This is a genomic window from Kitasatospora sp. NPDC004289 (assembly GCF_053602875.1).
This window is the reverse complement of sequence record NZ_JBSGEL010000065.1, coordinates 1-42,324: the sequence shown is the minus strand read 5'-3', so window position 1 is coordinate 42,324 and position 42,324 is coordinate 1. Positions and strand designations below refer to the sequence as shown.

Below are 42,324 nucleotides of genomic sequence, written 5' to 3'. Positions count from 1 at the left end.
CTTGCACGTGAGTGTCCGTACCCGGCACACGGGTCGTCGCGTTCCCCTGCGCGCAGTTCCCCGCGCCCCTGTCGGCCCTGGCGGGCCTCCGGGCGCGGAGCGCGGCCCTGCGGGCACCCGGGCGTCAGGGTTCGAGGACCAGCTTGCCGAAGACCTCGCCCTTGGCGAGCCGGGCGAAGGCGTCCCGGGCCTCGGTGAGCGGCAGCACGGTGTCGATCACCGGCCGCACCCCGGAGGCGGCACAGAGCGCGAGCAGCGCCGCCAGCTCCTCCTTGGTGCCCATGGTGGAGCCCAGGACGTTGAGCTCCAGGAAGAAGATCCGGTTGAGCTCGGCGGCCTTGGGGCTGGGGCCCGAGGTGGAGCCGGAGATGACGATCGAGCCGCCCGGCTTCAGCGACTTGACGGAGTGGGACCAGGTGGCGGCCCCGACCGTCTCCATCACCGCGTCCACCCGCTCGGGCAGCCGGGCGCCGCTCTCGAAGGCGGCGTCGGCGCCGAGCTCGACCGCCCGGGCCCGCTTGGCCTCGTCCCGGCCGGTCACCCAGACCCGCAGGCCGGCCGCCTTGGCCAGCACGATCAGCGCGGTGGCCACGCCGCCGCCGGCGCCCTGCACCAGGACGGTCTGGCCGGGCTTGGCGGCGGCCTTGGTGAAGAGCATCCGGTAGGCCGTGAGCCAGGCGGTGGGCAGGCAGGCCGCCTCGGCGAAGGAGAGCTCGGCGGGCTTGGGCAGCAGGTTCCAGGTCGGCACGGCGACCCGCTGGGCGAAGGTGCCCTGGTACTTCTCGGTGAGGATGGTGCGCGGCTCGTCCGGGCCGACCCCGTGGCCGCTCTGGCCGATCACGGAGTGGATGACCACCTCGTTGCCGTGCTCGTCGATCCCGGCGGCGTCGCAGCCGAGGATCATCGGCAGCCGCTCGGCTGGCAGGCCCACCCCGCGCAGCGACCAGAGGTCGTGGTGGTTGAGGGTGGCGGCCTTGACCGTCACCACGCTCCAGCCGGGCCGGGCCTGCGGCTCCGGGAGCTCGCCCAACTCCAGTGCGCTGAGCGGGTCGTCGGCGTCGATGCGGGCTGCGTAGGCGGCGAACATGGACCGGACACTAGCGGTGAACCACTGCTAACCGGAACGGGACACGGGTGTGACGACGGTAACCAACCCGTCAGCACACCCGTGTCCCGTGGTGTCGAACAGTGCGTCAGATCCGCGCGACGCCCTCGCGGCGGGCGGCCTCGGCCACCGCCTTGGTGACCGCCGGCGCGACCCGGGGGTCGAACGGCGAGGGGATGACCCGCTGCGGGGTCAGCTCGTCGGCGACCACGGCGGCCAGCGCCTCGGCGGCGGCCAGCTTCATGCCCTCGGTGATCCGGGTGGCCCGGACCTGGAGCGCGCCGGCGAAGATGCCGGGGAAGGCCAGCACGTTGTTGATCTGGTTCGGGAAGTCCGAGCGCCCGGTGGCGACCACGGCCGCGTAGCGGTGGGCGACCTCGGGGTGGATCTCCGGGTTCGGGTTGGCCATCGCGAAGACGAAGCAGCCCTCGGCCATGGTGGCGACGACGTCCTCGGGGACGGTGCCGCCGGAGACGCCGATGAAGACGTCGGCGCCGGCCAGCGCGTCGGCCAGCGAGCCCCGGAGCCCGGACCGGTTGCTGAGGGCGGCGATCTCGGCCTTGACGTCGGTCAGGTCGCCCCGGCCGTCGTAGACCACGCCCTTGCGGTCGCAGACCGCGACGTCGCCGATCCCGGCGGCCAGCAGCATCTTGGCGATGGCGATGCCGGCCGCGCCCGCGCCGGAGATGACCGCGCGCAGCGAGCCGATCTCACGGCCCGTCACCTTGGCGGCGTTCCAGAGCGCGGCGGTGGTGACGATCGCGGTGCCGTGCTGGTCGTCGTGGAAGATCGGGATGTCCAGGGCCTCCTGGAGCCGGCTCTCGATCTCGAAGCAGCGCGGGGCGGAGATGTCCTCCAGGTTGACGCCGCCGAAGGACGGGGCGAGCCGCACCACGGTCTCGACGATCTCGTCGACCTCGGTGCAGGCGAGCGCGATCGGCACCGCGTCCACGCCGCCGAACTGCTTGAACAGGATGGCCTTGCCCTCCATCACGGGCAGCGAGGCCTCCGGGCCGATGTCGCCCAGGCCGAGCACGGCGGTGCCGTCGGTGACGACGGCGACCACGTTGGACTTCCAGGTGTAGTCGTTGACCAGCTCGGGCTGCTCGGCGATGGCCGTGCAGACCTTGGCGACACCGGGGGTGTAGGCGAGGGACAGGTCGTCCGCATCGCGCACCGGAACCGTCGCCCGGACCTCCATCTTGCCGCCCCGGTGGAGCGCGAAAACGGCGTCGACCGGGTCGTCGGTCTCAGTGCTGGTGTGGATGATCTCCGCTGCCACGATGACCTCTTCGTCATTTGATCAGCGAGAGCGCGCACACCGACGGGCCGGGACCCGCTCGGGGCGTCCCGGACGGGATGCCGAAAAACCCGGGCCGCCGAAACGGACCCGGACGAGGGGTCGGGGCGCTGCCGTCGGGCCGCGCCCTCGAATGAGGGTTTTATGGGTGTCTCTGCGGTTGTACTGCCGGTCTGCCCTGGCCGGTTCCGGTGGGTACCGGACCACGAGCCTAGGCCGGACGGAGGCATCGCACCTATGCCTTTTTGTCCTTTTCACGTGCCCGTCATCCCCAGGTCGGGCAGTTGACGACCGTCGGTTTCGGAAGTACCGGCGGCCCTGCTCGGACCCTGGTGATCGTGCACGCACACCCGCAGGAGGTGAACACCAGACACGGAGGGGAGCTGGCGCCTCGAATCCGGAGTCTGCGTACCCGACTTCCGGTTCTGCGCGCCCCGGGTCTGTCGCGACCCGGCGGCCTGGGGTTCTGATCGGGGGTCACCCGATACCCGATTCTGACACATCCGAGACCCGCCCCGGCAGGGCGGGATGGAAGACTCCGGACTCCGGCCCACTCCGGACCCGCACGACCTCTCCCACAGGAGGAGCAGTACCCCCATGCAGCACAGTTCCCCCATATCCCGTCATGTCGCCCGCGCCGCCACCGCGTTGACCGCAGGATCGCTCCTGCTGACCGGCTGCGGCGCCGGATCGACGCCGAAGGCCCCGTCCGAGGACCCGCGCTCGATGCTCCCGGCCGCCGTCCGCGAGGCCGGCGTGCTCAAGGTCGGCTCCGACCTCAACTACGCCCCGGTGGAGTTCAAGGACGCCAACGGCCAGGCCGCCGGCCTCGACCCGGAGATCGCCGAGGCGATCGGCAAGCAGCTGGGCCTGCGGGTGGAGTTCGTCGACACCCCCTTCGACAAGCTCATCCCCGGCCTGCACGCGAAGCAGTACGACGTCGTGATGTCCGCGCTGAGCGACAACCGCCAGCGCCGCGAGGGCACCGACGACAACGGCACCCAGGTGAATCCGGGCGTGGACTTCGTCGACTACTTCATCGCCGGGACCTCGATCCTGGTGAAGAAGGGCAACCCGAAGGGCGTCAAGTCCATCGACGACCTCTGCGGCCACCCCGTCGCGCTCCAGCGCGGCACCACCCAGGACGCGATCATCGCCCGGCAGACCACCGCCTGCACCAAGGCGGGCAAGCCCCTCACGGTCAAGCTCTTCGACACCGACGACCAGGCGCTGGCCGAGGTGAAGGCCGGCCGCGCGGTGGCCGACCTGAACGACTTCCCGGTGGCCGCCTACGTGGCCCAGCAGCAGGACGGCGGCAGGACCTTCGAGGTGGCCAGCGCCCAGATCCAGCCCGGCCCGTACGGGATCGCGCTGACCAAGGGCGACACCGCGCTGCGCGACGCGCTGGTGAAGGCGCTCGACCGGGTGATCCGCGGCGGCGAGTACGACAAGATCCTCGCCAAGTGGAACGTCTCCGCGGGCGCGGCACAGAACGCCGTGGTCAACGGCGGGTTCTGACCCTCCGGAGCCCTTCGGTCCGCATACTTATACACGGAGTGACAGGGACACGGTATTCGTCCGGATAGCGGACGCTCTGACCCCTCGTTATCCGATTTTGATCTGAATAGTGGTCCGTTACCGAATGCCTGGTGGCAGGATTCCCACCAACTCGGATCGCTACAGCCCACCTCGGCGGAGGGTGGCGACAGCCCCGGCCCCCCGTGTACGCCGCCAGCGCGGCGCGCTCCGCCCAGCCTCTCCCACAGGAGGAGACTCCCCCCATGACCGTCCGTAACCCGCGCACCCGCCTCCTCGCCGCCGGTGCCCTGATCGCGACCGCCTCGCTGGTGCTCACCGCCTGCGGCGACGACAAGAAGGACGACACCTCGGCGGCCGGCTCCTCGGCCCCGCTGTACTCGAAGCTCCCGGCCGACATCCAGAAGGCCGGTGTCGTCAAGGTCGGCTCCGAGGTCGCGTACGCGCCGGTGGAGTTCAAGGACGGTGGCAAGATCACCGGTATCGACCCGGACCTGGCCGACGCGCTGGCCAAGCAGCTGGGCGTCAAGTTCCAGATCCAGGACGCCGGTTTCGACACCCTGATCACCTCGCTCTCCACCAAGCGGATCGACCTGATCATGTCGGCGATGACCGACAACAAGGAGCGCCAGGGCAAGGGCGTCGACTTCGTCGACTACTTCAAGGCCGGCACCTCGATCCTGGTCCAGAAGGGCAACCCGAAGGGCATCAAGACCCTGGAGGACCTGTGCGGCCAGACCGTGGCGCTGCAGAAGGCCACCGTCAACGAGGACACCGCCAAGGCGCAGTCCGACAAGTGCAAGGCGGCGGGCAAGGCCGAGATCACCATCCAGGGCTACGAGCACGACGGTGAGGCCCTGCTCAAGCTGAAGTCCGGCGCCGCGGTGGCCGACCTGAACGACTACCCGGTGGCCGCGTACAACGCGCAGACCTCGGGCGGCGGCAAGGACTTCGAGGTGGTCGGCGAGCAGATCGACCCGGGCCTGTACGGCATCGGCGTCTCCAAGGAGAACGCCCAGCTCCGCGACGCCGTCAAGGCCGGCCTGGAGGCCCTGATCGCCAACGGCGAGTACGCCAAGATCCTCGACAAGTACAACGTGAAGCTCGGCGCGGTGGACTCCGTGACGGTCAACGGCGGTTCCTGACCCGTCGTCAGCCCGGGCCCGCACCACAGCGCGGGCCCGGCTCCGTTCCACCCCCTCGCCACGCCCGAGAGGCCCTCCGCATGAGTACCCCCTCCTCCGAGCCGGGCACGGTCCCGGCGCACCACGTGATCAAGGCGATCCCGGTCCGGCACTACGGCCGCTGGATCTCCGCCGTCGTGGTGATCGCCCTGCTCGCCTGGCTCGTCTACGCCTTCTCCCAGGGCAACATCACCTGGTCCACCACCGGTGAGTACCTGTTCAAGTCGGACACCCTCCTGGGTGCCTGGCACACGCTGCTGATCAGCGTCTGCTCGATGGCCCTCGGCCTGCTGCTCGGCGTACTCGCCGCGGTCATGCGGCTCTCCCACAACCCGGTCACCTCGACCGTGGCCTGGGGCTACATCTGGCTGTTCCGCGGCACGCCGGTGCTGGTCCAGCTGCTGCTCTGGTGGAACCTCGCCCTGATCTTCCCGACCATGTTCGGCCAGGACACCAACACGGTGATCACCCCGTTCGTCGCGGCCCTGCTGGGCCTCGGCATCAACGAGGGCGCCTACATGGCGGAGATCGTCCGGGCCGGCATCCAGTCGGTCGACGAGGGGCAGACCGAGGCCGCCCACGCGCTCGGCATGTCCCGGGTGAAGACCATGTACCGGGTCGTGCTGCCGCAGGCCATGCGGGTGATCGTGCCGCCCAGCGGCAACGAGTTCATCAACATGCTGAAGACCTCCTCGCTGGCGTACGTGGTGACCTACCCCGAGCTGATGACCAAGGCGAAGGACGTCTACACCAACAACCTCGCGGTGATGGAGCTGCTCTTCGTCGTCTCCTTCTGGTACCTGGTGCTCACCACGGTGTTCAGCATCGGCCAGTACTACCTGGAGCGGCACTACGCCAAGGGCTCCTCCCGCAACCTGCCGGCCACCCCGCTGCAGAAGATCAAGGCCAACCTGACCTCCCTGGGGCGTGCCCGATGACCTCCTTCGACAAGCCCGCCACGAACCAGCCGCTGGTCCGCGCCGAGGGCGTGCGCAAGTCCTACGGCCCGGTCGAGGTGCTCAAGGGCATCGACCTCGAGGTCAAGCAGGGCGAGGTGTTCTGCCTGGTCGGCCCGTCCGGCTCCGGCAAGTCCACCTTCCTGCGGTGCATCAACCACCTGGAGCAGATCAACGCCGGGCGCCTCTGGGTGGACGGCAAGCTGGTCGGCTACCGGCAGAAGGGCGACAAGCTCTACGAGCTGAAGGACAGTGAGGTCGCCCTCCAGCGGCGGGACATCGGCATGGTGTTCCAGCGCTTCAACCTCTTCCCGCACATGACCGCGCTGGAGAACGTGATCGAGGCGCCGGTCCAGGTGAAGAACCGGAGCAAGGCCGAGGCGAGGACCCAGGGCCTGGAACTGCTGGCCCGGGTCGGCCTGGCCGACAAGGCCGGCAACTACCCCTCCCAGCTCTCCGGCGGCCAGCAGCAGCGGGTGGCGATCGCCCGGGCCCTGGCCATGGAGCCCAAGCTGATGCTCTTCGACGAGCCCACCTCGGCGCTCGACCCGGAGCTGGTCGGCGACGTCCTCGACGTCATGCGCCAGCTGGCCCGGGACGGGATGACCATGATCGTGGTCACCCACGAGATGGGCTTCGCCCGCGAGGTCGGCGACGCGCTGGTCTTCATGGACGGCGGCGTGGTGGTCGAGTCCGGCCACCCGCGCGAGGTGCTGACCAACCCGCAGCACGAGCGCACCCGCGCCTTCCTGTCCCGCGTGCTCTGACGCGGCGCGCCCCCGGGGAGCCCCGGTGAGCCCTTCCGGCTCACCGGGGCTCCCCTTTCCGTTCACCGAGGTAATACCCTAGGAGCAGCTCACCCGTTACCGGCCCTGGAAGGACCAACCGTGGAGCTCGCCGCGTACGCCAACTTCGCCGTTCGCCTGGTGAACAGCGAGGAGCCCGACCGGGGCACCGACTCGCTGACCTCGGTCGAGGCCGTGCGCTCGCTGTTCGGCCCCTCCTCGCAGGCGGCCCGGCTGGCGGACGAGAGCGACCTGCCGCGGCTGCGCGCGGTGCGGACCAGGCTGCGCGGGGTCTTCGAGGCCGCGGCCGAGGGCGACGAGGTGCGCGGGGTGGACCTGCTGAACAGCCTGCTGGTGGAGTACCCCGTCAGCCCGCTGGTCTCCGGCCACGACTACCTGGACGACGCCGGCCGCCCGCGCTGGCACCTGCACCTGGCCGACAACGCGCCGACCGCCGCCGCCAACTTCACCGCTGTGGCCTGCATGGGCCTGGCCATCCACCTCACCGAGCTGGGCGCCGACCGGCTCGGCATCTGCCAGGCCGCGCCGTGCCGCAACTCCTACCTGGACACCTCCACCAACCGCTCCCGGCGCTACTGCTCCGACCGCTGCGCCACCCGGGCCAACGTGGCCGCCTACCGCGCCCGCAAGCGCGAGGAGGCCCGTCAGGCGGCCGCGGCGGGCTGAGCCGGGCCCTGGCGGCGCGGCCACCCCAGCCGGCAGAGCACCTGACCGAGGATCAACTCCTCGGGCACCGCTCCGTACTGACGGCTGTCGGTCTCCACGAAGGGGTTGTCGGAGACCATCCACCAGCCCTCCGGGCGCCGCTCCACGGCCCGTTTGAGCACCAGCAGGCCCGGGTGCCGGGGATGTTCGAAGAGTGCGACCCGCCCGGGGCGCAGCGCCGCGCCGTACCGGACCAGCACCCGGTCGCCGTCCCGAAGGGTGGGACGCATCGAGGGCCCGGCGACCAGCGCCACCCCGAACGGCAGTAGCCCGTCGCGCTGCTGTCGGTCCGTCATGCACCCTCCGTCCGGCCAAACCCAGGACCGAAGGGTAATCTCTGGCGCGGGAAGACGATTTCAGAAGGGACTCCCCAATGCGTCTGTTCACTTCGCGCGTCACCGCGCACGCCCACTGCGACCTGCCCTGCGGCGTGTACGACCCGGCCCAGGCCCGGATCGAGGCCGAGTCGGTCAAGGCCACCCAGGAGAAGTACCAGGCCAACGAGGACGCGGTCTTCCGGGCCCGCGCCATCGTCATCAAGGAGGAGCGGGCCGAGCTGGTCAAGCACCACCTCTCGGTGCTGCACACCGACTACTTCAAGGCCCCGCACTTCGAGAAGTACCCGCAGCTGCACGAGCTGTTCAACAACGCGGGCAAGGCGGCCTCGGCCGCCAAGGCGTCCACCGACCCGGCCACCGGCCAGGCGCTGCTGGACCTGATCGCGGAGATCGACAGCATCTTCTGGGAGACCAAGAAGGCCTGACGCTCCACCACCGGTGCCCCGGTCGTTCCCGACGGAACGGCCGGGGCACCGGCACGTCCGGCCCCGGGAAACTCACAGCCGCGATCCCCGGCCGCCCGAGTAGGCTCGCCGTATGATCCGCGAAGCAACGCCGTCCGACGTCCCCCTGATCCTCGACCTGATCCGCGAACTGGCGGAGTACGAGAAGGCCCCCGACGAGGCCGTGGCCACCGAGGAGCAGCTGCGCGAGTCGCTGTTCGGCGCGAACCCCGCCGTCTTCGGCCTGATCGCCGAGGAGGACGGCGGCGAGGCGGTCGGCTTCGCCCTCTGGTTCCGGAACTTCTCCACCTGGCGCGGCACCCACGGGGTCTACCTGGAGGACCTCTACGTCCGCCCCACCGCCCGCGGCGGCGGCCACGGCAAGGCCCTGCTCACCGAGCTGGCCCGGATCTGCGTGCGCAACGGCTACTCCCGCCTGGAGTGGACCGTGCTGGACTGGAACGAACCGGCCATCGGCTTCTACACCTCGCTGGGCGCGGTGGGCATGGACGAGTGGACCGTGCACCGGCTCAGCGGCGACGCGCTGGCCGCCCTCGGCGCCGAGTAGCGGAGCCCCGTGCCTGCCACGGCAGTTCGAACTCCTTCGCCCGTTCCCGTGACTGACGTCGGGGATCGCGACAAGCGTCGGTCCGGCGCGGTAACGTCTCGGGCGGATGCGCGGCGTTCCGACCTCTCCCGTATGGGTATGACCGGTACGTACCGCACCACCCCTCTTCACAGTTGGGGCTGAGCAGTTGAACCGAGCAACAGGAAGTGCCGCGGCCTCCCGGCCGCAAGCACCGCGCGTCACCCAGGAGGTGAGGGTGTCCCAGATCGACGGCGATCCCGGAGTGAAGGACTTCGTCGAAGTCCGGCTGCCCGCGGCGGGGGCGTACCTCTCGGTGCTGCGAACGGCGACGGCCGGTCTCGCGGCCCGTTTGGACTTCACCCTCGACGAGATCGAGGACCTCCGGATCGCGGTGGACGAAGCCTGCGCCATCCTGCTCCAGCAGGCTGTCCCGGGCTCCGTGCTGAGCTGCGAGTTCCGTCTGGTCGGTGACTCGCTCCGGGTCACCGTGGCGGCCCCGACCACCGACGGCCGGGCCCCCGAGCGGGACACCTTCGCCTGGACGGTGCTCTCCGCACTGGCCGGTGAGGTGGAGTCCACGGTCGGCGCGGACAACACCGTGAGCATCAGCCTGCACAAGAAGCGCGGCGGAGCACCGGTCGCGGTGTGAGTCCACTCGCGAAGCCGTGCGCGCGGCCGGGCCGCGCGTACGGCTCCCCGTACCGCAGCGCGGTACGACCCTCAGTGAAGTGCTCCCGGAACGGAACGGGTGACCGCCGTGAGTGATCTCGACCGCACAGGCATGGGCCCGGGCCCGGCCGCCACCGCAGAGGTGACCGTGCCGGCCCAGCCGAGCGCCGCCGCCCCGACCCCTGCCCGATCCGACCCCGCCGACGTGCACCCGAAGGACAACCATCGGATGACCCAGCCGACAGACCCGACGAACGACCAGCCGCCCGCCTCGCCGGTGCGCCCGCCGGTCGCCGGAGCCGTCCCGGCCCAGGCGCACCGTTCCGGCGCGCCGGACCGCGAGGCCGCGCGGGCGCTCTTCGTCCGGCTGGCGGAGCTGCCGGAGGGTTCGCCCGAGCGGGTCGAGCTGCGCAACCAGCTGGTCCGGATGCACATCCCGCTGGTCGAGCACCTGGCCCGCCGCTTCCGCAACCGCGGCGAGCCGCTGGACGACCTGACCCAGGTCGCCACCATCGGTCTGATCAAGTCGGTGGACCGCTTCGACCACGAGCGCGGGGTGGAGTTCTCCACCTACGCGACCCCGACCATCGTCGGCGAGATCAAGCGCCACTTCCGGGACAAGGGCTGGGCGGTCCGCGTCCCGCGCCGCCTCCAGGAGCTCAGACTCTCGCTCACCACGGCGACCAGTGAGCTCTCCCAGCGGCACGGCCGCTCCCCCACGGTGCACGAGCTGGCCGAGCACCTCGGCATCTCCGAGGAGGACGTGCTGGAGGGCCTGGAGTCGGCCAACGCCTACTCCACCCTCTCCCTCGACGTGCCGGACAGCGACGACGAGTCCCCCGCGGTGGCCGACACCCTGGGCGCCACCGACGAGGCGCTGGAGGGAGTCGAGTACCGCGAGTCGCTCAAGCCGCTGCTGGCCCAACTCCCGCCCCGGGAGCAGAAGATCCTGGTGCTGCGGTTCTTCCGGAACATGACGCAGTCCCAGATCGCGGCCGAGGTCGGCATCTCCCAGATGCACGTCTCCCGGCTGCTGGCCCGCACCCTGGCCCAGCTCCGGGAGAAGCTCCTCGTCGAGGAGTGACGGACCCTCGGGGCCCGTCCTCCGTCAGGCCCCCTCGGCGGTGCTCTGCTGCGCGTAGAGCACCGCCGTCACCTTCGGGTTGAGCAGCGCGCCGATGCCGATCAGGCCGACGATGCCGATCACCACGCCGAGCACCTGCATCGCGCCGCCGTTCTGCCACATGTAGTAGGCGACCGGCAGGCAGATCGAGTTGGTCAGCACGGCCGGCGTGCGACCCCAGCGGCGCAGCCGCAGCAGGGCCCGCCCGGCCAGCAGCGGCTGCAGGCCCAGCAGCAGCAGGATCACCCCGCCGAACTCGCTGCGGCCCAGCGCCGGGGAGTCCCAGAAGAACCCGGCGATCACGTCGTAGAGGCCCCAGCCGGCCAGCGCCGCACCCTCCAGCGCGGTGATCGCGGCGCCGACGACGAGCGCGGTGGGCCGGGCGGGGCTGGTGGTCATGGAATCGGTGGTCACTCCAGCAGGGTAGCCGCAGCGGTTCGCACCCCGACCCGTAGGCTGAGCGCCATGCGCGCTCTCCTGGTCGTGAACCCGAAGGCGACCACCACCAGTGGACGCACCCGCGACGTGCTGATCCACGCCCTGCGCAGCGATCTCCGCCTGGAGGTGGCCCACACGGAGTACCGGGGCCACGCCCGCGACCTGGCCGAGGGGGCCGCCGAGCGCGGCTTCGACCTGGTGGTCTCGCTGGGCGGCGACGGCACGGTCAACGAGATCGTCAACGGGCTGCTCGCGCACGGCCCCTCCGATCGGGTGCCCCGGCTGGCCGTCGTCCCGGGCGGCTCGACCAACGTCTTCGCCCGCACCCTCGGCCTGCCGAACGACCCGGTCGAGGCCACCGGCGCCCTGCTGGACGCCCTGGAGCACCGCCGCGAGCGCGCGGTCAGCCTGGGCAAGGCGATGTCCGAGGGCCTCCCCGACCGCTGGTTCACCTTCACCGCGGGCCTGGGCTTCGACGCCGGCGTTGTGGGCCGGGTGGAGGCCCAGCGGCGGGCCGGGAAGAAGTCCACCCACGCGCTCTACGTGAGCCAGGCGCTCCGGCACTTCGTCACCGAGCGTGATCATCGCCGCAACGGCCCCATCAGCCTGGAAATCAACGGCCGGGAACCGGTCCCGGGCCTCGTCCTGGCCATAGTCAGCAACACCTCGCCCTGGACCTTCCTGGGCAGCCGGCCGGTCTTCCCCTCCCCCTCCGCGTCCTTCGACACCGACCTGGACATCTTCGGCATCACTCGAATGACCGCGTTCGGCACGGCTCGAACGGTGCGTCAGATTCTGCGTTCGCACACGACTTCGGAAGGCCGCACAGGGCCGTCCGGCCCTACGGGCAAGCACCTCGTCTCCTACCACGACGTCCGACACTTCACCTTGGTTTCACAGGAACCGGCCCCGTTTCAGGTCGACGGGGACCACCTTGGAGACAGGAGTCGCGTCAGTTTCACAGGCGTTCGGCGGGCACTGCGTGTGATTGTGTGACCAGAAGGGCCCGTTGCCCTTCTTCTCGAACGCACAAGCCCCCTTCACCCCATAGAAGTACGGGCTGTGAGCTAGGCGACACCGAAGAATCAAAAATTTCCAGCCGAAGGGGGTTGTATCCGAGCCCGAGGTTTGCGAACCTCTACATGGCGATCGGGACACGTCGCAGCGGGACATACCGCGACAAGCTCCCTTGATAGCCCGAACCCCCTCCAGCACAGACCTCCCAGGCCCCACGGGGCCTTTGGTCCCTTTTGCTGTCGCGGGATTCGTGAAAGCGTTCACATTCACAAGCCACCATCGATTGCGTCGCGCGGGCCACAGCCTGCCGACCGGAGGAGTTGGACGAACATGGACTGGCGCCACCGCGCTGTCTGTCGCGAAGAGGACCCGGAGCTGTTCTTCCCCATCGGGAACACCGGCCCCGCTCTGCTGCAGATCGAGGAAGCCAAGGCCGTGTGCCGCCGTTGCCCCGTCATGGAGCAGTGCCTCCAGTGGGCGCTCGAGACCGGCCAGGACGCCGGCGTCTGGGGCGGCATGAGCGAGGACGAGCGTCGTGCGATGAAGCGCCGCGCCGCCCGCAACCGCGCCCGCACCGCCTGAGTGACCGTCAGCCCCGCCTGATCAACCAACGATCAAGGGTCAGGCAGCGCCGTACGGCGCGCCGGGCCTTCCGCACTGCGGGTACTTGATACTGTTCACTTAGAGCAATACCGTGGAGCTGTGGCGCTCACCGTGTGCAACACGTCGAGCGAGTGCCGCGCGACACCACAGAGCCCCCGTTCCGGCCGACTCCCCCCGACGGCCGGAACGGGTTGAGAGGCCCTGTCGACCCACCCCCCCGGTCGACAGGGCCTCGTTTCTTTTGGCAGACGGCTCGGTTGCGCCCCGCAGGGGCGCGAGGAACTGCGCGAGTCGGAAGGCACGGACCCGCAGCCGCCCACCCGCGCCCAGCTGCACGCGCGACGGCTCAGCGGACCGGGATCTCCAAGATGACCTTGGTCCCCCCGTCCGGCGCCGCCACCATGTCGAAGCTCCCGCCGAGCTCGTTGGTGGCCAGGGTCCGGACGATCTGGAGCCCGAGGTTCCCCGAGGTCTGCGGGTCGAAGCCCTCCGGCATGCCGGTGCCGTCGTCCTGCACGGTGATCAGCAGGTACTCCTCCGGCTTGGCCCCGGTGTTCCAGCTGTCCGACCACCCCTTCCCCGTCGCCGGCGCACGCCCGCGGAGCGCGCTGACCTCCAGGTTGCCCCCGGCGCTCGGGCCGAAGGCGTGCTCCAGCGCGTTCTGCAGCAGTTCGGTGAGCACCATCGCCAGCGGCGTGGCCATCTCCGCCGAGAGGATGCCGAAGGAGCCGCTGCGCCGGGTGGCCACCCGCCCGTCCTGGGAGAGCTCCATCACCATGGCCAGCACCCGGTCGGCGATCTCGTCGAAGGCCACCGCCTCGTCCAGCGCCTGCGAGAGCGTCTCGTGCACGATGGCGATCGAGCCGACCCGCCGCACCGCCTCGTCCAGCGCGGCCCGCCCGGACTCCGAGTCCATCCGCCGGGCCTGCAGCCGCAGCAGCGCGGCCACCGTCTGGAGGTTGTTCTTCACCCGGTGGTGGATCTCCCGGATGGTCGCGTCCTTGGTCATCAACTCCCGGTCACGGCGCCGGAGTTCGGTGACGTCCCGGCAGAGCACCAGCGAGCCGGTGAGCGTCCCCTTCGGCTTGAGCGGGATGGCCCGCAGGGTGACCACGCCGCCCTGGGCCTCGACCTCGGTCTGCCGCGGCGCCCAGCCGCTGGCCAGCTTGACCAGGGCCTCGTGCACCGCGCCGCGCGAGGGCGGCACCAACTCGGCGGTGGCGCGGCCCAGATGACTGCCGACCAGGTCGGTGGTGAGGCCCAGGCGGTGGTACGCGGAGAGCGCGTTGGGGCTGGCGTAGGTGACGATGCCGTCGGCGTCCAGCCGGATCAGGCCGTCGCCGACCCGGGGGGCGGCGTCCATGTCGGCCTGCTCGACACCCGGGTAGGGGAAGCTGCCGGCCGCGATCATCTGGGCCAGGTCGGAGGCGGACTGCAGGTAGGTGAGCTCCAGCCGGCTGGGCGTGCGGACGGTCAGCAGGTTGGTGTTGCGGGCGATCACCCCGAGCACCCGGCCCTCCCGGCGGACCGGGATGGACTCCACCCGGACGGGCACCTCCTCGCGCCACTCCGGGTCGCCCTCGCGGACGATCCGCCCCTCGTCGTAGGCGGCGTCCAGCAGCGGCCGGCGGCCCCGGGGCACCAGGTGGCCGACCATGTCGTCCTGGTAGGAGGTGGGGCCCGTGTTGGGCCGCATCTGGGCCACCGAGACGTAGCGGATGCCGTCCCAGGTGGGGATCCAGAGCACCAGGTCGGCGAAGGAGAGGTCGGAGAGCAGCTGCCACTCCGAGACCAGCATGTGCAGCCACTCCACGTCGGCACCCGTCAGGGTGGTGTGGCGGCGGACGAGTTCGTTCAGCGAGGGCACAGGGCGAGCGTATCCGGAGCTGCCCGGCGGGGGCCTCCCGGAGCGGTCGGCACCGATCGCGGGAGCTCTCTGGACAACCAGGATTGGTCTAGTCCACAATGGAAGAGCACCAAGGAGACACCCCCCGCGCAACTGCCCTGACCGCGCGCGGTGCCTCCTCGGTCGGACGCTCCGGACCGGCGACCCCGCACAGTCTCCGGCCCAGTGGAGCGACCGACGACAGCTCCGGGCTGCGGTGCCGCACAGGTTGAGGGTCCTGTGTCGGCGCCGTGGCCCGTAGTGCTTCCCGGGCCCTGTCGGCCCCTCCCTCACCGGCGGCCCCTCCCCCGCCGGCGGCTGCTCCCCCGCACCCCGTCACTTGGCCAGCGCCCGCGGCGCGTCCGGGTCCTGCCCGCGGGCCACGGCCACCTCGTGGGCCAGCTGCTGCAGCGGCAGGATCTCCAGCACCGGCTGCAGCTCCTCCGGCACCCCGGACGGCAGCACGAACCCCGCCGAGGCGGCCGCCACCTGCTCCTCGCCGCCGAACACCACCAGGTCCGCGCCCCGGCCCCGCAGCCGGTCCAGCACTGGCTGGAGCGCCTCGCCGCCCTTGCCCTCCGGCACCACCGCGATCACCGGTGAGACGTTGTCCACCATCGCCAGCGGCCCGTGCAGCAGATCGGCGCCGGAGAAGGCCGAGGCCGGGATGTAGCTGGTCTCCATCAGCTTGAGCGCGGCCTCCCGGGCGGTCGGGTAGCCGTAGCCGCGCGAGGTGAGCACCAGCCGCTGGGCGAAGCGGTAGCGCTCGGCCAGCGCCCGCACCTCGTCCCGCCGCCCGAGCACCTGCTCGGCCAGCTCCGGGAGCCCCTCGGCGGCCTCCCCGCCCTCGCCGCGCAGGCCCCGCACCAGCAGGTAGAGGGTCAGCAGTTCGGCGGTGTAGGTCTTGGTGGCCGGCAGGGCCCGCTCGGGCCCGGCCAGCACGTCCACGTGGAACTCGGAGAGCTCGGCGAGCGGCGAGCCCGCGTTGTTGGTGACGGCCAGGGTGACGGCCCCGGCCTCCCGGGCCGCGATGGTGGAGGCCACCAGGTCGGGCGAGCCGCCGGACTGGCTGACCGTCACCACCAGCACGTCGGTGAGGTCGGGGCGCGCCCCGTAGGCGGTGACGGTGGACATCGAGCTGAGCCCGGCCGGGCGGCCGAGCAGGATCTCCACCAGGTACTTGGCGTACAGCGCGGCGTTGTCCGAGGTGCCGCGCGCGGTCAGCAGCACGAACCTCGGGCGGCGGGCGGCGATCTCGGCCGCGATGGCGGCGATCCCCGGGGCGCCCTCGTCGAGGATCCGGCGGAGCACGGCGGGCTGCTCGGCCGTCTCCGCCGCCATGATGCGGCCGGGCCCTTCGGCGACGGACATCTGACGCTGCCTCCGGCTCGGTCGGCCCCCCTCGGACTTCCCGCTGGTGAGCCTACGGAGCGTCGGCGGCCCGGGCACGCGGAGGGCCGCCGTCCGGTGGAGCGCGGACGGCGGCCCTGGCGGTGCGTCAGGAATTCGGTGCTTCAGGACGTCGGTGCGTCAGGACGGCTGGTTGATCAGCTGGTCGATCTTGGCGTCGGCCTCCTGGGTGGCCTGGTCGACCGACTTACCGCCCTTGAGGATGTCGGTGAGCATGGTCACCAGCACGTTCTGCTTCTCGATCGCGCCCCAGCCGGGGGCCAGCGGGGTGAACCAGGCGTTCGGCACCGCGTTGGCCGCTGCCGCCGTGGCGGGCTTGGACTTCAGCGGGGCGAGCTGGGTCAGGTTGTTCGGCAGGGTGTCCTTGTCGACCAGCACCTGCTGCGACTTGGCGCTGGTGAACATCCGGATCCAGTCCTTGGCCGCGTCCTGGTTCGGCGACTTGGCGGTGACCGCCAGGTCCGAGCCGCCGATGAAGGAGGGCAGCGGCTTGCCGTTGGGGCCGGGCATGCCGACCACCTTGAGCACGTCCTTGAGCGCGGGGTTGCCGCCGACCGGGGCGGTGGCGGTGCCGATCTCCCAGCCGTTGCCGTAGAGCATCGCGGTCTTCTGCTTGCCGAGCACGCCGGCCTGGTTGAGCTCGTTCACGGTCAGGTCGCCGTTGTTGTACTTCTTCACCAGGTCGACGAAGTGCTGGACGCCCTGCTGGGACTTGGCGTCGTGCAGCGAGCCGTGCCACTTGCCGGTGGAGTCGAAGCGGGCGATGGTGCCGCCGTACGCCTCGACGTAGGACATCGCGGCGTACCAGTACGGGCCGGGCAGGTAGAGCGCCGAGTAGGTCTTGTCGCCCTTGCGCTTGGCCGCCACCTTGTCGAGCGCGACCCGCAGCTCGTCCTCGGTGGCCGGGAAGTCGGCGCTGCCGGTGGCTTCCTGGAACGCGGCGGTGTTGTAGATGCCGACCCGGGCGCCCGCGTAGTACGGGACGCAGTAGAGCTTGTCCTGGTACTCGCAGGTCTTGACCAGGCCCTTGATCCAGGTGTCGGAGTTGTCGTAGCTCGCCTTGTCCACCGTGGCCAGGGAATTGTTCAGGATGTACTTCATGGTCTCGGTGTTGCCGAGTTCGACCACGTCCGGCACCTCGGTCTGGCCGGCCAGCGCCGCGTCCAGCTTGGTGATCTTGTCGGCCCAGGTCTGGTAGCTCAGCTTGAGGTCGATCTTGGGGTACTTGGCCGCGAACTCGTCGTTGACCTGCTGGACCAGCTCGGGCCAGTTCTGCTGGGCCTCGTTCATCAGCCAGATGGTGACGCTGCCGGTCATCGCCTTCGGGTCCGCGCTGCTCGGACCGCCACTCTTGGCACCCGAACCACCGCCGCTGCCGCAGGCAGCCGTGCTCGCGAGCAGTGCAGCGACGCCGAACGCCGCCATGAGCCGACGGTTCACGCCATCCTCCTGGATTCGATCCCGGCCCAAGCTGTGGTTTAGACCGGATTGCTGGAGACTGGCCTAGACCAAAGCCGGTGTCAACGGATTCCGGGTGTCCAAGTGACGGACGTTGCAGACCTGTTGTGAGTCGTGTGCGATGCGTTGCCGGTCAGGCACATAGGGTTCCCTTAATGCTCCGTTAAGGCAGCCTGATGAGTCGTCAGAATTCTTGTCGCGAACACGGAAAAAGCCCCCGGAAGGAATTCTTCCGGGGGCTTTTTGTTGACGTTACGTCAATTGCATTCGACTCACCGGCCGGTGAGCACCTCGACGGCCGCCAGTCCGCAGACCCGTGCGGCGCCGTGGGTGGCCACGTACAGGGCTCCGGCGGGCTTGGCCTGGGGGACGCCCATCTCGACCACCGCAGCGTCCGGACGGGCCGCCAGGAGCCGCGTCAGGAGCGCCGTCATCCACGGGTAGCGGTGCTCGTCGCGGACCACCAGGACCAGGCTGCGGCCCTCGGCGCCGGCCAGCAGGCGGTCGGCGGTGGCCGCCACCGCCTCCGGGGTGGCGTCCTCGGGGCCGACGCTCGCGGCCTCGGTGCCCGGGAAGCGGTCGGCCAGCATGGCCGAGACGCCCCACGGGGTCTCGTAGCCGACCGCGAAGTTGGGCTCGGCGGAGAGCGAGGCGACGAACGGACGCTCCGTCACCGGGGTGAACGGGCGGCCCGGGGCGCGGACCACCTTCAGGGCCCGGCGGGCGGCCCGCAGGCCGATCGCCAGCTCCGGGTCGGACTGGCCGGCCTGGGCCTCGATCCGGGCCCAGGAGCCGAGCGCGCGGACCCGCTGGGCCGCGTCCGCCAGCCGCTCCTCGGCGAGCTCGCCGGAGCGGACGCCCTCGACGATGGCGTCGCGCAGGTGGAGCACCGTCTCCTCGTCGTCGTGGCCGCCGCCGACGCAGATCGCGTCGGCGCCGGCCGCGAGCGCCCGCACCGTGCCGTTGCCCATCCCGTAGGTGTCCGAGATGGCGCCCATCTCGATCCCGTCGGTCACGATCAGGCCCTGGTAACCCATCTGACCGCGCAACAGGTCGGTGAGGACCGAGCGGCTGAGGGTGGCGGGCAGGGCCGGATCCAGTGCCGGGACCATGATGTGAGCGGTCATCACGGACTTGGCACCGGCCTCGATCGCGGCCAGGAAGGGCGGCAGGTCGCGGGAGCGCAGCAGGTCCACGTCGACGTCGACCACCGGCAGGCCCAGGTGCGAGTCGATCGCGGTGTCCCCGTGCCCGGGGAAGTGCTTGGCGCAGGCGGCCACGCCGGCCGACTGCAGGCCGGTCACCCAGGCCGCGGTGTGGCGGGCGCAGAGCTCGGGGTCGTCACCGAAGGAGCGCACGCCGATCACCGGGTTGCGCGGGTCGGAGTTGACGTCGGCCGAGGGCGCCCAGTTGTGGTTGATGCCGCAGGCCACCAGGGCCCGGGCCAGCTCGCGGGCGACGTTCTCGGTGAGGGCCGTGTCGTCGATCGCGCCGAGCGCGAGGTTGCCCGGCCAGGAGGAGCCGGACGGGGCCTCGATCCGGGTGACGTCGCCGCCCTCCTCGTCGATGGCGATGAGCAGGTCCGGGTTCTCCGCGCGCAGCTGGGCGGTGAGCTCCGCCAACTGCTTGAGGTCGATCACGTTGCGGCCGAACAGGGCGACCGAGCCGAGGCCGTCGGCCAGGTGCCGGCGCACCCAGTCCGGCGGGGTTGCGGTGCCCACGAAGCCGGGCTGCAGGACCGTCAGGGCGTCCCGGTGGAGCTGGTCGCTGCCGGTCACGGCGGGGGTCAGGATGCTCATCGGCTCAGCCCTTCACGGCGCCGGCGGTGAGACCGGAGGCGATCCGGCGCTGCACCAGGAGGAAGAAGATCACCACGGGGATGGCCATCATCGTGGAGCCGGCCATCATCGGGGCGTACTCGGTGCCGCGGGTGGTGGTGAAGTTGCCGAGCCACACCGTCGCGGTGGTGTTGGTCTGGCTGAGCAGCTGGAGCGCGTAGAGGTACTCGTTCCAGGCCTGGATGAAGCCGTAGATCGCGGTGGCCACCATGCCGGGGGCCAGCAGCGGGAAGACCACCCGGACGAACGCCCCGGTGCGGGTGCAGCCGTCCACCATGGCCGACTCCTCGAGCTCCTTCGGGATGTTCACGATGAAGCCGCGCAGGGTCCACACCGTGAAGGGGAGCACGAAGGTGAGGTAGGTCAGGATGATGCCGGAGAGCTTGTTGTACTGGCCCAGGTCGTTCAGCAGCAGGAAGACCGGGATGATCATCGCGACCAGCGGGACCATCTGGACCGTCAGGATGCCGACGATGACCACCTTGCGGCCGCGGAAGGCGAAGCGGGAGATGGCGAGCGCGGCGAGCAGGCCGACCACCAGGCCGATGGCCACGGTGGAGCCGGCGATGATCAGCGAGCGGGTGACCGGGCCCCAGAAGTCGGAGACCTCCAGCGCGCGCTTGAAGTTCTCCAGCGAGAGCGGGAACGGCAGGAACTTCGGGTCGGTGGAGATGGCGTCCTTGGACGGCTTGAGCGCCGTGTTGACCATCCAGTAGACCGGGAAGCCCATGACCACGGCGGTGATGACGCCGAGCAGGTTGTAGAGCGGGCGCCCCTTGGGGGCCTTCTCCTTGACCTTCTTGGGCTTGGCGGCCGGGGCCGGGGCGACGGGCTGCTCGGACGCGGCGGGTGCGGCGGTGTCGGTCATCGTCACTCCACCTCTCCAATCTTCAGCATCTGGCGCATGTAGACGGCGATCACGCCGAGCAGCAGCAGAACGGTCAGCAGGGCGATGGCGGAGCCCATCGAGTAGTCGTTGACCACGAACGCCTTGTCGTAGGAGTAGGTGGTGAGCAGCTGGTACTCGGGCTCGGGGTGGCCGCCGCGCATCAGGAAGACCTGGGCGAAGACGCCCATGTCCCAGATCACGGAGAGGGTGGCCAGCATGACGATGATGGGCTTGAGCACCGGCACGGTGACGTAGCGGAAGACCTTGAAGGCACCGGCGCCGTCCATCCGGGCCGCCTCCTCCAGCTCCTTGGGGACCTGGGTGAGACCGGCGTGCAGGGTGATCGCCACGAACGGGACCGCACCCCAGACCACCAGGGCCATGATGATGGTGAAGCCCTGGGTGGAGTCGATGAACCAGTTGTGCTTCTCGAAGTCCAGGCCGACCTTGGTGAGCAGCCAGTTGACGACGCCGTAGTCGCTGTCGAACATCCACTTGAAGACGGTGACGGCGACCACGATGGGCATCGCCCAGCTCGCCACCAGGGCGATGTTGATCAGCGTCTTCACCCAGCCGGAGACCCGGACCAGCAGCATCGCGATCAGCATGCCGACGATCATGGTGAAGACCACCGCGCCGACCGTGAAGAGGATGGTGCGGACCACGACGTCCCAGAAGACCGAGTCGCCGAGCACGGTGGTGAAGTTCTTGAAGCCGACCCACTCGGTGGGGATGAAGCCCCAGAGCTGGGACTGCCCGAAGTCCTGGAACGACAGGGTGACCAGCCGGACCAGGGGGTAGCCGAGGACGACCGCCAGCACGACCATGGTGGGCGCCAGCAGCAGCCACGGGGCCGCAGCGGTGCCCATCCGGCCGCCGCGCGGCGGCTTGGCGGCTCTGCCGGAGGCGGGCGTGCCCACGGATGATGAGGGCCGCTTCGGCGGCACCTTCGCGGTGGATGTGTCGGCACTCATCACGTGCTCCTCAACTACGCCTGGTCGTGCATGGAGATGGGGGCCTCACGGCCGTGGCCCGCCGGCCCCCTCGGTTGCTGAGGGGGCCGACGGGCTGACGGGTGATCAGGCCTTGTTGATGACGGCGTCGATCGCGGTGTCGGCGTCCTTCGCGGCGGCCTCGACCGTCTTCTTGCCCTGGGCGATGTCCTGCAGGGCGTTCTGCAGGATGTTCGCCTTCTCGACCTGCAGCCAGCCCGGCGCGGTCGGGACGAACCAGCTGATCTCGGCCGCGGTGGCGGTGGCCGCGGTCTTCGGGTCGGCCTTCAGGGGGCCGAGCTGGGTCTTGTTGTTCGGCAGGTTGCCGGCCTTGATCAGGCTCTCCTGCGCCTTGGTGTTGGTGAAGGCGTTGATCCACTCGGCGGCGGCGGTCTTGGCCTTCGACTTCACCGGGACGGCGAGGTCCGAACCACCCAGGAAGGTGGAGAGGTTCTTGCCGGACGGGCCGGGCATCACGAAGGAGACCAGGTTGTCCTTGAGCTTGCCACCGGTCTTGTCGAACTTCGGGTCGGCGGCGGAGCCACCCTCCCAGCCGGCGCCGTAGATCATGTTGGACTGGCCCAGGCCGTAGACGATGTAGCGGTCCGCGTCGTCCTTGGTCAGGTCGCCCTTCATGTACTTGCCGATGGCGTCCTTCCACGCGGTCAGGCCCTTGATCGCCTCCGGGGAGGAGAGCGAGGCCTTCCACTTGTCGCCGTCCTGCTTGGCGATGGCGCCACCGGCGTCGGCCACGAAGGACATCGCGGCGTACCAGTCACGGGACGGCTGGTACCAGGCGGAGAACTTGTCGCCCTGCTTGGCCTGGATCTTGTCCAGCGCCGCGGTGAGCTCGGCGTAGGTGGTCGGCGCGGCGGTCACGCCGGCGTCGGCGGCGATGTCCTTGCGCCAGGTGGCCACGCGGGCACCGGCGTAGTAGGGGACACCGTAGGTCTTGCCGTTGTAGGTCGCGGAGGCCTTGAGGCCGTCGAGCCAGGCGGAGCTGTTCTCGAACTTCGCGACGTCCAGCGGGGCCAGCGCACCCTTGATCATGTAGGGCAGCATCTCGGTGTTGCCCATCTCGACGACGTCCGGCACCGAGTCGGTGGCGAGGACGGAGTCGAACTTGGTGTTCTTGTCCTTCCAGCCGTAGTACTCGTGGTTGACCTTGATGCCGGGGTACTTCGCGACGATCGCGTCGTCGGCGGCCTTGACCAGCTCCGGCCAGTTCTGCTGGGCGTCGACGGTCAGCCACACGGTGAGGCTGGTGGGGGCGGCCTCCGCCTTGTCGCCGCCGGCGGGCTTGGAGTCCGAACCACAAGCCGCGAGACCGACGACCATTGCTGCGACGCCGACCGCCGCGATGAGCTGACGCTTCACGCCATCCTCCTGAGGGATGCCCGGGTTGCCCCCACCGGGGGCAGGCGACATACCCGTGCATTTCGGCAGGAATGGTGTCGCGAACCCTTGGGACGGGGTTGGGGAATTCAGAGTTGGTCTCAGTGGTGTAGACCAGATGTCTGGAGCTTGGCCTAGACCAATGGGCGTGTCAACGGCTCCCAGAGCAAACCGGACCACCCGTTATCAAGCCGACACCGCTCATCGTTCATCGTGTGATGAGCTCCCCGTTGACAGGCCATACGTGCAACGATGTGTGCCGTTAACGGACGAGGCGGGGCCTGGGAAGGCGCCGCCAGGAGCGGGAGATACGGCCGAATGAGCAGCGACGGGGGCACCACGGCCCAGGTGACCGAACCCGAGGCCCAGAGCCTGCCGACGCAGTCGGCGGCCGACCCGACCGCGCGCGTCCCCAAGTACTACGGACTCAAGCGCCACCTGCTCCAGCTCACCGAGACCCAGCCGGCCGGCACCCCCGTCCCGCCGGAGCGCGCGCTGGCCGCCCAGTTCGACACCTCCCGCACCACCGTCCGCCAGGCCCTGCAGGAGCTGGTGGTCGAGGGCCGGCTGGAGCGCATCCAGGGCAAGGGCACCTTCGTGGCCAAGCCCAAGGTCGCCCAGGCCCTCCAGCTCACCTCCTACACGGAGGACATGCGGGCCCAGGGCCTGGAGCCCACCTCCCGCCTGATCGAGATCGGCTACATCAGCGCCGACGACCGGCTGGCCCCGCTCCTGGACATCAAGCCCGGCGGCCGGGTGCTGCGGATCGAGCGCCTGCGCCTCGCCAACGGCGACCCGATGGCGATCGAGGTGGCCCACCTCTCCGCCAAGCGCTTCCCCGCCCTGCGGCGCAACCTCGCCAAGCACAACTCCCTCTACACCGCGCTGCGCGAGGTCTACGGCGTCACCGTCGCCGAGGCCGAGGAGACCATCGAGACCACCCTGGCCGACCCGCGCGAGGCCGGCCTGCTCGGCTCCGACCTCGGACTGCCGATGCTCCAGCTCTCCCGGCACTCCTTCGACGCCGAGGGCGCCCCGGTCGAATGGGTCCGCTCGATCTACCGCGGCGACCGCTACAAGTTCATCACCAGGCTCCAGCGACCCGCCTCCTGACGGAGTAGGAGCGGTTCCGTCCGCTATCCGAAAAGTTCCCACCGGGGTGGTGACACGCGTCACGCCAGGGCCCAAGATGGCGCCTGACAGTCGATCACCCGGGTGCTGCTCGGCGGGCGTGCGGATACCCGTGCGTTGCGGCGCATGAGGTGACCCCTCATCAGGAGCCGCTTACATGTCGTCAGAAAGCACTGGGGCGCGGCAGCTCCCGGTGGTCACCCCCGCGCGGGTGCTCGCCGGGATCTGCCTGCTGCTGCCCGTCGTCGCGATGCTCTGGGTGTCCTCGTACACCAAGGCCACCCCCGAGATCGCCGGGGTGCCGTTCTTCTACTGGTACCAGCTGGCCTGGGTGCCGCTCTCGGCGGTCTTCACCGTCGCGGCCTACCTGCTGCTGCGCCGTGACGAGCAGGCCCGCAAGGCCGCCGCTGGGGGTGTCTCCGCATGAGCCACACCGGGGTCAACTGGACCGCGCTGACGGTCTTCCTGCTGTTCTTCGTCCTGGTCACCGTGATGGGCTTCCTGGCCTCGCGCTGGCGCCGGGCCGACGACGCGCTGCACCTGGACGAGTGGGGCCTCGGCGGCCGCAGCTTCGGCACCTGGGTCACCTGGTTCCTGCTCGGCGGCGACCTCTACACCGCGTACACCTTCGTGGCCGTCCCGGCGCTGGTCTACGGCGCGGGCGCGGCGGGCTTCTTCGCGGTGCCCTACACGATCGTGGCCTACCCGCTGGTCTTCCTCTTCCTCCCCCGGCTCTGGTCGGTCTCCCGGGTGCACGGCTACGTCACCCCGGCGGACTTCGTGAAGGGCCGGTACGGCTCCAAGGGCCTGTCGCTGGTGGTCGCCCTCACCGGCATCCTGGCCACCATGCCGTACATCGCGCTCCAGCTGGTCGGCATCCAGGCGGTGCTGGACGTGCTCGGGGTCGGCGGCAGCGCGGACGCCAACTGGTTCGTCAAGGACCTGCCGCTCTTCCTGGCCTTCGCGGTGCTGGCCGCGTACACCTACTCCTCGGGCCTGCGCGCCCCGGCGCTGATCGCCTTCGTCAAGGACACCCTGGTGTACCTGGTGATCATCGTCGCGGTGATCTACATCCCGATGCGGCTCGGCGGCTACGGCGCCATCTTCGACTCGGCGGCGCAGAAGTTCTCCACCGTCAACCCGGCCACCGGCAAGCCGGTCGGCTCGCTGATCACCGGCCCCAAGGCGCAGTGGACGTACGCGACCCTGGCCTTCGGCTCGGCGCTGGCGCTCTTCATGTACCCGCACTCGGTGACCGGCGTGCTGGCCTCCAAGTCCCGCAACACGGTGCGCCGGAACATGGCCATCATGCCCGCCTACTCGCTGATGCTCGGGCTGCTCGCGCTGCTCGGCTTCATGGCCATCGCGGCCGGCGTCGGCAAGGGCGTGAAGGGCTTCAACCCGCAGCTCTCGGTGCCGCAGCTGTTCGAGAACATGTTCCCGGACTGGTTCACCGGCGTGGCCTTCGCCGCGATCGGCATCGGCGCGCTGGTCCCGGCCGCCATCATGTCGATCGCCGCGGCCAACCTCTTCACCCGCAACATCTACAAGGAGTACCTGAAGCCCGGCGCCACCCCGGCGGACGAGACCAAGGTCGCCAAGATCGCCTCCCTGCTGGTGAAGGTCGGCGCGCTGGCCTTCGTGCTGCTGATGGACAAGCAGTTCGCCATCAACCTCCAGCTGCTGGGCGGCATCTGGATCCTGCAGACCTTCGTCTCCATCGTCGGCGGCCTGTTCACCCGGTGGTTCCACCGCTGGGCGCTGCTGGCGGGCTGGGCGGCCGGCATGGTCTACGGCACCTGGAAGGCCTACGGGGTCTCCTCCGCCGCCACCAAGCACTTCGGCGGCAGCTCGGCCGAGATCCCCGGCGTCGGCGAGATCGGCTACATCGGTCTGACCGCCTTCGTGCTCAACGTGCTGGTCGCCGTGGTGCTCACCCTGGTGTTCAAGGCCCTCAAGGCCCCCGAGGGCGTCGACGAGACCAGCAAGTCCGACTACACCGCCGAGGCCCCGAAGCCGGCCAGCGGTGCGCCCGAGGCCCCGGAGCCCGTCGCGGCGCACTGACGGCGCCACGGCGCACCGATCCGTGACGCGCGCGCCCTGTGATCGCGCCGTCTTCCCGGTCAACACTGGGAGGACGGCGCGATCATTTGGTAGTACGACCAACGGGGAGATCACGTGGACCACAGCAGCATCACCGTCCTCAACGGGCACCGCACCGACAGCGGCGAGGGCCGGCGCACCCCCCTGCCCTCGCTGCTGATCGCCACCAGACACGGCGAGTCGACCGCCAACATCGAGTTCCAGCTGGCCGCCGAGACGGGCGCGATGGCCGTCCCGATCACCTGCCGGGACGCCGACATCCCGCTCTCGCTGCACGGCCAGGCCCAGGCCCAGGCGCTCGGCCGCTGGTGGGCCGCCCTGCCCCCGGCCGACCGGCCCCGCTCGGTCTGGTGCTCGCCGTACGTGCGCACCGCCGAGACCGCCCGGATCGCGCTGGCCCAGGCGGGGGGCCTGGGCGCGGTGCCGGTCGGGCTGACGGTCCGCCACGACGAGCGGCTGCGCGACCGCGAGCTGGGCGTGCTGGAGATGCTCACCCCGGCCGCGATCGAGAAGGAGCACCCGGGCGAGGCGGCCCGCCGCCGCAAGATGGGCGAGCTCTACTACCGCCCGCCCGGCGGCGAGTCCTTCCTGGACGTCGCGCTGCGGGTGCGCAGCCTGCTGCGCGACCTGGCCGAGGAGGAGGACGGCCGCCCGGTGCTGGTGGTCTCGCACGACTGCCCGGTGCTGATGATGCGCTACGTGCTCGACCGCCTGACGGAGCGCCAGCTGCTGGACCTCGCACCGGTGGCCAACTGCTCGGCCGGCGTCTGGCGCGCCCACGGCGGCCGCCTGGCGCCGGAGCTCTGGAACTCCACCGACCACCTCTGAGGCCCGCCGGGCCCCGCCGGGCCTCTCCGGGCGCCGTCAGCCGAAGGCCCGCCGGTAGGCCTGCGGGGTCGTGCCGAGCCACCGGGTGAAGTGGTGCCGGAGGGTGGCCGCGTTGCCGAAGCCGCAGGAGGCGGCCACCGTCTCCACCGGGTCGTTGGTGCCCTCCAGCAGACGCTGGGCCAGCAGCAGCCGCTGGTTGGTGAGCCAGCGGTGCGGGGTGGTGCCGGTCTCCTGCTGGAAGCGGCGGGCGAAGGTGCGCGGCGACATGTGGGCCCGGGCGGCGAGCTGTTCCACCGTCAGTTCGCCGTCCAGGTGGCGGCGCAGCCAGTCCAGCAGGCCGCCGAGCGAGTCCTCGTCGCAGTCGGGCAGCGGCCGGTTGACGAACTGCGCCTGCCCGCCGTCCCGGTGCGGGGCGACCACCATCCGGCGGGCGATCCCGCGCGCCACCTCGGGCCCCTGGAGCTTGCGGACCAGGTGCAGGCAGGCGTCGATCCCGGCCGCCGTCCCGGCCGAGGTGATCACCGGGTCCTCGTCCACGTAGAGCACGTCCGGCTCGACCCGGGTGAGCGGGAAGCGCTCGGCCAGCCGGGCGGTGTGCTTCCAGTGGGTGGTGGAGCGCCGGCCGTCCAGCAGTCCGGCGGCGCCGAGCAGGAACGCGCCGCTGCAGATCGACAGCACGCGGGCGCCGCGCTCGGCGGCGGCCCGGAGGGCCTCGATCAGCGCCGCCGGGTACTCGTCCCGGACGTGGGTGGCGGCGGCGATCACCAGATCGGCCTCGGCCAGCTTCTCCGGGCCGTGCTCCACCTCGATCCGGTACCCGGCGTGGGTGCGCAGCAGCCCGGGGGCCTCCCCGGCGACCGCGAACTCGTAGACCGGCAGGCCGTCCTCACCCCGGTCCAGACCGAACACCTCGGAGGCCACCCCGAGTTCGAAGGGGTGGACCTCCTCCAGTACCACCGTGACCACGTTGCGCAGCGTCATGGGACCAGCCTGCCCGATGGCAGGATATCGACGCAATGGGTCATTCCTGCCACTCGTGGCCGCCCGCGCCCGGCGGGAGAGTGGAGCCATGGACACCTCGACGCTCCACAGCGCCCTCGCCCTCGCCGCCGTGACCGGCGCGTTCGCCCTGCTCGGCCTGCTGATCGGCCGCGACCTGGCCCGCACCTCCCGCCACGGGCGCGACAACTGGCACCGCCCCGGCGGCTATCCGCGCGAGGCCGAACCGGGCGCGGCGCTACGCGGCACCCTGCCCGCCCCCTCGGACCCGCGCTCCGGCAGACTGACCGGATGGACATCGTCATCCGACCGGCCGTCGAGGCCGACCTCGAGGCCGTCGGCCGCATCACCCACCAGTCCTTCGTCGGTGACGGCCACAGCCCGGCCGACGGCCCCTACGCCTCCCAACTCCTCGACGCGCGCCCCCGGTTCGAGCAGGCCGAGCTCCTCGTCGCGGCCGACCAGGGCGACGGGCAGCTGCTCGGCTGCGTGACCTTCGCGGCCGGCGGCACCCCGTTCGCCGACATCGCCGGGCCGCACGAGGGCGAGATCCGGATGCTGGCGGTCTCCGGCGCCGCCCGCGGCCGCGGCGTCGGCGAACTGCTGGTCCGCGCCGCGATGGCCCGCGGCCGGGAGCTCGGGCTGACCGGGATGGCCTTCTCCACCCGCTCGTCGATGACCGCGGCCCACCGCCTCTACGAGCGGCTCGGCTTCGCCCGCACCCCGGAGCGCGACTGGGAGGTCCGCCCCGGCGTGGTGCTGCTGACCTACGGCCTGACGTTCTGACCGGTCCGGCCCAGGGCCGGTGAAGCCCCCCGCCGACGCCGCACTATGCTCGGACGGCCGTGGAGTGCAGCCTCCACCGCCCGAGGACCAGGACAGCTAGGGGGATCAATGCGGGACATGCCGCACAACGGCACGCCCGTACCGGCGTACACCCTGCAGGACATGCGGGAGGCCCGGGGGTCGGCCGTCGTCCCCGGCCGGAGCCGGTACGCCGTCGACCTCCCGCTCCCGCTCCCGTACGACCCGGCCGCGGCAGCCGGGTCGGCCGGCCGCTACGAGGCGGTCGACGGGCTGCGCGGCCTGGCCGTCCTGTCGGTGCTGCTCTACCACACCAACTGGTTCGAGCGCGGGCTGTTCGGTGTCGACGCGTTCTTCGTCCTGTCCGGCTTCCTGGTCACCCTGCTGCTGGTGCGGGAGCTCCACGACAGCGGCCGAATAGCCCTCGGCCGGTTCTACCGCCGACGGGTCAAGCAGCTGCTGCCGGGGCTGCTCGTCACCCTGCTGCTGGTGGTGGCCCTGGCCCTGCTGACCAGTCCGCTCCACGAGGTCCGGCGCCTGCGGCCCGAGGCGCTCGCCGCGCTGGGCCAGGCCGCCAACTGGGCCCAGCTCCACCGGGGCGGCGCGTACTGGGACCACTACGCCCAGATCGACCCGCTGGCGGCGATGTGGTCGCTCAGCATCACCGCGCAGTTCTACCTCGTCTGGCCGGTCCTGCTGGTCGGCGTCCTCCTGCTGTGCCGCCGGTCGGTGCCGGTCGCCGGTGCGCTCACCCTGCTGCTGTGCGCCGGCGCCGCGGCGGTGGCACCGCTGCGCTGGGACGGCGGCAACAGCGACCGGCTCTACCTCGGGACCGACGGCCGGGCGGTGGCCTTCCTGGCCGGCGCCACCGCCGCCCTCCTGGTGCACCAGTGGCAGCGCCGCACGCACCGGACGCGGCGCGGCGGCGGCTCCTCCACCGGCCTCACGGTGCTGCTCACCGTCCTGGGGACGGCCGCGCTCGCCGGGCTGGTCTGGCTGAGCGTCATCACCACCTCGTACCACCAGCCCTGGCTGTACCGGGACGCCGGGCTCACCGCGGTCGCCGTCCTGGTGGCCGTGCTGACGGTCTGTCTGTGCCACGACCGCGGCCCGCTGGTCCGGGTGTTCTCGTTCGCCCCGCTGGCGGCCACCGGACGGATCTCCTACGGCCTCTTCCTGCTGCACCTGCCGGTGTACTGGGTGCTCCAGCAGCAAACCGACAACGCCGGCCCGGCCGTGCTGCTCGGCTTCGGCGGCGCGGTCTCCTGGCTGGCCGCCTGGTTCCTGCACGGCTTCACCGACCGGGTCCGCAAGGCCGAGTGGCGGATCGGCCGGGCAGTGCCGCTGATCACCGCGGCCGCCGTGGCCGCCGGCGCCGGCGCCTGGTACCTGCCCCAGGTCTTCGAGGCCCGGACGCGTCCGGGCGGCGGGCCCGTGGTGCTGGCGCTGGGCGACTCGCTGGCGCAGGACCTGGCCGCCTCGGTCCAGCAGTACGGCAGCCGGTACACGGTGGTCGACGGCGGGATCAGCGGCTGCGGCCTGTTCGGCCCGGACTCCGTCCGGGTCACCTCCGGGCAGGAGCTGCGGACCAGCGAGGAGTGCCGGGACCGGGAGACCCGCTGGCGCGAGCAGCTGGCCGGGGCGGCGCCGGCCGCCGTGGTGATCCACGTCGGTTGGGACGCCACCGAGCAGAACACCGGCGGCGCCCGGCTCTCGCCCTGCGCCCCGGAGTACCGGGAGCTCTACTACCCGCGGCTCCAGGCCGCGGTGGACCTGGTCCGCAAGCAGGCCCCCGCCGCCAAGGTGCTGCTGATGAACGAGCGCATCTGGAACGGTGCGATCAACCTCAGGTGGGGCTCCTGCTACAACCGCCACGTCGAGGACTTCGTCCAGGCCTCCGACGGCGCCGTCCAGCTCCTCGACCTGGAGAAGCTGCTCTGCCCCCGGGGCGCCTGCGACGCCACCGACGAGAACGGCTCGCTGCTCAACCCCCGCGGCAGCGGCACCTACCTGGCGCCCGCCGGCAAGCGGCTGGTCGGCCCCTGGCTGACGGAGCAGCTGGACCTGGTCCTGGCCGCCCCGGCGGCCGAGCCCGCGGCCACGCCCGAGCCCACCGCCGCGCCCTCACCGACGGCCCCCGGGCCGAGCCCGTCCCCCTCGCCCTCGGCCTCGGCCACCCGCAAGCCCGGCGGGCCGAGCACCCGGCCGCCGACCACCCGGCCGTCCGGCTCCCGGACGGCCACCACGACCAGCCGGCCGACCGGCTGACGGAAGGTCAGCCCTGCTTCTCGGGTACCTGGTAGGTGCCCGAGAAGCAGTCCCGGATGGCCTGTTCGGAGGACGGGCGGCCGGCGAACTCCATCCGCGGGGTCTTCTCGTTCGCCGCCTTGCCCGGGTCCGTCCCGAAGTACGCGGACCAGAAGTAGACGCCGCCCAGCTTGCGTTCGGCCGCCACCTGGCAGACCGCGGTGAACCACGCGGGCTGCGCCCTGTCGTTGCTCGCCCGGACGGTGTAGAAGTCACCGGGCGTCTGGAAGGCGCCCTGCTGGGCCGGGATGCCCACCTCGGTGAGGGTGGTGCCGGGCAGCGGCCCCTTGCCCTTCTTGTCCAGCCAGGAGTTCCAGGACGCCACCAGTTCGGAGACCGGGGCGTCGTCCCCGGCCTTCTTCGCCGGGAAGTAGGCGTCCACGCCGAGCTCCTCGGCGGGCACGCCGATCGGACCCTTCACGTAGTTGTCCCAATTGGCGTCGTAGCCGACCCGACCGTGGTACAGCGTCTTGGCCTGCTCGATGAGCGGCTGCCAACGCGCGTCCCCCTCCAGCGAGTTGAACTCCGTGCCGATGGTGAATCCGGCGGCCCGGTGCTCCTCCGCCATCTTCAGGTACGGCTTCAGCAGCTTGGTGTACGCGGCGAACCACTTGTTCCGGTCGGACGGCTCGATGCTCCCCCGCCAGTCCCCCTGCGGCGACTGGAGCGCGCCCTCGTCGAGGATCGGCCGCACCACCGTGCGCAGTCCGGCCCGGTGCGCGGCGTCGATCAGCAGGGCCACCCGGTCCGGGGAGGGCGTGGTCGGCTCGACCGACAGCAGGTTCGAGGTCTTGCCCTTGGTGTAGAAGGGGAAGGAGACCGACAGCGAGTTGGCGTTCAGCCCGACCACGTACCGCACGATCCGGTCGGCCTTGCCCTGCACGTAGTTGTCCGGGTCGGCCGGGTCGTCGAGCCAGTAGACCTGCACCCCCCACTCCGGGCTCCCGGGCTGCCACGGCTTGGCCACCTTCGGCCCGCGGTAGGTCTCGGCCGGGTCCGGGCTCGGGGCGGCCTTGCCGCCCTGCACGGTGGCGGCGGCGGACGGCACGACGGGGGCGGCGGACGGACCACCGGTCACCGCGCCCGGCTCCGGCACGACCTGCTTCGCCGCGACCGGCACCGCGTGGTCGAACTGGATCGGGTGGTCGCCGAAGACCAGCGGGACGGCGACGGTGGCTCCGACGATCACGACCGGGGCGACGAAGATGATGTGACGCTTCACTGTGGGTCCTAGGCCGGTCAGGCGGGCTTGGCGATGACGACGAACTTGTTCTCCTCGCGCCGCAGGAACTTGATCAGCCCCCGCAGTCCGCCCCAGCCCTCCAGGAAGGAGAACACCGGGATGAGGGCGACGATCGCCATCGGCTCCCACCACTTGCGGCGGTGCTGGGCCGAGGAGATCACGTTGAGCCGCAGCCCCTCCCAGTAGGTCCAGATCACGTAGGCGAAGTTCACCGCCCAGATGAAGACCACGGACTGGGTCACCGGCGAGGTGTTCATGGTGCCGGTGAACCAGGCGAGCAGCATGACCAGCCCGACGTGCTGGAGCGGCCCCAGCACCCAGCTCACCATGCCGATCCCGATGAAGATCCGGAACCGCCGCGGGATGGTCGGGTTGAAGCAGAGGGCGACCAGCCCCCAGGCCCACCGCTCGCGCTGCTTCAGGAAGTCCTTCACCCCGGCCGGGGAGGCCCCGTAGCAGCGGCCGTTGAACCAGTCGCTGCGGCCCGGGTAGCGGATGCAGAAGTTCAGCGCGTGCTGGGCGTCCTCGACGATGGTGTCCGGGCCGAAGTCCCAGCCGATGGTGGCCTCGACCGACGCCCGCATCAGCAGCAGCTCGCCGTGCACGCCGGCGGTCGGCGTGCCGGTGCCGGTCATCGCCCGGAAGCGCGCGATGTCGTCCGCCGGGCGGATCGCGTCGGCGAGCCAGGTGAAGGTGTTGACCGCGTTCTCGCGCGGGTACGTCAGGATGCCCTGCGCCATGTGCTTCGCGTCGTCGCCGGCCCGGCGCTGCCGGTTGACGAACTGGGCGGTGGCCGCGGCGGTGTCCGGGCCGACACCGGTGTCGTCGTCCATGTGCAGGACCCAGACGTCGTCCTCGGCCTCGCCCTCGGCGATCCGCAGCTCGTGCGAGTAGTGGTTCGCGCGGGCCTTGAACTTGGTGCCGTTGGGCGTCTGGTAGGCCTTCGGCACGGTGACCACCCGGATCAACGGGTTCCGCTCCGCGAGCCGGTCGATCTTCTCCCCCGCCTCGCAGCCCTCCTCGGTGAGGATGTCCACCCGCATCCAGGGGAAGAAGGGCGGCAGGTGGTCCACGTACGAGAGCACCGAGCGCTCGAGCGCCGGGTAGGTGTCGTGCCGGCCGATGGTCGGCACCAGCACGATCAGGTAGTCGTCCTCGGCCGGGGCCGGCGGCACCATCTGGCTCACCTTGCGCAGGCGCCGACGGACCATCAGCACGCCCTGGAAGCCGATCATGACGCCGATGATCGGCATCGACCAGACGATGGTGATCACCCAGCCGAGCAGCGTCGGGTTCGGCACGAAGGCCCAGAGTGAGAAGCCGAAGATGACCAGGAACGAGACGTAGAACGGCAGGAGTCCCGGCTTCCAGTCCTGGTGCCGTTCCGCCAGTCGCTGCGCCTCACGGGATATCGTGCCCACGGGCCGCACAGGTGCTGTCGTCATCTCCAACTACGTTTCACTCGGCGGGACTTCGGCCGGGCGCCGGCTGCCCGAGCGGGTACTCGTCCGGCTCCGGCCGGTACGGGGCGGCCGGTGGGGCCTGCTGGACCCACCCCTGCTCCGGCACGGCCTGCGCGGGGGCGGCCTGGACCGGAGGCCGGCCCTGGGCCGGCCCCGGAAAACCGTACCCCGACTGCGGCGGCGGCCCGAACTGCGGTGCGGGGCGCATCGGTTCCTCGACCCGCCGCTGCTGGTCGGCGAGCAGGAACGAGCGGCCCAGCACGACCACCAGACCGGCCGTGACCAGGAGGCCCACCGCGAAGGTCGACAGCTTGAGCCAGCCCTCGACGGTCCCGGTGAACCACTCGCGCTGCGGGGCGTCGAGGAGCGCGCCGGTCAGGCTGCGCAGCCGGTTGTACCCCTCCACCAGGGCGACGCCCATCACCACGCCCCGGGCCCAGTACCGCCCGCCGAGGATCAGCCAGGCCGAAACCAGGTAGACCACCGCGTAGTTGAGGTTGTTGGTCTCGGCCTGCGAGGAGCCGTCACTGACGCCGTAGTAGAAGATCCCCTGGACGAAGGTGACGAAGCCCACCTGCCCGAAGCAGTTGTACGCCGCCCAGATCAGCAGGATCGCGCCCCAGCCGCCCGCCACCACGGCGGCCGGCCGGACGTGCCGCCCGGCGTATCCGAGCTCGGTCGCGTAGGACACCGGTTGCCCCCCTGGTGATGGCCGGTCAAATGCGGCTAGCCTGCCACACCGTTCCGACGCCGTTGACACCGGGTTCGGTCGCCCGGGCGATCGCTATGAAACTCAGTCCAAGTGCAGCGCCGACCAGTCCTGGTTCGCCCCGAAACGCCCCGACCCGCCGGTGATCGCCAACGGGCTGTTGTAGGTGTCCTTGACGTCGGACAGCCGGTTCACCACCGGTCCGGGGCTGACGTTCCGTTCGGTGAGCGACTGCCCCCACACCGTCCACATCGTCCACGGGGTCTGCGCGAGCGTGTCCTGCTGACGGGAGTTCACCGGAACGGCGAACGACTCGGCCAGCACCCGGGGCTTGCGGTACGCCGAGAGGCCGTCGTAGTAGCGCTTGGTCCACAGCTCGCCGGTGCCGATCGGGTCGGTCGGGCTGCCGCTGTAGTCGTCCACCCCGACCACGTCGACGTACCCCTCGCCCGGGTAGTAGTCCCAGGGCTCGACGCCCGGGGCACCGTCCCAGGAGACCGGGGTCCAGACGAAGATCAGGTTGTGCAGCCCCCGGGTCTCCACCAGGTACCGGTAGGTGATCGTCCAGAGCTTCTTGAAGTCGGCGCCGGTCTGCCCGGACCACCAGAAACTGCGCTGGCAGTCCTGGTTGTTCATCTCGTGGTACGGCCGGAAGAGCACCGGGACGTCGTGCGAGGCCAGGTACTCCAGGTGGTCCGCGAGGAAGCGCAGGTCCTCCATCAGGGCCTTGTTCTCGCGGGTGCCGCCCGCCTGGTCGACCACCCGGCCGAACCACTTCGGGTCGGTCGTCCGGGGGGAGCTGCGGCAGAGCACGTTCTCGAAGGACTTCACCGGGGCACCGGGGTACGGCTCGTGGAAGGACATGCCGACCATCCCGGCCGGGGCGCCGCCGTTGTCCGGCAGGGCCGTGGTGCTGCCGTCGCAGTTGCGCTGCGCGCCGCCCTCACCGGTCCCGTAACTGCCGTCCGCCGCACGGGGGTAGCCCGACCAGACCGCCTTCAGCAGGTCCACCGCGTCGTCGGTGTACTGCCACTTGGCCTCGCAGGACGGCCAGCGCCCGGCCGAGTAGCTCCGCTCGTTGCCGACCCCCCAGGTCGACTGCCCGTACCCCGGCCCCAGGTCCGTCTCGACGAACCCCGGCAGCTTGCCGGTGATGTCGGCCGCCTTCTTGTAGTAGTAGCCGGCCGGCTTGGAGCCGGCGAAGTCGCCGTAGGAGGTGTTGTAGAGCTCGTTCTGCAGCTCCACGTGCTGCCCGATGACCGTGCCGCGCGGCTTGCCCGAGCGGGCGGCCTGCTCCAGGTCGGCCAGCATCTGGAAGACCGCCCGGGCGTTGGGCGAAGCGGCCGGGTCGCGCTTGAGCAGGTCCTTGCCCAGGTCGGCCGGGACCGGACGCGGCGTCGGGGACGAGGTCGGGTCGGGCCCGGACGAGGTCGGGGCCGCGGCGGGCCCCGTCCCGTCCTCCGCACCGCTGACCGCTATCACCGTCGCGCACACGACCGAGGCGGCCAGCGTCACGGCGGCCAGCGTCACAGCACCGCCGTGCCGGCCCCGCAGAGATCTCACGGACTCCCCCTGAACGATCCTGATCATCCTTGACGGGGAGACAGTATCCGGACCACCGGGCGGAGCTGACTCCGGGTCACACCGGTCAGCCGGCCTGCGAGAGGGCCCGCTTCTCCAGCGTCGCGCGCACCCGGGCGGCGAAGCCCGGCCCGGCGTCGGTGGCGACCTTGTCCGCGACGACGCCGCCCTCCTTCGCCGAACCCGCGGCCGTGAAGTAGGCGAACCGGCCGAGCGAGCCGTGCGTGTTCGCGCAGCCCACCTCCTGGCAGAAGTCCTTCATGCCCTCCACCTGGAGGCCCTTGATCTGCCCGTTGACGTTGTTCGTCGCCGTCTCCGCCTGGAGCCGCTTGTCGAAGACCGCCACGCCGACCACCACGGCGCTGTCGTTCAGCACGTAGGTGGCCCGCAGCACCTGCCGGCAGCCCTGATTCTCGATCACGTCCGCGAGCCCGCCGGTGATGGCGTGCCAGCACGGGGTGACCGTCGTCGCGCTGCGCCGCGTCCAGGTGGCGCCGCCGAAGTCGATGGTCTGGTCGGGGAAGAACGCGGCCGGGTCCACCGCGGCCTTGTCCGTGCTCGCGTCCCAGATGGCCTTGAGCGACGCGTCGTCACCCGCGAGCGGGGTCCCGGGGGCCGGCACGGGCGCCTTGCTCTCCCCCGCGGTGGCCGTCGGGCTGGAGCCGGTCTTCCCGGCCGTGGGGCTGTTCGAGGCCGCTCCGGTCGGCTTGGCCACCGGGTCGCCGCCCTTCGAGGACACCGAGACCGCCACCGCGACCAGCCCGCCGACGACCGCGAGCGCGACCACGCCGAGCAGCAGCCGCATCCGGGTCTTGCGCTTGGCGTCGTCCTGCGCCCGCTGCGCCATCGCGTCCCAGTCCGGTCCGCCGGGCGGCGGGCCGAACGCCGGATACTGCTGCTGGTACTGCGGGTACTCCTGACCGGGCTGCTGCCCGTTGCCACCGTTCATGCCCACCCCATCACTCATGTGCGCAGATCCTAGGCCATCGCCGGAACCCCCAGACAGGGGCGGTCCCGGGTCCTGGCAAGGCCTCCCGCCGGGCGTACGCCCATCACTGCGGGCCACCACTGCGCTACACGACACCACACAAGATGTGGGGTCCGCCGAGCCAGGTAGCACTACATGTATGCTCGCTCTCGCTGTCGATGCAGGGGAACTCCGGTGGAAGTCCGGGACTGCCCCGCAACGGTGAGCGGGCTTCCGGTACGACCGCCCGCGAGTCCGGTGACCTGCCGACGGTGTGCCACACGGCTTCCCCGCAGACGCCTTGGAGCACAGCAGTGACGTCCGGGCCTCGCGGGTGGGCCGGGGGTGGATCGCGCGCGCCGTGACGGTGTCCGCGCCGTACTCCCCTGCGCCCGATTCGGCCCGGCAGCCATGCCGACCGCCGCCGCCAGGAGAGAAGCGCCTTGACCATCGCTGCCTCAGTTGCCCTGCCCGCCCAGGGAACCGCCGAAGACCGGACCGACCCGGGCGCCGCCCTCCTCCGGCTCCTCACGGACCGCAGCGCCGACCTCCCCCAGGTGGACCCGGGCCACGTCGCGGCCGCTGCGCTGCGCGGCCGGCACGCCGGGTCGGACTTCGCCGAGCTGCGCGGCCTCGCCGTGGAGGCTGCCGCCTCGATGATCGCCGAGGACCCGCAGTACTCGAAGCTCGCGGCCCGGCTGCTCGCCCTGGAGATCCAGGACGAGGCCGTCTCGCAGGGCGCCGTCTCCTTCGCCGCCTCGATCGCCGTCGGCCACGCCGAGGGCCTGATCGGCGACGTCACCGCGGCCTTCGTGGCCAAGCACGCGGCCGCCTTCAACGGTCTGATCGACACGGCCGGCGACGACCGCTTCGAGTACTTCGGCCTGCGCACCGTGCAGTCCCGCTACCTGCTGCGCCACCCGATCACCCGTCAGGTGATCGAGACCCCGCAGCACTTCCTGCTCCGGGTCGCGGCGGGCCTGGCGGTCGGCGACACCGAGAAGTCGGTGGCCGAGGTGGCCGAGCTCTACAAGCTGATGAGCCGTCTGGAGTACCTGACCAGCTCCCCGACGCTGTTCAACTCCGGCACCAAGCACCCGCAGATGTCCTCCTGCTACCTGCTGGACTCGCCGCTGGACAACCTGGACTCGATCTACAACCGGTACGCCCAGATCGCCCGGCTCTCCAAGCACGCCGGCGGCATCGGCCTCTCCTACTCCCGGATCCGCTCGCGCGGCAGCCTGATCCGCGGCACCAACGGCAAGTCCAACGGCATCGTCCCGTTCCTGCGCACCCTGGACTCCTCGGTCGCCGCGGTGAACCAGGGCGGCCGCCGCAAGGGCGCGGCCTGCGTCTACCTGGAGACCTGGCACGCGGACATCGAGGAGTTCCTGGAGCTCCGCGACAACACCGGCGAGGAGGCCCGCCGGACCCACAACCTGAACCTCGCGCACTGGATCCCGGACGAGTTCATGCGCCGGGTGAACGCCAACGCCGACTGGTCGCTGTTCTCCCCGGCCGACGTGCCCGAGCTGGTCGACCTCTGGGGCGCCGAGTTCGACGAGGCCTACCTCAAGGCCGAGCAGGCCGGCAAGGCCGTCCGCACCATCCCGGCGCAGACCCTCTACGCCCGGATGATGCGCACCCTGGCGCAGACCGGCAACGGCTGGATGACCTTCAAGGACGCCTCCAACCGGGCCGCCAACCAGACCGCGCTGCCCGGCCGCGTGGTGCACTCCTCGAACCTCTGCACCGAGATCATCGAGGTCACCGACGACTCCGAGACCGCCGTCTGCAACCTCGGCTCGGTCAACCTGGGCGCCCACGTCGCCGCGGGCGCCACCGTCGCCGACCTGGTGAACGCGATGGACTGGGAGCGGCTGGACGCCACCGTGCGCACCGCCGTGACCTTCCTGGACCGGGTCATCGACATCAACTTCTACCCGACCACCGAGGCCGGGACCTCCAACTCCCGCTGGCGGCCGGTCGGCCTCGGGGTGATGGGTCTTCAGGACGTCTTCTTCCAGCTCCGCCTGGACTTCGACTCCGCCGAGGCCAAGCAGCTCTCCACGCTGATCGCCGAGCGCATCATGCTCACCGCCTACGAGCGCTCCAGCGAGCTGGCCGAGCAGTTCGGCCGCCACGAGGCGTACGGCGAGACCCGGGCCGCCCGCGGCCAGCTGCACATCGACCACTTCGGCGTCACCCCCGCGTGGGCCGACCGCTGGGACGCGCTGCGCGCCCGGATCGCCGAGACCGGCCTGCGCAACTCGCTGCTGCTGGCCATCGCGCCGACCGCGACCATCGCCTCGATCGCCGGCGTCTACGAGTGCATCGAGCCGCAGGTCTCCAACCTCTTCAAGCGCGAGACCCTCTCCGGCGAGTTCCTCCAGGTCAACCCGTACCTGGTCCGCGAGCTCAAGGAGCTGGGCGTCTGGGACCAGCAGACCCGGGACGCGCTGCGCGAGTCCAACGGCTCGGTGCAGGACTTCAACTGGCTGCCCGGCGAGGTCCGTTCGCTCTACCGCACCGCCTGGGAGCTGCCGCAGCGCGCGCTGATCGACCTGGCCGCCGCCCGTCAGCCCTACATCGACCAGAGCCAGTCCCTGAACCTCTTCATGGCGGCGCCGACCATCGGCAAGCTCTCCTCGATGTACGCCTACGCCTGGAAGGTCGGTCTGAAGACCACCTACTACCTGCGTTCGCGCCCGGCCACCCGGATCGCCCAGGCCGCCACCGGCGCCGCCCGCGCCGCCGCCCCGGTCCCGGTGACCGTGGGCGCCCCGACCCTCACCCCGGAGGAGGAGGCCGCGCTGGCCTGCTCCCTGGAGAACCCCGAGTCCTGCGAGGCCTGCCAGTGAGCACCACCCCCGAGACCCCCGGCCGCGAGAAGATGCTGCTCGACCCGGGCTTCGAGCTGACGCTCCGTCCGATGCGCTACCCGTCGTTCTACGACCGGTACCGGGACGCGATCAAGAACACCTGGACCGTGGAGGAGGTGGACCTGCACTCCGACGTCGCCGACCTCGCCAAGCTGAGCGAGGGCGAGCGGCACATGATCGGCCGGCTGGTCGCCTTCTTCGCCACCGGTGACTCGATCGTCGCCAACAACGTGGTGCTGAGCCTCTACAAGCACATCAACTCCCCCGAGGCCCGGCTCTACCTGTCCCGGCAGCTGTTCGAGGAGGCCGTGCACGTCCAGTTCTACCTGACGCTGCTCGACACCTACCTGCCCGACCCGGACGACCGCGCGGCGGCCTTCGCGGCGGTGGAGAACATCCCCTCCATCCACCAGAAGGCGCAGTTCTGCTTCAAGTACATGAACGCGGTCGACCACATCGACTCGCTGCAGACCAAGGAGGACCGCCGCGCGTTCCTCCTCAACCTGATCTGCTTCGCGGCCTGCGTCGAGGGCCTGTTCTTCTACGGCGCCTTCGCGTACGTGTACTGGTTCCGCAGCCGCGGCCTGCTGCACGGCCTGGCCACCGGCACCAACTGGGTGTTCCGGGACGAGTCCATGCACATGGACTTCGCCTTCTCGGTGGTGGACACCGTCCGCGAGGAGGAGCCCGACCTCTTCGACGACGAGATGGCCAAGCAGGTCACCGAGATGCTGGAGGAGGCCGTCGAGGCCGAGCTCCAGTTCGCCCAGGACCTCTGCGGCGAGGGCCTGCCCGGCATGAACACCGAGTCGATGCGCCAGTACCTGGAGGCCGTGGCCGACCAGCGCCTGGCCCGCCTCGGCCTGCCGGTCCGGTACGGCTCCAGCAACCCGTTCGGCTTCATGGAGCTGCAGAACGTCCAGGAGCTGACCAACTTCTTCGAGCGCCGGGTCTCCGCCTACCAGGTCGCGGTCGAGGGCTCGGTCGCCTTCGACGACGACTTCTAGGCCGCCCCGGACCACCGGAGTCCGAACGGACGGAGGGCCCCGACGCGATCGCGTCGGGGCCCTCCGTCCTCACGGTGCGGGCCGGTCAGCCCATCCAGGTCCCGGAGGACCAGACGGGGCTGCCGTCCTGACGGTAGATCACCAGGTTGCCGTCGTCCTGCAGGGTCAGCCGGGCGCCCGGGTTGCCCCAGGTGCCGGCGGACCAGAGGGCGCCGCCGGTGGTCGGGCCGCCGCCGCGGGCGTACAGGACCAGGTTGCCGTCGGCCTGCAGCACCAGGTAGGCGCCGGGGCTGTTCCAGGTGCCGGTCGACCAGGCGGCGCTGCCGTCCAGCTTGTAGATCACCAGGTTGCCGTCGGCCTGCATGACCAGCGAGTCCTTGACGCCCTGGGTCCACCTGCCGCTGCCCAGCTGCCCGCCCGAGGCGAAGGTCTGCCCCACCCGGTAGGTGCCGGAGCCCCAGGCGGCGCTGCCGTCCGGACGGTAGACCACCAGGTTGCCGTCGGCCTGGAGCTGGACCTTGGCGTTGGTGCTGCCGTAGGTGCCGGTCGACCAGAGGCCGCCGCCCAGGGTGTAGCCGCCGGTCGGGCCGTACACCACGAAGTTGCCGTCGCCCTGCATCACCGCGTAGGCGCCGAGGGTGCCGGAGGTCCCGCTGCGCCAGAGCACCGGGCCGGGGCCGTTGTGGGTGTTCAGCCGGGCCACCAGGTCACCGTCGGACTGCATGGTCACCGTGGTGGTGTCGCCGGCCAGGCTGGCGCCGCTGGGGAGCCGCTGGCCGGACTTGACCGTGCGGTCCGACGCCGCGGAGCTGACGTCCAGGACGTTGGAGTCGATGTTGATCCGGATGCCGCCCCAGGTCTCGTCGTGGTCGCCCCGGTGCTGGTGCACCCGGCGGCCGCCGGCCAGCCAGTAGTACGGCTTGGCCAGGCCCATGCCCTGGTCGGACAGGTCCGCGTACTGGTTCCAGGCCGCCGACCAGATGACGTCGGGGGTGGGGTAGTACGGGTCCTCGTACTTGGTGCCCAGGTCCTTCACCGCGCCGGAGGCGCTGGAGTAGACGCCCGAGCGGTAGCCGAGCGAGTGCACCTGGTTGGTCCAGCCCTTGAGGTAGGCCAGCACGCGCGGCGAGTCGGCGGCCGCGTAGCCGCCCTCGACGTCGCTGTAGACCAGGCTGAGCCGCGGGAAGCCGAGGTCGGTGACGGCCTTGACCGCGTCCGCGGCCTCCTCGGCGCCCTGCGCCTCGGCCTTCACCAGGTCGGTGTCGATCTGCAGCGAGTAGCCCGACTTGGCCTGGCGGCCGACGTAGACCGGCAGGAAGGTCCAGCCCTTGGCGGCCCGGCCGGAGACCCAGGCCGGCGTCAGGTTGCCCTGGGCGCAGGCCCGGGCGGCACCGCCGACGTAGATGCCGACGGTCCGGTAGGGCGAGGCGGACCAGGAGTCCATGGCCGTCGAGGACGGGGCCGCGCAGGTGTCGAAGGCCTGGCCGACGGCCTCGGTCGAGGGCACGGCGGTGTCGGCGGCGGCGGCCCGCGGGGTTGCTCCCCTTGAACGACAGCAGCACCACCAGGATCCCGCCGCAGACGATCGCGCAGTCCGCCAGGTTGAAGACCGCGAAGTGCT

At 70.9% G+C, this 42,324-nt stretch carries 37 protein-coding genes, 1 pseudogene and 1 riboswitch; of the genes and pseudogenes, 19 read left to right on the top strand and 19 right to left on the bottom strand.

Translation table 11 applies throughout. The features are described 5' to 3' along the window. Positions 1-124 precede the first annotated feature (124 nt). Together ACWEPF_RS31705 and ACWEPF_RS31700 are read right to left on the bottom strand one after the other, a co-directional pair. Positions 125-1,087 (bottom strand): zinc-binding dehydrogenase, encoded by a 963-nt coding sequence (locus ACWEPF_RS31705; protein WP_452175256.1) that lies wholly within the window; start codon positions 1,085-1,087, stop codon positions 125-127. A gap of 106 nt (positions 1,088-1,193) precedes the next feature. Then, on the bottom strand, positions 1,194-2,387 hold the full coding sequence (locus ACWEPF_RS31700; RefSeq protein ID WP_345290034.1) for an NAD(P)-dependent malic enzyme: 1,194 nt from the start codon (positions 2,385-2,387) through the stop codon (positions 1,194-1,196). Between the two features lie 615 nt (positions 2,388-3,002). Between ACWEPF_RS31700 and ACWEPF_RS31695 the strand changes: the two genes are divergently transcribed. The 5 genes from ACWEPF_RS31695 to ACWEPF_RS31675 all read left to right on the top strand — a co-directional run bounded on the left by ACWEPF_RS31695 (position 3,003) and on the right by ACWEPF_RS31675 (position 7,553). Further along, complete coding sequence (locus ACWEPF_RS31695; protein WP_345280474.1) at positions 3,003-3,923, top strand: ABC transporter substrate-binding protein; 921 nt, start codon at positions 3,003-3,005, stop codon at positions 3,921-3,923. A 263-nt stretch (positions 3,924-4,186) separates the two neighbouring features. Beyond that, entirely contained in the window at positions 4,187-5,086 is a 900-nt protein-coding gene (locus ACWEPF_RS31690) for an ABC transporter substrate-binding protein (protein ID WP_345290033.1), read from the top strand. A gap of 80 nt (positions 5,087-5,166) precedes the next feature. After that, positions 5,167-6,063: an amino acid ABC transporter permease gene (locus tag ACWEPF_RS31685; protein WP_345290032.1), complete on the top strand. Its 897-nt coding sequence runs from the start codon at positions 5,167-5,169 to the stop codon at positions 6,061-6,063. Further along, positions 6,060-6,848 carry an amino acid ABC transporter ATP-binding protein gene (locus tag ACWEPF_RS31680; protein WP_449795615.1) on the top strand — a complete coding sequence of 263 codons (789 nt, stop codon included), beginning with the start codon at positions 6,060-6,062 and terminating at the stop codon, positions 6,846-6,848. Before ACWEPF_RS31685 ends, ACWEPF_RS31680 begins: the two co-directional genes overlap by 4 nt. Before the next feature lie 120 nt (positions 6,849-6,968). After that, the gene (locus ACWEPF_RS31675) at positions 6,969-7,553 is read left to right on the top strand and encodes a CGNR zinc finger domain-containing protein (protein WP_345290029.1); all 585 of its coding nucleotides are present in this window, start codon (positions 6,969-6,971) and stop codon (positions 7,551-7,553) included. Here ACWEPF_RS31675 and sodX read toward each other — a convergent pair. Next, positions 7,532-7,888 carry a nickel-type superoxide dismutase maturation protease gene (sodX, locus tag ACWEPF_RS31670; protein WP_345290027.1) on the bottom strand — a complete coding sequence of 119 codons (357 nt, stop codon included), beginning with the start codon at positions 7,886-7,888 and terminating at the stop codon, positions 7,532-7,534. The genes ACWEPF_RS31675 and sodX overlap by 22 nt on opposite strands. Before the next feature lie 77 nt (positions 7,889-7,965). On the opposite strand from sodX, the gene sodN reads away from it, so the two are divergent. The 4 genes from sodN (at position 7,966) to ACWEPF_RS31650 (ending at position 10,715) form a co-directional block, all read left to right on the top strand. Next, positions 7,966-8,355: a superoxide dismutase, Ni gene (gene sodN / locus ACWEPF_RS31665; protein WP_345290026.1), complete on the top strand. Its 390-nt coding sequence runs from the start codon at positions 7,966-7,968 to the stop codon at positions 8,353-8,355. A 112-nt stretch (positions 8,356-8,467) separates the two neighbouring features. Next, positions 8,468-8,941, top strand: coding sequence for a GNAT family N-acetyltransferase (locus ACWEPF_RS31660; RefSeq protein ID WP_345290025.1), 474 nt, complete (start codon positions 8,468-8,470; stop codon positions 8,939-8,941). A gap of 256 nt (positions 8,942-9,197) precedes the next feature. Beyond that, on the top strand, positions 9,198-9,611 hold the full coding sequence (locus ACWEPF_RS31655) for an ATP-binding protein (RefSeq protein ID WP_345290023.1): 414 nt from the start codon (positions 9,198-9,200) through the stop codon (positions 9,609-9,611). A gap of 249 nt (positions 9,612-9,860) precedes the next feature. After that, positions 9,861-10,715 (top strand): RNA polymerase sigma factor SigF, encoded by an 855-nt coding sequence (locus ACWEPF_RS31650; protein ID WP_345290022.1) that lies wholly within the window; start codon positions 9,861-9,863, stop codon positions 10,713-10,715. Positions 10,716-10,739: 24 nt separating this feature from the next. Here ACWEPF_RS31650 and ACWEPF_RS31645 read toward each other — a convergent pair whose 3' ends face one another. Continuing rightward, complete coding sequence (locus ACWEPF_RS31645; RefSeq protein WP_452175255.1) at positions 10,740-11,168, bottom strand: hypothetical protein; 429 nt, start codon at positions 11,166-11,168, stop codon at positions 10,740-10,742. A gap of 51 nt (positions 11,169-11,219) precedes the next feature. Between ACWEPF_RS31645 and ACWEPF_RS31640 the strand changes: the two genes are divergently transcribed. Both ACWEPF_RS31640 and ACWEPF_RS31635 read left to right on the top strand, forming a co-directional pair. Beyond that, positions 11,220-12,188 (top strand): diacylglycerol/lipid kinase family protein, encoded by a 969-nt coding sequence (locus tag ACWEPF_RS31640; protein WP_345290020.1) that lies wholly within the window; start codon positions 11,220-11,222, stop codon positions 12,186-12,188. 351 nt (positions 12,189-12,539) lie between these two features. Continuing rightward, the gene (locus tag ACWEPF_RS31635; RefSeq protein WP_014138019.1) at positions 12,540-12,791 is read left to right on the top strand and encodes a WhiB family transcriptional regulator; all 252 of its coding nucleotides are present in this window, start codon (positions 12,540-12,542) and stop codon (positions 12,789-12,791) included. A 367-nt stretch (positions 12,792-13,158) separates the two neighbouring features. Here the strand turns inward: ACWEPF_RS31635 and ACWEPF_RS31630 are convergent, their stop codons facing one another. The 7 genes from ACWEPF_RS31630 to ACWEPF_RS31600 form a co-directional block, all read right to left on the bottom strand. After that, positions 13,159-14,679, bottom strand: coding sequence for a sensor histidine kinase (locus tag ACWEPF_RS31630; protein WP_452175254.1), 1,521 nt, complete (start codon positions 14,677-14,679; stop codon positions 13,159-13,161). Positions 14,680-15,033: 354 nt separating this feature from the next. Beyond that, the gene (locus ACWEPF_RS31625) at positions 15,034-16,068 is read right to left on the bottom strand and encodes an SIS domain-containing protein (protein WP_345290018.1); all 1,035 of its coding nucleotides are present in this window, start codon (positions 16,066-16,068) and stop codon (positions 15,034-15,036) included. 159 nt (positions 16,069-16,227) lie between these two features. Beyond that, entirely contained in the window at positions 16,228-17,547 is a 1,320-nt protein-coding gene (locus ACWEPF_RS31620; RefSeq protein ID WP_452175253.1) for an extracellular solute-binding protein, read from the bottom strand. Positions 17,548-17,837: 290 nt separating this feature from the next. Then, complete coding sequence (locus ACWEPF_RS31615; protein WP_452175252.1) at positions 17,838-19,364, bottom strand: glycoside hydrolase family 3 protein; 1,527 nt, start codon at positions 19,362-19,364, stop codon at positions 17,838-17,840. 4 nt (positions 19,365-19,368) lie between these two features. Then, entirely contained in the window at positions 19,369-20,133 is a 765-nt protein-coding gene (locus tag ACWEPF_RS31610; RefSeq protein ID WP_345290242.1) for a carbohydrate ABC transporter permease, read from the bottom strand. Positions 20,134-20,273: 140 nt separating this feature from the next. Beyond that, positions 20,274-21,269 carry a carbohydrate ABC transporter permease gene (locus tag ACWEPF_RS31605; protein ID WP_345290015.1) on the bottom strand — a complete coding sequence of 332 codons (996 nt, stop codon included), beginning with the start codon at positions 21,267-21,269 and terminating at the stop codon, positions 20,274-20,276. Positions 21,270-21,371: 102 nt separating this feature from the next. Then, entirely contained in the window at positions 21,372-22,661 is a 1,290-nt protein-coding gene (locus ACWEPF_RS31600; protein ID WP_452175251.1) for an extracellular solute-binding protein, read from the bottom strand. Positions 22,662-22,997: 336 nt separating this feature from the next. On the opposite strand from ACWEPF_RS31600, the gene ACWEPF_RS31595 reads away from it, so the two are divergent. The 4 genes from ACWEPF_RS31595 (at position 22,998) to ACWEPF_RS31580 (ending at position 26,741) form a co-directional block, all read left to right on the top strand. Then, positions 22,998-23,792 carry a GntR family transcriptional regulator gene (locus tag ACWEPF_RS31595; RefSeq protein WP_345290013.1) on the top strand — a complete coding sequence of 265 codons (795 nt, stop codon included), beginning with the start codon at positions 22,998-23,000 and terminating at the stop codon, positions 23,790-23,792. 175 nt (positions 23,793-23,967) lie between these two features. Then, complete coding sequence (locus ACWEPF_RS31590; RefSeq protein WP_452175250.1) at positions 23,968-24,237, top strand: DUF3311 domain-containing protein; 270 nt, start codon at positions 23,968-23,970, stop codon at positions 24,235-24,237. Continuing rightward, positions 24,234-25,874 (top strand): monocarboxylate uptake permease MctP, encoded by a 1,641-nt coding sequence (gene mctP / locus ACWEPF_RS31585; protein WP_345290010.1) that lies wholly within the window; start codon positions 24,234-24,236, stop codon positions 25,872-25,874. Before ACWEPF_RS31590 ends, mctP begins: the two co-directional genes overlap by 4 nt. Before the next feature lie 114 nt (positions 25,875-25,988). Then, positions 25,989-26,741, top strand: a complete 753-nt coding sequence (locus ACWEPF_RS31580; RefSeq protein WP_452175249.1) for a histidine phosphatase family protein — start codon at positions 25,989-25,991, stop codon at positions 26,739-26,741. A gap of 36 nt (positions 26,742-26,777) precedes the next feature. Here ACWEPF_RS31580 and ACWEPF_RS31575 read toward each other — a convergent pair whose 3' ends face one another. Further along, positions 26,778-27,722: a helix-turn-helix domain-containing protein gene (locus tag ACWEPF_RS31575; RefSeq protein WP_345290008.1), complete on the bottom strand. Its 945-nt coding sequence runs from the start codon at positions 27,720-27,722 to the stop codon at positions 26,778-26,780. Positions 27,723-28,031: 309 nt separating this feature from the next. On the opposite strand from ACWEPF_RS31575, the gene ACWEPF_RS31570 reads away from it, so the two are divergent. Then, complete coding sequence (locus tag ACWEPF_RS31570; protein WP_452175248.1) at positions 28,032-28,526, top strand: GNAT family N-acetyltransferase; 495 nt, start codon at positions 28,032-28,034, stop codon at positions 28,524-28,526. Between the two features lie 108 nt (positions 28,527-28,634). Further along, on the top strand, positions 28,635-30,812 hold the full coding sequence (locus tag ACWEPF_RS31565; protein ID WP_452175247.1) for an acyltransferase family protein: 2,178 nt from the start codon (positions 28,635-28,637) through the stop codon (positions 30,810-30,812). A gap of 7 nt (positions 30,813-30,819) precedes the next feature. On the opposite strand, the gene ACWEPF_RS31560 is transcribed toward ACWEPF_RS31565, so the two are convergent. The 5 genes from ACWEPF_RS31560 to ACWEPF_RS31540 all read right to left on the bottom strand — a co-directional run bounded on the left by ACWEPF_RS31560 (position 30,820) and on the right by ACWEPF_RS31540 (position 36,814). After that, positions 30,820-32,073, bottom strand: coding sequence for a glycoside hydrolase family 113 (locus ACWEPF_RS31560; RefSeq protein WP_452175246.1), 1,254 nt, complete (start codon positions 32,071-32,073; stop codon positions 30,820-30,822). A gap of 17 nt (positions 32,074-32,090) precedes the next feature. Continuing rightward, on the bottom strand, positions 32,091-33,539 hold the full coding sequence (locus ACWEPF_RS31555) for a glycosyltransferase family 2 protein (RefSeq protein WP_380150131.1): 1,449 nt from the start codon (positions 33,537-33,539) through the stop codon (positions 32,091-32,093). A 13-nt stretch (positions 33,540-33,552) separates the two neighbouring features. Next, a complete protein-coding gene (locus ACWEPF_RS31550; RefSeq protein WP_452175245.1) occupies positions 33,553-34,248 on the bottom strand; it encodes a hypothetical protein in 696 nt (231 codons plus the stop codon). A 102-nt stretch (positions 34,249-34,350) separates the two neighbouring features. Next, complete coding sequence (locus ACWEPF_RS31545; protein WP_452175244.1) at positions 34,351-35,829, bottom strand: glycoside hydrolase family 26 protein; 1,479 nt, start codon at positions 35,827-35,829, stop codon at positions 34,351-34,353. Positions 35,830-35,914: 85 nt separating this feature from the next. Beyond that, the gene (locus tag ACWEPF_RS31540; RefSeq protein ID WP_452175243.1) at positions 35,915-36,814 is read right to left on the bottom strand and encodes a hypothetical protein; all 900 of its coding nucleotides are present in this window, start codon (positions 36,812-36,814) and stop codon (positions 35,915-35,917) included. A 160-nt stretch (positions 36,815-36,974) separates the two neighbouring features. Then, a riboswitch (cobalamin riboswitch) is annotated at positions 36,975-37,099 on the top strand. A gap of 158 nt (positions 37,100-37,257) precedes the next feature. On the opposite strand from ACWEPF_RS31540, the gene ACWEPF_RS31535 reads away from it, so the two are divergent. Beyond that, entirely contained in the window at positions 37,258-39,675 is a 2,418-nt protein-coding gene (locus ACWEPF_RS31535) for a ribonucleoside-diphosphate reductase subunit alpha (RefSeq protein WP_380150135.1), read from the top strand. Between the two features lie 32 nt (positions 39,676-39,707). Beyond that, on the top strand, positions 39,708-40,703 hold the full coding sequence (locus tag ACWEPF_RS31530; protein ID WP_345287434.1) for a ribonucleotide-diphosphate reductase subunit beta: 996 nt from the start codon (positions 39,708-39,710) through the stop codon (positions 40,701-40,703). Positions 40,704-40,788: 85 nt separating this feature from the next. Here ACWEPF_RS31530 and ACWEPF_RS31525 read toward each other — a convergent pair whose 3' ends face one another. Then, positions 40,789-42,147 (bottom strand): glycoside hydrolase domain-containing protein, encoded by a 1,359-nt coding sequence (locus ACWEPF_RS31525; protein WP_452175242.1) that lies wholly within the window; start codon positions 42,145-42,147, stop codon positions 40,789-40,791. Positions 42,148-42,229: 82 nt separating this feature from the next. Then, positions 42,230-42,324: pseudogene (locus ACWEPF_RS31520) on the bottom strand (signal peptidase II); the annotation flags it as partial.

Coding starts and splice junctions, on each gene's coding strand:
- ACWEPF_RS31590 (WP_452175250.1), top strand. CDS start 23,968: ATGTCGTCAGAAAGCACTGGGGCGCGGCAGCTCCCGGTGGTCACCCCC.
- ACWEPF_RS31615 (WP_452175252.1), bottom strand. CDS start 19,364: ATGAGCATCCTGACCCCCGCCGTGACCGGCAGCGACCAGCTCCACCGG.
- ACWEPF_RS31695 (WP_345280474.1), top strand. CDS start 3,003: ATGCAGCACAGTTCCCCCATATCCCGTCATGTCGCCCGCGCCGCCACC.
- ACWEPF_RS31555 (WP_380150131.1), bottom strand. CDS start 33,539: ATGACGACAGCACCTGTGCGGCCCGTGGGCACGATATCCCGTGAGGCG.
- ACWEPF_RS31540 (WP_452175243.1), bottom strand. CDS start 36,814: ATGAGTGATGGGGTGGGCATGAACGGTGGCAACGGGCAGCAGCCCGGT.
- ACWEPF_RS31570 (WP_452175248.1), top strand. CDS start 28,032: ATGGACATCGTCATCCGACCGGCCGTCGAGGCCGACCTCGAGGCCGTC.
- ACWEPF_RS31685 (WP_345290032.1), top strand. CDS start 5,167: ATGAGTACCCCCTCCTCCGAGCCGGGCACGGTCCCGGCGCACCACGTG.
- ACWEPF_RS31640 (WP_345290020.1), top strand. CDS start 11,220: ATGCGCGCTCTCCTGGTCGTGAACCCGAAGGCGACCACCACCAGTGGA.
- ACWEPF_RS31690 (WP_345290033.1), top strand. CDS start 4,187: ATGACCGTCCGTAACCCGCGCACCCGCCTCCTCGCCGCCGGTGCCCTG.
- ACWEPF_RS31705 (WP_452175256.1), bottom strand. CDS start 1,087: ATGTTCGCCGCCTACGCAGCCCGCATCGACGCCGACGACCCGCTCAGC.
- sodN (WP_345290026.1), top strand. CDS start 7,966: ATGCGTCTGTTCACTTCGCGCGTCACCGCGCACGCCCACTGCGACCTG.
- ACWEPF_RS31625 (WP_345290018.1), bottom strand. CDS start 16,068: ATGTCCGTCGCCGAAGGGCCCGGCCGCATCATGGCGGCGGAGACGGCC.
- ACWEPF_RS31610 (WP_345290242.1), bottom strand. CDS start 20,133: ATGGGCTTCCCGGTCTACTGGATGGTCAACACGGCGCTCAAGCCGTCC.
- ACWEPF_RS31565 (WP_452175247.1), top strand. CDS start 28,635: ATGCGGGACATGCCGCACAACGGCACGCCCGTACCGGCGTACACCCTG.
- sodX (WP_345290027.1), bottom strand. CDS start 7,888: ATGACGGACCGACAGCAGCGCGACGGGCTACTGCCGTTCGGGGTGGCG.
- ACWEPF_RS31530 (WP_345287434.1), top strand. CDS start 39,708: ATGCTGCTCGACCCGGGCTTCGAGCTGACGCTCCGTCCGATGCGCTAC.
- ACWEPF_RS31680 (WP_449795615.1), top strand. CDS start 6,060: ATGACCTCCTTCGACAAGCCCGCCACGAACCAGCCGCTGGTCCGCGCC.
- ACWEPF_RS31650 (WP_345290022.1), top strand. CDS start 9,861: ATGACCCAGCCGACAGACCCGACGAACGACCAGCCGCCCGCCTCGCCG.
- ACWEPF_RS31595 (WP_345290013.1), top strand. CDS start 22,998: ATGAGCAGCGACGGGGGCACCACGGCCCAGGTGACCGAACCCGAGGCC.
- ACWEPF_RS31660 (WP_345290025.1), top strand. CDS start 8,468: ATGATCCGCGAAGCAACGCCGTCCGACGTCCCCCTGATCCTCGACCTG.
- mctP (WP_345290010.1), top strand. CDS start 24,234: ATGAGCCACACCGGGGTCAACTGGACCGCGCTGACGGTCTTCCTGCTG.
- ACWEPF_RS31635 (WP_014138019.1), top strand. CDS start 12,540: ATGGACTGGCGCCACCGCGCTGTCTGTCGCGAAGAGGACCCGGAGCTG.
- ACWEPF_RS31525 (WP_452175242.1), bottom strand. CDS start 42,147: ATGGACTCCTGGTCCGCCTCGCCCTACCGGACCGTCGGCATCTACGTC.
- ACWEPF_RS31575 (WP_345290008.1), bottom strand. CDS start 27,722: ATGACGCTGCGCAACGTGGTCACGGTGGTACTGGAGGAGGTCCACCCC.